This is a genomic window from Streptomyces sp. H27-D2 (genome assembly GCF_035828615.1).
Taxonomy (GTDB): Bacteria; Actinomycetota; Actinomycetes; order Streptomycetales; family Streptomycetaceae; genus Streptomyces.
This window is the reverse complement of sequence record NZ_JAYMZR010000053.1, coordinates 1-51,550: the sequence shown is the minus strand read 5'-3', so window position 1 is coordinate 51,550 and position 51,550 is coordinate 1. Positions and strand designations below refer to the sequence as shown.

General features: G+C 72.3%; 40 protein-coding genes and 6 pseudogenes. 19 read left to right on the top strand and 27 right to left on the bottom strand.

Annotated features, from left to right (window positions below; genetic code table 11):
• Both QMK28_RS20545 and QMK28_RS20540 read right to left on the bottom strand, forming a co-directional pair.
• Positions 1-323 (bottom strand): annotated as a pseudogene (locus tag QMK28_RS20545) (hypothetical protein); the annotation flags it as partial.
• Between the two features lie 275 nt (positions 324-598).
• Positions 599-1,357, bottom strand: a complete 759-nt coding sequence (locus tag QMK28_RS20540; protein WP_326440049.1) for a PaaX family transcriptional regulator C-terminal domain-containing protein — start codon at positions 1,355-1,357, stop codon at positions 599-601.
• 128 nt (positions 1,358-1,485) lie between these two features.
• Between QMK28_RS20540 and QMK28_RS20535 the strand changes: the two genes are divergently transcribed.
• Positions 1,486-3,162 (top strand): acyl-CoA dehydrogenase family protein, encoded by a 1,677-nt coding sequence (locus QMK28_RS20535; RefSeq protein WP_326440047.1) that lies wholly within the window; start codon positions 1,486-1,488, stop codon positions 3,160-3,162.
• Between the two features lie 240 nt (positions 3,163-3,402).
• Here the strand turns inward: QMK28_RS20535 and QMK28_RS20530 are convergent, their stop codons facing one another.
• Positions 3,403-4,464, bottom strand: coding sequence for an ATP-dependent DNA ligase (locus tag QMK28_RS20530; protein WP_326440045.1), 1,062 nt, complete (start codon positions 4,462-4,464; stop codon positions 3,403-3,405).
• Positions 4,465-4,624: 160 nt separating this feature from the next.
• On the opposite strand from QMK28_RS20530, the gene ligD reads away from it, so the two are divergent.
• Positions 4,625-5,632, top strand: coding sequence for a non-homologous end-joining DNA ligase (gene ligD / locus QMK28_RS20525; protein WP_326440043.1), 1,008 nt, complete (start codon positions 4,625-4,627; stop codon positions 5,630-5,632).
• 386 nt (positions 5,633-6,018) lie between these two features.
• Complete coding sequence (locus tag QMK28_RS20520) at positions 6,019-7,386, top strand: S1 family peptidase (protein WP_326440041.1); 1,368 nt, start codon at positions 6,019-6,021, stop codon at positions 7,384-7,386.
• 246 nt (positions 7,387-7,632) lie between these two features.
• Here QMK28_RS20520 and QMK28_RS20515 read toward each other — a convergent pair whose 3' ends face one another.
• Positions 7,633-8,295, bottom strand: a complete 663-nt coding sequence (locus tag QMK28_RS20515; protein WP_326440038.1) for a maleylpyruvate isomerase N-terminal domain-containing protein — start codon at positions 8,293-8,295, stop codon at positions 7,633-7,635.
• 167 nt (positions 8,296-8,462) lie between these two features.
• Between QMK28_RS20515 and QMK28_RS20510 the strand changes: the two genes are divergently transcribed.
• Complete coding sequence (locus QMK28_RS20510; RefSeq protein WP_326440036.1) at positions 8,463-9,560, top strand: magnesium and cobalt transport protein CorA; 1,098 nt, start codon at positions 8,463-8,465, stop codon at positions 9,558-9,560.
• A 172-nt stretch (positions 9,561-9,732) separates the two neighbouring features.
• On the opposite strand, the gene QMK28_RS20505 is transcribed toward QMK28_RS20510, so the two are convergent.
• Together QMK28_RS20505 and QMK28_RS20500 are read right to left on the bottom strand one after the other, a co-directional pair.
• Positions 9,733-10,665 carry a M56 family metallopeptidase gene (locus QMK28_RS20505; protein WP_326440034.1) on the bottom strand — a complete coding sequence of 311 codons (933 nt, stop codon included), beginning with the start codon at positions 10,663-10,665 and terminating at the stop codon, positions 9,733-9,735.
• Positions 10,666-10,668: 3 nt separating this feature from the next.
• On the bottom strand, positions 10,669-11,094 hold the full coding sequence (locus tag QMK28_RS20500; protein ID WP_326440032.1) for a BlaI/MecI/CopY family transcriptional regulator: 426 nt from the start codon (positions 11,092-11,094) through the stop codon (positions 10,669-10,671).
• A 146-nt stretch (positions 11,095-11,240) separates the two neighbouring features.
• Here QMK28_RS20500 and QMK28_RS20495 point away from each other — a divergent pair, with 146 nt between their 5' ends.
• The 3 genes from QMK28_RS20495 to QMK28_RS20485 all read left to right on the top strand — a co-directional run bounded on the left by QMK28_RS20495 (position 11,241) and on the right by QMK28_RS20485 (position 14,303).
• Complete coding sequence (locus QMK28_RS20495) at positions 11,241-11,816, top strand: TerD family protein (protein WP_326440030.1); 576 nt, start codon at positions 11,241-11,243, stop codon at positions 11,814-11,816.
• A 132-nt stretch (positions 11,817-11,948) separates the two neighbouring features.
• Positions 11,949-12,749: a hypothetical protein gene (locus QMK28_RS20490; protein ID WP_326440056.1), complete on the top strand. Its 801-nt coding sequence runs from the start codon at positions 11,949-11,951 to the stop codon at positions 12,747-12,749.
• A 417-nt stretch (positions 12,750-13,166) separates the two neighbouring features.
• Positions 13,167-14,303, top strand: coding sequence for an acyltransferase family protein (locus QMK28_RS20485; RefSeq protein ID WP_443050778.1), 1,137 nt, complete (start codon positions 13,167-13,169; stop codon positions 14,301-14,303).
• Between the two features lie 127 nt (positions 14,304-14,430).
• Here the strand turns inward: QMK28_RS20485 and QMK28_RS20480 are convergent, their stop codons facing one another.
• The 5 genes and pseudogenes from QMK28_RS20480 to QMK28_RS20460 form a co-directional block, all read right to left on the bottom strand.
• The gene (locus QMK28_RS20480; protein WP_326440026.1) at positions 14,431-17,022 is read right to left on the bottom strand and encodes an NACHT domain-containing protein; all 2,592 of its coding nucleotides are present in this window, start codon (positions 17,020-17,022) and stop codon (positions 14,431-14,433) included.
• Positions 17,023-17,214: 192 nt separating this feature from the next.
• On the bottom strand, positions 17,215-17,748 hold the full coding sequence (locus QMK28_RS20475; RefSeq protein ID WP_326440054.1) for a sugar O-acetyltransferase: 534 nt from the start codon (positions 17,746-17,748) through the stop codon (positions 17,215-17,217).
• Positions 17,749-18,060: 312 nt separating this feature from the next.
• Complete coding sequence (gndA, locus tag QMK28_RS20470) at positions 18,061-19,515, bottom strand: NADP-dependent phosphogluconate dehydrogenase (protein WP_326440024.1); 1,455 nt, start codon at positions 19,513-19,515, stop codon at positions 18,061-18,063.
• 185 nt (positions 19,516-19,700) lie between these two features.
• Positions 19,701-20,673, bottom strand: a pseudogene (locus QMK28_RS20465) (2Fe-2S iron-sulfur cluster-binding protein); the annotation flags it as partial.
• A pseudogene (locus tag QMK28_RS20460) lies at positions 20,670-21,494 on the bottom strand (FAD binding domain-containing protein). The pseudogenes QMK28_RS20460 and QMK28_RS20465, both read right to left, overlap by 4 nt.
• 364 nt (positions 21,495-21,858) lie before the next feature.
• Here QMK28_RS20460 and QMK28_RS20455 point away from each other — a divergent pair.
• Complete coding sequence (locus QMK28_RS20455; protein ID WP_326440022.1) at positions 21,859-22,296, top strand: helix-turn-helix domain-containing protein; 438 nt, start codon at positions 21,859-21,861, stop codon at positions 22,294-22,296.
• A 42-nt stretch (positions 22,297-22,338) separates the two neighbouring features.
• On the opposite strand, the gene QMK28_RS20450 is transcribed toward QMK28_RS20455, so the two are convergent.
• From QMK28_RS20450 to QMK28_RS20430, 5 genes and pseudogenes are all read right to left on the bottom strand, one after another.
• Entirely contained in the window at positions 22,339-22,734 is a 396-nt protein-coding gene (locus tag QMK28_RS20450; protein WP_326440020.1) for a TOBE domain-containing protein, read from the bottom strand.
• A 623-nt stretch (positions 22,735-23,357) separates the two neighbouring features.
• Entirely contained in the window at positions 23,358-23,795 is a 438-nt protein-coding gene (locus QMK28_RS20445; RefSeq protein ID WP_326440018.1) for an SH3 domain-containing protein, read from the bottom strand.
• Positions 23,796-24,126: 331 nt separating this feature from the next.
• Positions 24,127-24,780, bottom strand: coding sequence for a M15 family metallopeptidase (locus tag QMK28_RS20440; RefSeq protein ID WP_326440016.1), 654 nt, complete (start codon positions 24,778-24,780; stop codon positions 24,127-24,129).
• Positions 24,781-24,872: 92 nt separating this feature from the next.
• On the bottom strand, positions 24,873-26,039 hold the full coding sequence (locus tag QMK28_RS20435) for an LLM class flavin-dependent oxidoreductase (RefSeq protein ID WP_326440014.1): 1,167 nt from the start codon (positions 26,037-26,039) through the stop codon (positions 24,873-24,875).
• 82 nt (positions 26,040-26,121) lie between these two features.
• A pseudogene (locus QMK28_RS20430) lies at positions 26,122-26,475 on the bottom strand (acyl-CoA dehydrogenase family protein); the annotation flags it as partial.
• Between the two features lie 3 nt (positions 26,476-26,478).
• Here QMK28_RS20430 and QMK28_RS20425 point away from each other — a divergent pair.
• A pseudogene (locus tag QMK28_RS20425) lies at positions 26,479-26,754 on the top strand (LysR family transcriptional regulator); the annotation flags it as partial.
• A gap of 253 nt (positions 26,755-27,007) precedes the next feature.
• Here the strand turns inward: QMK28_RS20425 and QMK28_RS20420 are convergent.
• Positions 27,008-27,529: a GNAT family N-acetyltransferase gene (locus QMK28_RS20420; RefSeq protein WP_326440012.1), complete on the bottom strand. Its 522-nt coding sequence runs from the start codon at positions 27,527-27,529 to the stop codon at positions 27,008-27,010.
• Between the two features lie 266 nt (positions 27,530-27,795).
• Here QMK28_RS20420 and QMK28_RS20415 point away from each other — a divergent pair, with 266 nt between their 5' ends.
• Complete coding sequence (locus tag QMK28_RS20415; RefSeq protein WP_326440010.1) at positions 27,796-28,524, top strand: GAF and ANTAR domain-containing protein; 729 nt, start codon at positions 27,796-27,798, stop codon at positions 28,522-28,524.
• A 36-nt stretch (positions 28,525-28,560) separates the two neighbouring features.
• Here QMK28_RS20415 and QMK28_RS20410 read toward each other — a convergent pair whose 3' ends face one another.
• Positions 28,561-29,400 carry a pentapeptide repeat-containing protein gene (locus tag QMK28_RS20410; RefSeq protein ID WP_326440008.1) on the bottom strand — a complete coding sequence of 280 codons (840 nt, stop codon included), beginning with the start codon at positions 29,398-29,400 and terminating at the stop codon, positions 28,561-28,563.
• A gap of 157 nt (positions 29,401-29,557) precedes the next feature.
• Positions 29,558-30,139, bottom strand: coding sequence for a histidine phosphatase family protein (locus QMK28_RS20405; protein ID WP_326440006.1), 582 nt, complete (start codon positions 30,137-30,139; stop codon positions 29,558-29,560).
• A gap of 312 nt (positions 30,140-30,451) precedes the next feature.
• On the opposite strand from QMK28_RS20405, the gene QMK28_RS20400 reads away from it, so the two are divergent.
• On the top strand, positions 30,452-30,676 hold the full coding sequence (locus QMK28_RS20400; RefSeq protein ID WP_326440004.1) for a CbtB domain-containing protein: 225 nt from the start codon (positions 30,452-30,454) through the stop codon (positions 30,674-30,676).
• A gap of 14 nt (positions 30,677-30,690) precedes the next feature.
• Positions 30,691-31,494, top strand: a complete 804-nt coding sequence (locus tag QMK28_RS20395; protein WP_326440002.1) for a CbtA family protein — start codon at positions 30,691-30,693, stop codon at positions 31,492-31,494.
• Between the two features lie 53 nt (positions 31,495-31,547).
• Here the strand turns inward: QMK28_RS20395 and QMK28_RS20390 are convergent, their stop codons facing one another.
• Positions 31,548-31,673: a hypothetical protein gene (locus QMK28_RS20390; protein ID WP_326440000.1), complete on the bottom strand. Its 126-nt coding sequence runs from the start codon at positions 31,671-31,673 to the stop codon at positions 31,548-31,550.
• Between the two features lie 231 nt (positions 31,674-31,904).
• On the opposite strand from QMK28_RS20390, the gene QMK28_RS20385 reads away from it, so the two are divergent.
• Positions 31,905-32,207, top strand: a complete 303-nt coding sequence (locus tag QMK28_RS20385) for a hypothetical protein (protein WP_326439998.1) — start codon at positions 31,905-31,907, stop codon at positions 32,205-32,207.
• Between the two features lie 274 nt (positions 32,208-32,481).
• Here the strand turns inward: QMK28_RS20385 and QMK28_RS20380 are convergent, their stop codons facing one another.
• The 5 genes from QMK28_RS20380 to QMK28_RS20360 form a co-directional block, all read right to left on the bottom strand.
• Positions 32,482-34,026, bottom strand: coding sequence for an AMP-binding protein (locus QMK28_RS20380; protein ID WP_326439996.1), 1,545 nt, complete (start codon positions 34,024-34,026; stop codon positions 32,482-32,484).
• A 179-nt stretch (positions 34,027-34,205) separates the two neighbouring features.
• Positions 34,206-34,982, bottom strand: coding sequence for a GNAT family N-acetyltransferase (locus tag QMK28_RS20375; protein WP_326439994.1), 777 nt, complete (start codon positions 34,980-34,982; stop codon positions 34,206-34,208).
• Between the two features lie 353 nt (positions 34,983-35,335).
• A complete protein-coding gene (locus tag QMK28_RS20370; RefSeq protein ID WP_326439992.1) occupies positions 35,336-35,965 on the bottom strand; it encodes a hypothetical protein in 630 nt (209 codons plus the stop codon).
• A 363-nt stretch (positions 35,966-36,328) separates the two neighbouring features.
• Complete coding sequence (locus QMK28_RS20365; protein ID WP_326439990.1) at positions 36,329-36,682, bottom strand: antibiotic biosynthesis monooxygenase family protein; 354 nt, start codon at positions 36,680-36,682, stop codon at positions 36,329-36,331.
• A 186-nt stretch (positions 36,683-36,868) separates the two neighbouring features.
• Positions 36,869-37,039, bottom strand: a complete 171-nt coding sequence (locus QMK28_RS20360) for a hydrophobic protein (protein ID WP_326439988.1) — start codon at positions 37,037-37,039, stop codon at positions 36,869-36,871.
• Positions 37,040-37,718: 679 nt separating this feature from the next.
• Here QMK28_RS20360 and QMK28_RS20355 point away from each other — a divergent pair.
• The 5 genes and pseudogenes from QMK28_RS20355 to QMK28_RS20335 all read left to right on the top strand — a co-directional run bounded on the left by QMK28_RS20355 (position 37,719) and on the right by QMK28_RS20335 (position 42,899).
• Entirely contained in the window at positions 37,719-38,654 is a 936-nt protein-coding gene (locus QMK28_RS20355; protein ID WP_326439986.1) for a nitroreductase/quinone reductase family protein, read from the top strand.
• A 478-nt stretch (positions 38,655-39,132) separates the two neighbouring features.
• Entirely contained in the window at positions 39,133-40,158 is a 1,026-nt protein-coding gene (locus QMK28_RS20350) for a hypothetical protein (RefSeq protein WP_326439984.1), read from the top strand.
• Positions 40,155-40,742, top strand: a pseudogene (locus tag QMK28_RS20345) (L-lactate permease); the annotation flags it as partial. The gene QMK28_RS20350 and the pseudogene QMK28_RS20345, both read left to right, overlap by 4 nt.
• Positions 40,743-40,800: 58 nt before the next feature.
• A complete protein-coding gene (locus QMK28_RS20340) occupies positions 40,801-42,165 on the top strand; it encodes an IS701 family transposase (RefSeq protein WP_326439982.1) in 1,365 nt (454 codons plus the stop codon).
• Between the two features lie 185 nt (positions 42,166-42,350).
• Positions 42,351-42,899: a GNAT family N-acetyltransferase gene (locus QMK28_RS20335; protein ID WP_326440051.1), complete on the top strand. Its 549-nt coding sequence runs from the start codon at positions 42,351-42,353 to the stop codon at positions 42,897-42,899.
• A gap of 128 nt (positions 42,900-43,027) precedes the next feature.
• Here QMK28_RS20335 and QMK28_RS20330 read toward each other — a convergent pair whose 3' ends face one another.
• Both QMK28_RS20330 and QMK28_RS20325 read right to left on the bottom strand, forming a co-directional pair.
• Positions 43,028-44,200 (bottom strand): putative Ig domain-containing protein, encoded by a 1,173-nt coding sequence (locus QMK28_RS20330; RefSeq protein ID WP_326439980.1) that lies wholly within the window; start codon positions 44,198-44,200, stop codon positions 43,028-43,030.
• Between the two features lie 97 nt (positions 44,201-44,297).
• Positions 44,298-45,191 carry a LysR family transcriptional regulator gene (locus QMK28_RS20325; protein ID WP_326439978.1) on the bottom strand — a complete coding sequence of 298 codons (894 nt, stop codon included), beginning with the start codon at positions 45,189-45,191 and terminating at the stop codon, positions 44,298-44,300.
• Positions 45,192-45,713: 522 nt separating this feature from the next.
• Here QMK28_RS20325 and QMK28_RS20320 point away from each other — a divergent pair.
• A partial coding sequence (locus QMK28_RS20320; RefSeq protein ID WP_326439976.1) for a polyketide synthase occupies positions 45,714-51,550 on the top strand: 5,837 nt, incomplete at its 3' end.

Genomic DNA, 51,550 nt, shown 5'->3' with positions numbered 1-51,550 from the left:
GCGGCCGGTGACCGAGGGGCGGTGACCAGCGGCCGTGGCGCGGGCGTCACCGCTCGCGGCTTCCGCTGCTTCGTCGCTTCGTTCACCGCGTTCGGCACCCGGGCGAGAACCGAGTGCACGGGCGGCGGTTCGGGCTCCGGCAGCGGACGTACGGTCGGCGACGCGGCGGCGGAAGGCGGCGATTCGCCGACGGCCGACCCCGGCGGCGGCACCGATACGCAGCCCGCCGCCGCTACGAGCGTGACCAGGAACGCGGGCAGCGCCCGCACCCCCGTCCCCGCCCAGGCGCGACGGCCGATGTCCTTGCTGGTCCGCTGCGCCATCCGCAACCGCCCCCGAGCTTGTCGCAAGTCGTCCTGTCCGTTCCCGTTCGTCCGGTCCGCGTCCTGCTCCGGTCGGCTGAGCCTTTCCCCGTGAAAAGTTGCGGTCCGCGTGCTCAACGCCGTACGGGGCTTCGCGGTGCGCCCCCGCGCGTCGATTTCACCCTCCGGTGGCGCGCCCGCCGCTGACTGCGTCGAGGAGGACGGGAACGCGGGCAAGGGCCCGCGATTTCGCGCGGGCGGCGCTGAGCACTGCGGCCGAGACGCCCCTCCGCCCCTCACCGATCCGTGATCGTCGTCCGGCCGAGGTCCGCCAACTCGGCGCGATACGCGGCGTAGACCCGGCGCAGCCGTTCGCCCGGCCAGTCGGGCGGGAGCAGCGCGGGCGGCAGTGCCGGGTCCCGGAGCAGGTGGCGGACGAGCGCGGCGGCGGCCGTGAACTTGTCCGCGGGCCCGGTGGCCGGTCCGCAGAGGGCGAGCAGCTCCTCGGCGTCGGCCGCCCACGCGTCGAGGTCCCACAGCGTCCGTGCCAGCTCGGCCGGGCCCTCCGGCGGTTGGCAGTCGAACCGCCTTACCAAGGCGTGCAGTTGATCCGGCCAGGGCCGGGTGAGGTTCGCCGGGCGCAGCCAGACGCCCTCGCGCAGCTCGGCGAGCCGCAGGGAGGTGAGGTCGGCCCGGAGCCCGGCGCGGTCGGCCGCGCTGCGCCCGGCCACCGCGACGACCGCCATCTCCCAGCCGCCGTCCCAGTCCCGGGTCGCCGGCCGTACGGCTTCGTCCTGCCGGTGCTGCCGGTCGAGCAGCCGCTGGGCGAGGGTGTACCTGCCGTCCGCGCGGTGCAGGTCGCCCGCGGCGACCATCCGGCTGAGCGTCACGCGCAGCGCGGACTCGGAGATGCCGAACATCTCGCCCACGCGCACCAGATTGCGGGCGGGCAGTTCCGGCGGGTGCGCACCGAGCAGCAGGCTGAGGACGACCGACCGTGAGGTGAGCGGGCGCAGCTGAAGAGGGGAGGAGCGTGGGTTCTCTGCCACGGCCATCGGATGGATCCCTCTCCTTCGACAGGGTGGGGTCCTGAGTAAACCGCACCTATGATGTCCGCCGCCGCCCGCCGACGAGTCGTGTAACACCATTGGCACGACTGTCGAAGAATTGTAATATCGACACCATGAAGTCAACGCTCCCGCACGAGGCCGCTCCCGGTTCGGCAGCCACGCACGCCGTCACCAACCAGCCGCCGCCGTTGATCGACTACGACGCCGCAGCCGACACCGTCCTGCTGGAGGGCCTGCGCCGGGAGGGCGCCGGCGCGCACGAGGAGGAGCTGCGCCGGATGGGCCGGGTCGCCGGCAGCGAGCAGGTCCAGGTCTGGTCCGACCAGGCCAACCGGTTCACCCCCGAACTGCGCACCCACGACCGCTACGGCAACCGCGTCGACGAGGTCGACTTCCACCCCAGCTGGCACAGCCTGATGGACCTCGCCGTCACCCAGGGCGGCGCGGGCGCACCCTGGGCCGACCCGCGCCCCGGCGCGCACGTCGCGCGCGCCGCCGGATCGCACGTATGGAGCCACACCGAGGCCGGGCACGCCTGTCCGGTCTCGATGACGTACGCCGTCGTGCCCGCGCTGCGCCACGAGCCCGCGCTCGCCGCCGTCTACGAACCGCTGCTGACCAGCCGCCAGTACGATCCGGGGCTGCGGATTCCCACCACCAAGCAGGGGCTGCTGGCCGGGATGGGGATGACCGAGAAGCAGGGCGGCTCCGACGTCCGCAGCAACACCACGCTCGCCACTCCGACGGCCGAGCCGGGCGTCTTCACCCTCCGCGGCCACAAGTGGTTCACCTCCGCGCCGATGTGCGACGTGTTCCTCGTGCTCGCGCAGGCGCCCGGAGGGCTGTCCTGCTTCCTGGTGCCGCGCGTGCTGCCGGACGGGACCAGGAACACCTTCCGCATCCAGCGGCTCAAGGACAAACTCGGCAACCGCTCCAACGCCTCCGCCGAGCCGGAGTTCGACGGCACCGTCGCCTGGCGGGTCGGTGAGGAGGGCCGCGGTGTCAAAATCATCATCGACATGGTCAACAGCACCCGGCTGGACTGCGTCGCGGGCTCAGCGGGGCTGATGCGCCAGGCGTTCGTGCACGCCGCGCACCACACCCGGCACCGCAGCGCGTTCGGCGGCCCCCTCATCGACAAGCCGCTGATGCGCAATGTGCTGGCCGACCTGGCGATCGAGTCCGAGGCGGCCACCACCCTGCTGCTGCGGCTGGCCGGCGCGGCGGACCGGGGCATCCAGGGCGACGCGGGCGAGCAGGCATTCCGCCGCATCGCGACGGCCATCGGCAAGTACTGGGTCGCCAAGCGGACCCCGCCCTTCGTCGCCGAGGCGCTGGAGTGCCTGGGCGGCAACGGCTACGTGGAGGAGTCCGGCCTGCCCCGGATGTACCGGGAGGCGCCGCTCAACTCGATCTGGGAGGGCTCGGGCAACGTCAACGCGCTCGACGTGCTGCGCGCGCTGGCCAAGGAGCCCGCCACGTACGAGGCGCTGACCGGCGAACTCGCGCTGGCCGCCGGGGCCGACCCGCGGCTCGACGTCGCGGTCCGCGGCCTCCTGCGGGAGCTGACCGACCTGGACGGCATCGAGGGCCAGGCCCGCCGCATCGTCGAACAGATGGCACTGTGCCTGCAGGGCTCACTGCTGGTCCGGCACGCCCCGGCCGCCGTGGCCGACGCCTTCTGCGCGACCCGGCTCGGCGGCGAGTGGGGCCACGCCTTCGGCACCCTCCCCAGGAGCGCCGACACCGCCTCGATCCTCCAGCGGGCCACGGGGGAGACCCTGCGCTGACCCGCGCGACGATGGACGATGTCCGCGGACGGCCCATGGCCTCACGGCGGCTTACGGCGCGGGCCTCAGAAATGTCGGCCACGGTGGTGCCTCCCGTCAGGCCAGTGGGGCCGTCGGCGCTGTCGTTCCCCCGACGGCTGCCCAGCCCGCGGGGCAGGAAACCGCGACTTCACCGCCCGGCGGGACCGAGTGGAGGCGGCGGGCGGCGGCGCCCACGGGACGGCCGCGCCGGCTCCCGCGTCAGCCGCTCAGCAGCTTCCCCAGGTTGTAGCTGACCGGTTCCTCCAACTGGGCGTACGTGCAGCTCTCGGGCGTCCGGTCCAGGCGCCACTGGCGGAACTGGGTCGTGTGGCGGAATCGGCTGCCTTCCATGTGGTCGTAGCCGACCTCGCAGACCCGCTCGGGGCGCAGCGGTACCCACGAAAGGTCCTTGCCGCCGTTCCAGCGGCTCGGGCTGCCGGGCATCCGGGCCGAGGCGTGGGCGGCCTCGTCGCCCCAGTCGGCCCAGGGATGGCCCGAGACGTCGTCCATCCGCAGCGGCTCCAGCTCCTCGATCAGCTGACGCCGCCGCGCCATCGGGAAGGAGGCGCACACGCCGACGTGCTGCAGCCGCCCGGCGTCGTCGTACAGCCCGAGCAGCATCGACCCGAGCACCGGGCCGCTCTTGTGGAGCCGGTAGCCCGCGACGACGCAATCGGCGGTCCGGGTGTGCTTGATCTTGAACATCGCGCGGTCGCCCGGCCGGTAGGGCAGGTGCAGCGGCTTGGCGATCACCCCGTCCAGCCCGGCGCCCTCGAACTGCGTGAACCAGCTACGCGCCAGCTCCCGATCCGTGGTGGCGGGAGCGACGTGCACCGGCGCCCGCGCGGCCCGCAAGGCGTCCGCCAGCGCTTCCCGTCTGGCCTCCTGCGGTTCCGCGAGCAGCGACGTGGAGCCCAGCGCCAGCAGGTCGAAGGCGACGAGGGAGGCGGGCGTGCGCTCGGCGAGCGTGCGGACGCGGGAGTCGGCCGGATGGATGCGCTCCAGCAGTTCCTCGAAGTACAGCCGTCCGTCGTGGCCGATGATGACCTCGCCGTCGACGACGCACCGCTCCGGCAGCTCGGCCCGTACGGCCGCGACCACCTCGGGGAAGTAGCGGGTGAGTGATTTGCCGGTGCGACTGCCGATCTCGACCTCGTCGCCGTCCCGGAAGACGATCACCCGGAAACCGTCCCACTTGGCTTCGTACTGCATGCCTGCGGGAATGTCGGCCACCGGCTTGGCGAGCATGGGGGAGACGGGGGGCATGACGGGCAGGTCCATGGCCCGATCCTGTGCGCTGCGGCCCGTTCCCGCGCGTCGGCCGGGCGGCGCGCGGGCGGGTGCGGACGGCGACGGGCGCGCGGTGGCGGGCGGGGCGCGCGGTTGCGGCGGGACGCGTCCTCGACGGGCGGTACAGCTCGCCGGAACCTAGCGTGGTGCCATGGCTGGAGCTGTGGAGCTGGACGTCGCCGGGCGCTCGGTGCGCCTGTCGAATCCCGACAAGGTGTATTACCCGGAGTGCGGCTTCACGAAGCTGGACGTCGCGCAGTACTACCTGGCGGTCGCCGAGGGAGCCCTGCGCGGCCTGCGCGACCGGCCCACCACCCTCCAGCGCTTCCCCGACGGTGTGGAAGGCGAGTCCTTCTACCAGAAGCGGGCTCCGAAGAACCTGCCGGAGTGGCTGCCCACCGCCCGCATCGCGTTCCCCAGCGGCCGGTTCGCCGACGAGATGTGCCCCACCGAGCCCGCCGCGGTGCTCTGGGCGGCCAACCTGGGCTGTCTGACCTTCCACCCGTGGCCCGTACGCCGCAGTGACACCGAGCACCCGGACGAGCTGCGCATCGACCTCGACCCGCAGCCCGGCACCGACTTCGACGACGCCGTCCGGGTCGCGCAGGAGCTGAGCGCGCTGCTGGCGGAGTACGGGCTGCGCGGCTGGCCGAAGACGTCCGGCGGGCGCGGGGTGCATGTGTACGTGCCGATCGAGCCCCGCTGGACGTTCGCCGAGGCCCGGCGGGCGGTGATCGCGCTGGCGCGTGTGCTGGAGCGTCGGCTGCCCGACCTGGTGACCTCCGCCTGGTGGAAGGAGGAGCGCGGCGTGAAGGTCTTTGTGGACTACAACCAGATGGCCCGCGACCGGACGATCGCCTCCGCGTACTCCTTGCGCGCCCGGCCGCGGGCGACGGTTTCCACGCCGCTGCGCTGGGACGAGCTGTCCGACGCCACGCCGGAGGACTTCGACCTGCGTACCGTCCCGCCGCGCTTCGCCGAGCTCGGCGATGTGCACGCGGACATGGCGGAGCACGCCTTCGGCCTGGAATCCGTCCTGGAGCTGGCCGACCGCCAGGCGCGGGACGACGGGGCCGGCGACATGCCCTACCCGCCCGATCACCCCAAGGTGGAGGGCGAACCGTCCCGGGTCCAGCCGAGCCGGGCCCGGAAGCACTGAGGGAGCGCCGCCGCTCCGGCGCGGTTCGCCGACGCCGCGAAGCCTGCTGAACGCGGGAGGCGGCGGCTCCGTACTACTCATCGACACTCCTCATCGACCGACGACGTGGGCCGTCTCGCCAACTGGCGGAACGGTCACTTCCGCATGTCCGAATGCCTTTGCCCCAAGGCCGGTTGACCTGCGGCGTTGATGGTGAAGGCAGGGTCAAATCGGGCGAGCCTACTCGCCCCGCGCGGCGGGCGCTCGACTATTCATCACATCTTGAGTGGCCCCGAGAGCGCGGCAGCACGGCTGCGTACCTTCGGTTAGCCAGTGCACCTGGGCGGTGAGGCACGAAGTGCCCGCTCCCTGTGCTCGCTGGATTTTCCCGACTGGAGGTCAGTGAGTTGAGCCATCGACGCCTGAACAAACGCACCGGTGCCATAGCCGGGGCCGCCGCAGTGGCACTCGCGGCGGCGGCGGTCATTCTGCCCAACGCCAACGCGAGTCCGGACACGTCAGCCGGTGCCCCGGCCGCCCCCGCGACCTTCACCTCGCAGTCGGCCGCCCGGCTCGCGACGACCCTCGCGCCGGACCTCGGCGAGAAGGCGGCGGGCTGGTACCTCGACGCCAAGTCCGAGCGGATGGTGGTGAACGTGCTGGACGAGGACGCGGCGGACAAGGTCCGCGCCGAGGGGGCCGTGGCGAAGGTCGTGGACAACAGCATGACCGAACTGCGGGCCGCCACGCGCACGCTCAGCGACACGGCCTCGGTGCCCGGCACCGCCTGGTCGATCGACCCGAAGAGCAACAGGATCGTGGTCATCGCGGACAGAACCGTGACCGGCGCGAACATGGGCAAGCTGAACGCGGCCACCGGCGGGATGGACGGCATGGTCACCGTCAAGCGCTCGGCCGGAAAGTTCGAGCCGTTCGACGAGGGGGACGGAGCCGCGACGGGCGGTGCCGGTACGGCCGGGGACGCCGGTGGCGCGGGGGACACCGGTGATGCCAGTGATGCCGGTACCGCGGGTGATGTGGGTGGCGCCGGTGACGCGGGCGATGTCGGTGGCGCCGACGACGCGGGAGGCGCTGATGACTCCGGGGGCGCGGACGCCGCGGGTGGTGCCGACGACGCCGGGGGCGCCGGTGACGCGGCGGACGGCGGGGCCGAGGGCGGTGCCGGTGCGGGCGCCGCCGCGGCGGTGGACGGCGGCGAAGCCATCTTCGGCGGCGGCTCCCGCTGCTCGCTCGGCTTCAACGTCACCGTCAAGGGCGCGCCGGCCTTCCTCACGGCGGGCCACTGCGGCAACGCCTCGGCGACCTGGACCGCGGACGAGGCCGGTGAGCAGCCCCTGGGCACGGTCGCCGAATCCACGTTCCCGGTGAGCGACTTCGCGCTGGTGACGTACGACGACGCGAAGGCCGAGGCCCCGAGTTCGGTCGAGGTCGACGGCGCCTCGCAGGACATCACCGGGGTGCTCGAAGCGAGCGTGGGCCTCAAGGTGCAGCGGGTCGGGAGCACGACCGGCCTCAACGACGGCACGGTCACCGGCCTGGACGCCACGGTGAACTACGGCAACGGCGACATCGTCAACGGCCTGATCCAGACCGACGTGTGCGCGGAACCCGGCGACAGCGGCGGCTCGTTGTTCTCCGAGAAGTCGGCGGTCGGGCTGACCTCCGGCGGCAGCGGTGACTGCACGGTCGGCGGCGAGACCTTCTTCCAGCCGGTCTCCGCCGCGCTGAAGGCCACTGGCGCGGTGATCGGCTGACCACCACCGGCACCGCCGCCGCCGGCCGCTGAGCCGGTCGGCGGCCCGTCCGGGCCGTTCACGCTCCCGTCCGAGCGCTCGACGGCCCGGCGAGCGGCGGGGTCCGGCGGCGGCCGGACCCCGCGCGAGCGTGTGGCGGCCTGGGCGGGGCGGCCGGGGGCGAGGCCGTCCGCGCCTGACGCCGACGCGTCGCAGCGCCGCCGCCCCGCCGCGCCCGCGCTCGCCACCTCGCTAAACCGCAACTCGCTAAACCGCGTCGTCCGCCCGAGGGACGCCGTTCCAGCGCCACGTGGCCAGCCGGGCGCGGCCGGGAAGCTCCGTGCGGCCGGTGGCCCAGAGCAGCGTGCGCCAGCGGTCGCCGTCACTCGGCGCGTCGGGGAACAGCCGGGCCAGTACTCGCTCGCACACATCGGCGGGCGGGGCCCAGGCGACGCCGAGGCCCTCGGCGATGTCATAGGTGTGCACCAGGGTCTCCACGATGCCCATCGCGGCGAAGCCCTCCGGGTCGGACACGCCGTAGCTGTGGTGCGCGCGGACCTCGGGCGATGTCGTGCCCACCATGGCGACCAACAGCGCGCCGCTGGCCTCCAGCACCTGCAGCAGCCCGGCCGGCCCGGCCGCGCGGTCCGCGAAGATCGCGTTCTTCGGGCCTCCGGGGCGCTGCCCGGCCCACAGGAACGGGACTTCGCCCTCCAACGGAGGCGACTTGGGGCCCAGCTGCGCCGCGTAGGCGAACAGGTCGTCGGCGAGGTGCTCGACCGTCTCCCAGCAGTCCCACTCCAGCCCACCGGCGGGGGCGCTCCAGTCCGCCGCCAGTCCCTCGCGCAACGCGGCGACCGCGAGCTGGACGGTGCGTTCGACGTCGGCCGCTGTGACGGGGCCGATCACGGTGCTGTGTGCTGTGGACATGGCGGGAGCGTATCAACGCCCGCCCGCGCCCCGACGTGCTCAACGCGCTGTCGGCGGCCTTGGTGGTCCGAGCACCGGGCGCTGCGCCGATATCGTCTGCGGAGCCCCCGGGCATCAGCAGCGACACGGCGGTGCGGCGCACCCACCGCCAGCCGAAGGAGTCCGACATGTCATTGATCCGCACCCTCCGGAACGCGGTGGTCCGGCTGCCGCAGCGCCGAGGCGCGGTGGATCTCAGCCACCCCGCCCGCTCGCCGCTCGGCAGCGCCGTGGTGAACTGCGCGCTGTACGTCGACGGGGTCCGCGAGGAAGGCCGGTACACGGCCGAGGAGGCGCTCGCGCGTGTCCGCAAGACCGGCCGTGGCTTTGTGTGGATCGGGCTGCACGAACCGTCCGAGAGTGAACTGTCCGGTATCGCCGGGCTCTTCGGTCTGCACCCGCTGGCCGTCGAGGACGCGGTCCACGCCCATCAGCGGCCGAAGGCGGAGCACTACGACGACACGCTGTTCACCATCTTCAAGACCGTCTGCTACGTCGATCACGCCGAGCTGACCGCCACCAGCGAGGTGGTCGACACGGGCGCGCTCATGGCTTTCACCGGTCGCGACTTCATCATCACCGTCCGACACGGCGGCCACGGCTCGCTGGGGCTGCTCCGGGAGAGCCTGGAGGCCGTACCCGAGCAGCTCGCCAAGGGCCCCTCGGTGGTGCTGCACGCCGTCGCGGACCATGTGGTCGACGACTACGTCTCGGTCAGCGAAGGCGTACAGGTCGACATCGACGCGGTCGAAACCGAGGTGTTCGCGCAGGGGACCGACCGCGGCGCCGACGCCGGCCGGATCTACCAGCTCAAGCGCGAGCTGCTGGAGCTGCGGCGGGCCGTGGCGCCTCTGGACCGTCCGCTGCAAGAGCTCTCCACCCGCCCCACTCCCTTGGTCGACCCCGACATACGCGCGTACTTCCGCGACGTCGCCGACCATCTGACCCGGGTCACCGAGCAGGTCAACGCCTTCGACGATCTCCTCAACTCGATCTTGCAGGCGAATCTGGCCCAGGTGACCGTGGCCCAGAACGAGGACATGCGCAAGATCAGCGCCTGGGTCGCGATCATCGCCGTCCCCACCATGATCTGCGGCGTCTACGGGATGAACTTCGACCACATGCCCGAGCTGAGGTGGACCTACGGCTACCCGTTCATCCTGGCCGTCATCGCGACCGCCTGCGCCGTCATCCACCGCGGCTTCCGGCGCAACGGCTGGCTCTGAGGCCCGCCGCGCGTTTCCGGGCGGGAGCGGGAGCGGGAGCGGGAGCGGGAAGGAACGGGACCGGGCACGGACGGCGGGGGTCAGGCCGAAGCCGGCCCGCCGGCCAGGCATTCCGCGTTCGGAGCCGGGGTTTCCGTGGAGATCCACAGCGCCGCGACCGGCGGCGTAGGAACTACAGCGGGGTGGCGGCCTTGAGCACGATGAACAGCGCGATCGTCGCGTTCGCGGACGACAGTGCGGAAGCGACCGTGCCGACGGCGGCCATCAGCGCCGCGAAACCCGCCGGAGTGCGGGCGGGCGGCCAGGTCCGGGCGGGCGGGACCGGGCCGAGGAGCGCCGCGACCCGGCGCGGGACCGGACCGGGCGCGGCGAACGACGCGAGCCCGGGGCCCGGGTTGGCGTGCGAGACGAGTGCCGCCTTGCCCACCGCGCGAGCCGTCACCCGCCGGTCGCCGACCGCGCGGGCCGCTTCCTCGTCGGCCCAGCGCTCCGCGCTGTAGGCGACCGCGGCCCGCAGCGGAAGCAGCAGCGGGTTGACGCAGCCCGCGAGGTGCGTGGAGAGCAGCAGCCGGTGGTGCCGGCCGGACAGATGGGCCCGCTCATGGGCGATCAGCGCGCCGCGCTCGTCCGCGTCCAGGCAGTCCAGCAGCGATGTGGAGATCACGATGCGGCCGGGGCTGCCCGGCAGGGCGTACGCGTACGGCGCCGCGTCGGGCAGTACGGCGAGGTCCGAGTCGCAGGGCAGGTCCCGGAGGGCGCGGTGGGTGCGGGAGCTGATCCGGTGGTTGCGCCGCAGGGTGACGGCGCAGGCTCCGAGAACGGCGACGAGCGCGAGTATCGCCCCGGTCCCGGCCGTCTCGACGCGCGGCACCATGGCCCGTACCTCGGGGTCGGACCAGCCGTCCGGCAGCGGATTGCCGGGCAGTTGAGCGGTGCCGACGACGACGAGCAGCCCCAGGCTCAGCGTGCTGCACACCCCCAGCGCGACCGCGAGCACCGTCAACAGCCGGGTGGTGCTGCGCGGATGCAGGTGCTGCTCGGCCATGCGGGCGATGGGCAGAGCGGTCAGCGGCAGCATGAGGGGCAGGAAGACGAAGATCCCCACTGGTCAGCCCCCGTGCTCGTCGGGGCTGCGGTCCGGCGCTTCGGCGTCGTGCAGCAGGGCCCGCAACAGCTGCTCGTCGTGCGCGGAGAGCGTCGACACGAAGCTGATGAGCACCGCGTCCCGGTCGCTCTCGCGGTCCAGGACCTTGCGCATCCGCAGCGCCGCGAGCCCGGCCTCGTCCGCGGCCGGCGTCCAGAGGTAAGACCGTCCGGCCCGCTCGCGGGTCACGACGTTCTTGGCGCGGAGGCGGGTCAGGATGGTCATGACGGTCGTGTACGCGAGCCCGTCGCCGAGCCGCTCCTGGACCCAGCCGGCGGTCACCGGGCCGGGGGAGCGCTGCAAGGCCGCCAGCACCTGGGCTTCGAGTTCGCCCTGCCCGCGCCTGCGGGCGTGGTCCCGCGCGTCCGCGCGGTCCCGGTCGTCGTCCACGGTGCGGTCTCCCTTCGTCCCTGGTCCCGGAGCACCGGGGCTCGCCGCATCCTACTGAGCCCGCAGGATCGGTCCGCGCGCCCGTCGATTATATCTACAGTGCTGTAGATTCGAGTTCCGCGCACGCATCCAACCGGGAGGTAAGCATGGGAGTCTCGCTGGCCAAGGGCGGCAACGTCTCGCTGACGAAGGAAGCGCCCGGCCTGACCGCGGTGACCGTCGGCCTGGGCTGGGACGTCCGCACCACCACGGGAGCGGACTACGACCTCGACGCGTCCGCGCTGCTGTGCGGCGAGGCGGGCAAGGTCCTCTCGGACCAGCACTTCGTCTTCTACAACAACCTCACCAGCCCGGACGGTTCGGTCCAGCACACCGGCGACAACCTCACCGGCGAGGGTGAGGGCGACGACGAGTCCGTCAACGTGGACCTGGCCGGCGTGCCCGTCGCGGTCACGAAGATTGTCTTCCCGGTCTCCATCCACGACGCCGTCCAGCGCGGCCAGAGCTTCGGTCAGGTGCGCAACGCGTTCATCCGCGTGGTCAACCGCGCCGACGGCAACGAACTGGCGCGCTACGACCTGTCCGAGGACGCCTCCGCCGAGACCGCGATGGTCTTCGGCGAGCTCTACCGGCACGGCGCGGAGTGGAAGTTCCGCGCCGTCGGCCAGGGGTACGCCTCCGGGCTGGCCGGGATAGCCGCGGACTTCGGCGTCGACGTCTGACAGGAAGCCGGGAGCCGGGAGCCGGACCCCGCAGCAGGGAGCCGGCGCGGGCGGCCGGGCGCACGGCGCCGGCGCCCGGCGCTTGCGCCTGCGTGTCGTGAGTGTTCCGACGGACGACATCGGAGGATTGCCATGCGGAGTCCCGCGCAGCCGCTGACGCGGGACCGCGCCGACTTCGAACGCGCCCTGGACCGGGCGCTCATGACGCCGGAGATCCAAGCGGCGCTGCGCCGGGCGCTCGCCGGACCCGATGCGGGGCGGCTGCGGTCCATGGCACTGCGGTCCGCCGAGGACATCTGCGCCGCCGCGGCGGCCGAGTACGCGCGCTACACCACGCTGCGCTCCGAGGACACCGCGAAGGCGCGGGGCCGGGAACTGCTCGTATCACTCGCTGTGCTGCTCGCGGGGCTGTCCGGCCTGTCGGGGGTGATGTTCCTGCTGCTCGGCCACGGGCTCAGGATTCTGGGCGGCCCGGCGGACCTCGCCGCGGCGCTGATGACCGTGAGCTGGATCATGCTGACCATGACGGCGCTCGCGCTGGCGGCCAATGGAGCGACGCGGTGGACGGCGGCGGCGCCCGCGCACGGCTCCGCGGCCGAAACGCCCGCGGAGCGGGGCCGGGGCGTGGCCCGCGCGCGGGCCGTGTGGCTCCGGGCGCTGGTCGAGTACGGGCTGAAACCCTACCTTCACCGGCAGTTGAGCCCGCCGGAGCCGGCCAGTGACCGGGAGGGCCCGGCGGAACACGGCCGCGCTCCCGGCCTGCGGGAGCCCGCGACCGCTCGCCGCGAGCCGGCCGCACGCGCGGGGGCTACGGGTCGCACTCGACCGGAGGGATGTCCGGTGCGCTGCAGGCCGCGCGCACCACGGCTCGCTCGGTCCTGCCGAAGCCACCGTCGCAGTCCCCGCCGCAGTCCCCGTCGGCGGCACCGGTAGATGATGCCGACCCGGGCCACGGCACGCGCCTCGGCCGGCCTCTTCTCCGCGCCTCTCCTTCGAGTGGCGCGGACCCCGGAATCTACAGACCTGTAGAGCTTGGTACGGAGGGGACGAATGCGTCGCTCCGTCGCGGGCACCCGTACAGGCAGCACAGCCTTCGTCAGGAGAGAGGCCATCGATGTGTCCCGCGCCACCAGCGCTGTCCCGGCCGGCGACGCGACCGGTGCCCTGCACGGTCCCGGTGGCCTGTCCTGTGAGTCTTGCCACCTATGGGTGTTACCGGGGGGAATGTACGGGACGCATGGGCGGCATTAGGGTGCGTGGGGTGCCGGGCCGCACCTCGTACACCCCATCGCCAGGCAGCTGTGGGAGAGCTGCTCCTCGTTCCCCCCGGGAGGGTCTGTGACCGACGCCATGCGAGCACACGACAGACACGTTCCGCTCCCGCCGGCCAGGGAGACACCTCCCCGGGTGCCCGGCGCGCGCGAGCCGGACGCCGCTCCGGCCGCTCCACCGAAGCCCGAGCAGCCGAAGCAGCGCGACGCCTTCTTCGACAACGCCAAGTACCTGGCGATCGTCCTGGTCGCGATGGGGCACGCGTGGGAGCCGCTGCGCAACGACAGCCGCGCCGCGGCCGCGCTCTACATCACCGTCTACACCTTCCACATGCCGGCGTTCATCATCATCTCCGGCTACTTCTCCCGCAGTTTCGACATGCGCCGCGACCGGCTGCAACGCCTGGTCACCGGCGTCGTCGTGCCGTACGTCCTGTTCGAGGTCGCCTACACCTTCTTCAAGCGCTGGGCGAACGACGACCCGGGCTACCCCATCAGCCTGCTCGACCCCTGGTATCTGACCTGGTTCCTGGTCGCGCTGTTCGTCTGGCGGCTGACCACCCCGCTGTGGAAGATCGTGCGCTGGCCGATCCCGCTCGCGCTCGCCATCGCGGTGCTGGCCTCGGTGTCCCCCGACCTCGGCGACGACCTCGACCTGCAACGCGTCCTGCAGTTCCTGCCGTTCTTCGTCCTCGGCCTGAGCCTCAAGCCCGAACACTTCCAGATGGTGCGCCGCCGCGAGGCCCGGATCCTGGCGGTCCCGGTGTTCGCCGCCGCGCTCGCCTTCGCCTACTGGGCGGCCCCGCGGATGAACGCGGTCTGGTTCTACCGTCGCGACAGCGCGCAGGAACTGGCCGCCCCGAGCTGGACCGGCGCTGTCATGACGATCGCGCTCTTCGGATGCTCGATGGTGCTCGTCGCCTGCTTCTTCGCCTGGGTGCCCGGACGGCGGCTGTGGTTCACGGTGCTGGGCGCCGGCACTCTCTACGGCTATCTGCTGCACGGCTTCATCGCCAAGGGCTCCCGCTTCTGGGACTGGTACGACCTGCCCTGGCTGCACACCCCGCCCGGCGAGATCACCGTCACGGTGGCCGCCGCGGGCGTCATCACCCTGCTGTGCACCCCACCCGTGCAGCGGATCTTCCGCTTCTCCATGGAGCCGAAAATGCGCTGGGCGTTCAAGAAGGACGGCAAGCCGTCGCCGCGCAAGGTGTGATGCCCCCGCAGGCACCCGCATCGCGGGTCGCCAATCAAGGGCCCGGAGCGCGCGGCAACGGGCGAGCGCGGCCTCAGAGGCCCGGGACCCGGCCTCGGCCCTACGGCTGCGGAGCCGCCGCCCGGACTCACAGGACGACGACCCGGATCCCCTCCGGAACGCCGCTGACCCCGCGCGCGACCGCCTTGCTCACCTGAAGCGTGGTCAGCCGGGGGAACGCGCTGAGCCACTCCAGGCTCACCCCCAGGTCGTAGGCGAGCCACAGCCGCGTCAGCCGCTCGGCGACGATGCCGTCGACCAACTGTCCCGGCGAGAACAGCCCCGCGATCTGGAGACGGGGGCGTCCGCCGAGGCGGCGCAGGGCGTGCAGCTCCTCCAGGTTCGAGATGGGGAAGTCGAGCCCGCTCTCGTCGAGGTGGGCGATGATCTCGTCGGCGTAGTGATCGGCGTCGTAACGCCGCCAGGCCCCCGCGAGTTGGGAGCGGACGGCCAGAGAGGAGTGGTCGCGCAGCCGGGTGAGGTATTCGATCGCCCGGTCGTCCGCGATCGAGGTGGCGGTGACCGCCAACCGGTGCGCCTCCTCGTCGGAGACGGCGGCCGGGTCGGGCAGCATCTCCAGGACGATCGGCCCGATCCAGCCGAGCGCGCGGGCCCCTTCGAGGGTGGTGGGCCGCACCAGGTCCCGGGTGTAGCGGCGGACGCGGTCGCGGACCTCGGGGGCGAGTTCGGTGGCGTGCTCCACGCAGGCGGCGGCCAGCAGCTTGCGGTGCCGGGACTCCACCGGCCGGGCGCCCTTGCGGGCGGCGAGCAGGCCGTCCAGGAGGTACGCGCACTCGTCGGGCCTGGCCAGGGCGACCGACATGCGGATGACCTCCTCCCAGTCGTCCTGGTGGGCGTTGTTGATCAGAAAGTCGAAGTCGTGCCGCTCCACGGCCGCCCGCGCGCTCAGATAGTCCTGGAAGGTGCGGTGCACGAAGTCGACCGAGCCCGCGGTGGGCTCGCGCAGCAGCCCCGTGCGGTTGAGCAGATGGCGGTAGATGTCCTCGGCGCCGCCCTGCCGCGACGCGTGCGGAATGGCGGGCAGGTGCTGGGCGAGGGTGTCGATGGCCACCGTACGGTCCATCTCGGAACGGCCGCTGACGAGCATCCAGTGCGCGAGCTTCTGCAACAGCTGGACCTTGGGCTCCTGCGTGAGGTCGATGCCGTCCGTGGTCTGCATGTCGCGTTCGAGGTCGCGGCGCTCCAGCAGCATGGACAGCGCGGCGTCGTACAGCGCCTTGCGGCCGCGCGGCAGCGAACCGCGGCGGTCCCGGTGCAGGGCGCAGATCAGCCCGCACATCAGGGGGTTGGTGGCCAGCCGGCCGAGATCGCGGGTTATCCGCACCGCGCCCAGCAGCGTCTGTTCGTAGTGATCGAGCCGGTCGAGGTCGGTCGCGTCCTCGCGCGCCGCCGCGTGCCAGCGGTGGATGAACGCGGCGACGCCCTCGCGGCTGAGCGGGGACAGCTTCAGCTCGGTGAACCCGTCGGGAACCAGCCAGTTCTCCCGTACCGCCGGTGGCCGCGAGGTCAGCAGCCAGACATTGCCCGGGTAGAGCGCGAGCAGTTGCCGCAGCGCGTGCCGCAGCTGTTCGCGGTCGCTCTCCGGAGCCTCGTCGATGCCGTCGACGAGCAGCAGCCCGCGTCCGTCGGACATGACCCGGTCGGCCCAGCCCGACGGCTGCGAGCCCGCGCGGGGATAGCGGACAGCGGACAGGAACTCGTCGGGGACGGGCAGCCCCTCAGGGCCGAACCGCCGTACGGGCAGCACGAAAGGCACCCGGCCGCGCAGTTCCTCCAGCGGCCCCGGCAGCTTCCCGCGTGCGACGGCCACCGCCAGCCACTGCACCAGCGTCGTCTTGCCGGAGCCGGCCACCCCGCGCAGCAGCACCCGGTCCCGGCCGGACAGCGCCTGCTCGGCCGGCAACGAGGGCTGCGGCGGCTGCGCCGAGTCGGCGGCGACCGGCCCGAACTCCGCCTCCAGGCCGAGGTACGCGGCGTCCAACGGCCAGCTGTCGGGGGAGTGGGCCAGGTCGATGCCGTAGATGGTGAGGTGATTGTGCCCCGCGATGAGGTCCTTCGCGTACCGCTCCTCGAACGCGGAGTCCTCGGCGGACCGGGCGGGCAGGCGGCGCGTCAGCGTGTCCAGCCGCGCGCTCAGTTCGGCCAGCCGCCGGGTCTGCTCGACGAGGGTCGAGGCGACGAACGTGGAACGCTGGGTGAAGAAGTGCAGGATGTGCAGGCAGGCGTTCTCCACCAGCGCCGCGTGGAACAGCTCCCCGTCGGCGGACAGCCCGCGCGGCGCGTCGGGGGCGGCGGTGAACAGCAGCCCGGCGAACTCACGGGTGCCGAGCCGCACCGCGTGCAGATCGTCGATGTCGAGGCTGCCCAGGGCGTGCAGCGTCCGGGCGACGGCGTCGGTGACCGCGACCCGCTCGTCCGCCACGATGGGCTGCTCGCCGGGCCCGGCGGTCCGCAGCGCCCGCTCGACGAGCTTGTCGGCGAGCCCCGCGAGGTCCCGCTCGGTGAGCGTGCGCCGCTCCCCGCGGAAGGAGACCAGGCCGGAGATCCGCACCGGCCGGTCGACCACCCCCGCACCGGGCCCCTCCTGGACGAACAGCTTCTTGATGAGCGGTACGACGGCGGACGAGGCGAGTCGGCCGGCGATGGCAGCGGGGTCCACGGCGGTGGCCTCCTCGTGACAGTACGCCCGCCGGCGTGGGTGAGTCGGGCGTACAGGCTATGGCAGAGAGCCCGGACGGCAGGGGCGATTCCCCTACAGGTCACCCAAGTTGGTCGGGGGCCTTGACTCCCGCAAGGGGGCTCCTGCAAGGGGGCCTGGACTCCCGGACTCTCCGCGGACTGCCGCCGATCGTCAGATCTCGCGCGTCACCCGTGCGGGGTTGCCCACAGCCACCACGTTGGCGGGCAGGTCACGGGTCACGACGGCTCCCGCGCCGACCACCGTGTTCTCACCGATCGTCACACCGGGGCAGACGATGACGCCGCCGCCCAACCAGACGTTGTCCCCGACGACGATCGGCTTCGCGGCCTCCCACTTGGCGCGGCGCGGCTCCGGCTCGATGGGGTGGGTGGGGGTGAGGAGCTGGACGTTGGGGCCGATCTGCACGTCGGCGCCGATGGTGATGCGCGCGACGTCGGCGAGCACCGCGCCGTAGTTGATGAAGGTGCCGGCCCCGATGCTGATCCGGTACCCGTAGTCCACCCGCAGCGGAGGACGCACCTCCACGTCCGCGCCGACCTCGCCCACCAGCTCCACCAGCGCTTTCTGACGTTCCGCCGGGTCGGCCGCGCTGGACGCGTTGAAACGCTCGCTCAGCAGCGCGGCACGGAGCGCCTCGGCGGCGAGTTCGGGATCGTCGGCGAGGTAGAGCTCGCCGGCGAGCATGCGTTCCTTGTGCGTCGTCACGAGGTCGTCCTGTCGCTTCGCTGCGGGTCATCCGGCCGTGGATCACGGTAGAGCACGGCGCGGACCCGACCCGGCTGCCCGGACCCGCGGTCGCACGGGCGCTGAGTACGGCGGCGGGGCGGCTGAGTACGCGTGGCGTGACTGCGAGCGCTCCGCGTCATCGGTCGGAGCGAGGAAGCCGCGTTCGCCCACGGCACTGTGATCGACGTGGACGGGGGCCGGGTGGGCGTCACCGTCATCGGAGGCTTCATCGGAGGTTGAGGGCCGCGCCCGGACGGCGGCCCTTGCTGCTCAAGCGGGCTGCTCGCCGCGGTCGCCGCCCCACAGTGTGTGGAAGGAGCCGTCGCGGTCTACGCGCCGGTAGGTGTGCGCGCCGAAGAAATCCCGTTGCGCCTGCACCAGCGCGGCCGGGAGGCGGGGTGAGCGCAGCGCGTCGTAGTAGGCCAGCGCCGCGGAGATGCCCGGCGTCGGAATGCCGAGTTCGGCCGCCGTGGAGACCACGCGCCGCCACGCGCTCTGCGCCCCGCCCAGCGCTTCCTGGAAGTACTCCGAGGTCAGCAGCGACACGGGCGCCCGGCCCTCGCCGTACGCCTCCCTGATCCGGTCCAGGAACCGGGCCCGGATGATGCAGCCGCCGCGCCAGATCTCGGCGACCTTGCCGGGGTCGATCCGCCAGTCGTACGCGTCGCTGCCCGCCTGGATCTGGTGGATGCCCTGCGCGTACGCCACGATCTTGGACGCGTACAGCGCCTGCTCGACATCGTCGGCGAAGCGCTCGGCCGCCGCGCTGTCCAGCCATGTCTCGGTCGGCCCCGGCAGCCCCCGCGTGGCCTCGCGCAGGTCCGCGTGTCCGGACAGCGAGCGGGCGAAGACCGCCTCGGCGATACCGCTGACCGGCACGCCGAGGTCCAGCGCCGTCTGGACGGTCCAGCGCCCGGTGCCCTTCTGCTCGGCCTGGTCCAGCACTACGTCCACGAAGGGCTTGCCGGTCGCGGCGTCGGTGTGGCTGAGCACCTCGGCGGTGATCTCGATCAGGTACGACTCCAGCCGGCCGTCGTTCCAGTTGCGGAAGACGTCCGCGATCTTGCCGGGGTTCATCCCCAGGGCCCGGTGCAGCAGGTCGTAGGCCTCCGCGATGAGCTGCATGTCCGCGTACTCGATGCCGTTGTGCACCATTTTGACGAAGTGGCCCGCGCCGTCGGGGCCCATGTGCGCGCAGCAGGGGGCGCCGTCGACCTTGGCGGAGATCTTCTCCAGGATCGGGCCGAGGGTTTCGTAGGACTCGGGGGAGCCGCCGGGCATGATGCTGGGTCCGTTGAGCGCGCCTTCCTCGCCGCCGGAGACGCCGGTGCCGACGAAGTGGATGCCCTGCTCGCGCAGCGTCTTCTCGCGGCGGCGGGTGTCCTCGAAGTGCGCGTTGCCGCCGTCGATGATGACGTCGCCGTTGTCGAGGAGCGGTGCGAACTCCTGGATGACCGCGTCGGTGGGCTCGCCGGCCTTCACCATGATCACCAGGCGGCGGGGGCGCTCCAGGGCGGCGACGAAGTCCTGGGGGGTCTCGGCGGGTACGAAGGCGCCCTCGTCGCCGAATTCCTCGACCAGGGCCCGGGTCTTGGACGCGGTGCGGTTGTGCAGCGCGACGGTGAGCCCGTTGCGGGCGAAGTTGCGGGCGAGGTTGCGGCCCATGACCGCGAGCCCGGTGACGCCGATCTGGGCTGTGGCCGGGGTGTGCGAGGTGGGGGGCATGGGCTGTGCATCTCCTGTCGCTGGCGTTGACGACGTGCGGGAGGGGAACGTCCGGAGCTTGACCGAGCCCGCTTTCGGGGGCTCGGGCGCCGCTCGGTCATCGTTGCATGAGGCGTCGCCGGAGGCCCGGTGATGCGGCGGAGACGGCGCCGGGTGTGTCAGCCCGTGGGTGCGGCGCGGCGGGCGACCGAGCCGATCTCGCCGTGCACCTCGCCGACCACGTTGTTCTCCGGCCGGACGATGCGCGACTCGGGGCCCTTGTCGTGGATGACGGGCGCCCCGGGCAGCATGGCCCGCTCGGGATCGGTGACGTGCGGCAGCAGTTCGTACGCGACCTCGATACGGCGGCAGCCCTCCTCCGCCGCGCCCTCACTGTCGGCGACGACCGCGGCGACACGCTGTCCGACGTACCGGACCGTGTCGTCCAGCAACCGGGTGTCGTCCGGGTCCTCGGTGGGGTGCTCGTGCCGGGCTGTGGAGTACAGCCGCTCGGGCGCGTCGTGGTGGGTGAGCACCAGGTGCACTCCGGGTACGCGCAGCGCGGCCGCGGTGTCGACGGACATGATCCGGGCGTGCGGGTGCGGGGAACGCAGCAGCTTCCTGTGCAGCAGACCGGGGATGTCGACGTCGAAGGTGTAGCGGGCCGTGCCGGTGACCACCTGGGGCCCGGCCGGCGCCCCGAGATTGCGGCCGACGGCCTGGCCTGCGCACGGCTCCTCGGTGTGCTTGACACCGCGTACCGCGTCCTCGATCGCCCGATAGCCCGTGCAGCGGCAGATGTTCCCCTTGAACGCCAGGGGCAGATCGCTCAGCTTGTCCTCGTCGAGGGCGGCCGTGGTCATCAGGAAACCAGCCGTGCAGAACCCGCACTGGAATCCCTGCGCGTCGGGAAACCTCTGCTGTACGGGATGCAGTTCACCGTCCTTGGCGAGACCCTCGACGGTGGTGACCGAGCGCCCCTGCGCGCGGACGGCCGGATAGAGACAGCTGTGCACGGGTTCACCGTCCACATGCACCGTGCACGCCCCGCAGTCCCCGGCGTCGCAGCCCTTCTTGACCCCGAACCAGCCGCGCTCCCGCAGATACGTACGCAGACACTGCCCCGGCCTGGGCTCGGCGTCGAACGCCTGGTCTGTTGACCTGGATCCGGTAACTCATCGCACACCGTCCGGGGTGAGTTCGCGGCGGATCTCCTCGGCGAGGCGGAACCCCATGTGCCGCCGCCACTCGGGGAGTCCATGGATGTCGTCGAACCAGTCGGCGTCCGCCACCGCTGCCTGGATCGCACCGCGCAACTGGTCCTGGTCCGGGGGCAGCGGGAACCAGAGGCGGACAGGCCGCACGGTGGCGGCGGTGATGGTGACCGCCAGCGAGCCGTCCCGTGGGTCGAAGGCGCCGATGACCAGTGCGCCGGAGCGGCCCAACCCGTACAGCGACGCTTGGCGGAAGGCCGTACGACAGTCCAGGGCGCGCGCGGGGAGGGCGACCGAGCGAAGCAGCTCCCCCTCCCGCAGGTCCTTGCGGCCCGCACCGGCGATGAAGTCCGCCACCTTGACGCGGCGCAGCGAGCCGTCCTGAGCCCGCAGCAGGCACTCTCCGTCAAGAGCGGCGGTCAGCGAGATCATGGGCCCGGCCGGCAGACCGTTGCAGAGGTTCCCGCCGACGGTCGCCATGTTCCAGATCTTGAACGACGCGAGAAAGGCCCGGCAGCACTGCTCGAACAGCGGCGCCGCAGTCGTACGGCAATTCCTCCCGAAGCGGGACAGCTGGGCGATCGTGCAGGTCGCCGCTATTTCCACCGATCCGTCCGGCAGGTGCTGGACCGGCCCCCAGCCCATACGGCTCAGATCCACCAGGCGGCGCAGCTGCGGCTGCGGCTCCGAGAAGAGGTACGTGCCACCGCCGAGCTACGCGTCACCCGGGCGCCAGGGCTCGTGCCGGAGTGCGTCACGCACGTCGAGAATCGTGTTCAGATCCATATCCCTCACCGCTTTCGGCCACCGCTTTCGAGCCAGTGAAGCAACACGGAGGGGCCGTGCGCGACTGGTGCGGAACACGGAAAACCACTATCCGACCAGCTGCGAACTGGAGGATCAACCAGGAGTGAACTGGCCCGATAACCTTGCATTTACCATGGCACGACACGCATTCACTTCGTGAATGTGAGATGTCGGGCTTCATGCCCGGCGGCCGTACAAGGAGCCAGAGCTCGACCGCGGCCATGCGGCCAGGCGCAAGGCAGCCGGCCGGCTGATCTCCCTGGTCCACACCCCCACGCCGGACACCGCCGCTCTGGGCGAGGCACTGCGTGGATGCGGCCTCCTCACCGGCGGCCCCTACCGTGTGATCGTCGCCGGCCGAGGCGATCAAGAGCCGCGCACCGCCGCCGACGTCCTCACCGAAGCCCTGAGCCACCTCCCGTCAGCTTTCGCCGTCGCTCCCGCGCACCGTTCCGGCGAGGCCATCGCCATCGTCCGCACCGACCCGGACGACGAGGACCTCTCAGCGCTGCGGCAGCTGTGGCCCCTGCTTCTCGCCGGCGTTCCCGCCGACGTCAGGGAGGTGTATCGGGCAAGGACGTTGGGTTCACTCATCCAGAGCGACAGCGCCTCGCGCTCCGCGCTTCTGGAGACCCTCGAAGCCTTTCTCGCCCACAACGGATCTTGGGTCCGCACCGCCGAGGCACTCCATCTGCACGTCAACACCGTGCATTACCCGTCGAACGGATCCAGGTCCTCACCGGCCGCGAGCTCTCCCGCCTGGAACACAAACTCGACCTGAAGGCCGCCCTGCTGTGCCGCTGACGACGACCACGGCCGCGCGTCAGGGAAGGTCGATGTGCACGGCGGTCGATTTCACCCGGGCCGTGACCGTCACCCCGACCTCGATGCCCAGCTCGTCGACGGATTCCCGACTCACCAGGGACACCACGCGATGCGGCCCGGACTGGATCTCCACCTGCGCCACCACGTCGTCACCGGACACCGCCGTCACAATCCCCGAGAAGGCGTTGCGCACCGAGGTGAACACCCCGTCCGATACGGGATGCAGCCCCGAGGCCCGTTCCTTGGCGAACGCGGCAAGACTCGCCCCGTCGATCACCCGGCTGCCCGAACCGTCCCGGTCCATGCGCAACCGTCCGCCGTCGGCCCACCGGCGGACGGTCTCCGAACTCACGGCCAGCAGTCCCGCTGCCTGCCCAATGCTGTACGACGGCACCTTCGCACTCTAGGCCAGCCGCGACACCTGACCGGCCTGACCCGGCTCGCCGAGCCCCCGGCCGCATGGCGGAATCCCGCGCGGTTCCTCCTCCCCCCTCCTCCTCCTCGTCAGGCCGCGGTAGCGGCGACGGAAGTCCCAGCCGCGGCTTCCGCCTCGCGCGTGGTCTTGGTCCATCCCGTCCGGCCGTCGTCTTCAACAGCGGGGCCTCGTACGGCTACTACTACGTCCGGCCGTTCGTGACCGGCAACCTCGAAACACGTCTGGAGGACGGCGGGAAGACCCTGCTCATCGACGCCGACCCGCACCTCAACACGGGTGCGACGGACAAGACGGCGCTGATCTACACGCTGTCGATCCGAGCCCTCGCCGACAGCCGGCCCGCCGGCCACTCCGACGGCAAGGCCGTCATCGGCCGCCTCGCGGAAGTTCCGCTATCGGCCCGGGTGCTCCAGCAATACGGCGGCGGCGCGGCAGCGCTACGGCAGCAGAACGGCCGCGTTCGCGGTGACGGGGCCACAGCTTCCATGAGCCGTGGCCCCGTCGTACGCGGTGACGCCGCCCGCGGGCGGGCGAACCGGCGCGGCGGACCGGCTCGCTCGGCGAGCGTGCGGCCGGTGATGTCAGCCCATGACCCCGCTCGGTTTGGCGTTATTGTCCGGCGCGCTGTGCGTGGCGTCCTTGCACAGCCTCACGTTCCCGGTGGCTTCGACGTACTTCGCCGAGACCCAGGTGTTCTTGTCGCGCAGCAGATACCAGACCTCGTTGCCTTCGAGGTTCTGCGCACGCACCTTGCAGTGCAGGCCGACCTGCGCCCGGTGGGGGAGAGTCCCCTTCACCGACGAGTCCGTGCTGGGGTACTGGCGCTCGTTGAGGCCGCTACGGGCGATGACCGTGCCGTACGGCCGCGCCGGGGCGGAGGTCGTGGTGCCGCGCGACTCGGTGTCGGCCTGCGCGGGAACCGCAGTGGCCATCGAGCCGAGCACGGCGGCTGTCGCGAGGGCGGACGCGCAAGCGCCTGCCCGGAACCGCTGGCCCGGCGTCGTCAAGAACTTCGACACAGAAAACTCCTCTTCCGTGAGTGATGTAGCGGTATGCCATATGCCGTGCTGGAGCGGCGGTGAATCTCGAATGGGGGTGCGGTTCGTCCGAACGGCGGAATCCCGCCCGGCGTGGCGGGGCCGGGGGATCCGCCCGGCGTCGCCCGTGCCCGGCGCCGCCGCCGACGGGAAGTCGCCGAGACCGGAGCGGTGTTCACGCGGCCGCCGGCGGCGATCCGCTTCGCTGAGCCGGCAGGCCCTGCCGGCCTCCGGGGGCGCTACCTCGGGCGGCTCCTCACCGGCCCCGGGCGGGGGTGGCGCCGGTGAAGACGAAGGCGTCAGACCCGCAGCCTCAGTCCGGGTCCCGAGGTCCGTAGCGGGCGGCCGGGGCCCGCGTGGCCAGGGCCCAATAGCGGTCGCCGAACGACCAGTGCCACCATTCGGTGGGGTAGTTCACCAGGCCGGCGGCAGCCAGGGCGGCTCCCAGCGACTTCCGGTTGGCGCGGGCTTGGTGGCTGATGTTGTCGGCGTCGGTGTAGCAGGTGCCCTCGCTCTCCTCGGGGTCCGCGTTCATCCGGGTGCCGAGGTCCAGCTCGCGGCCGTCCGCGTCGGCGAGCGTCAGATCGACAGCGGCGCCGGCGCTGTGCGGGGCGATGGCAGGCGGGGAGACGTAGCGGCTCGCAGTGGTGTGGAGCTGCTCGTCGGACCATTCGGGCCGCTCGCCCCGCAACTGGCTTGTGTATTCCTCGAAGTACCGCCGCTGCAACGACGGCGGCCGGTAGCCCTCGACGTACAGCAGCCGGAGGCCCTGCGGGAGCATCGTCTGGGCTGTCAGGAGCCGTTCCAGGACGCCCTCCCGCAGATACGCGAAGGCGTCCGCCGCCTCCTGCGCCCGCACGTCGACGAGCAGCGGGCCGGCGCTGCGGACGTCCACCAGACGTTCACCGCATTCCCGGACGGGTATGGCGGCGACCAAGGGGTCCGACATCAGGATGATCTCACTCATGCGGAGATCATCTCGTGAGTCGCCACACGTCGAAGGCACGCCCCCACGCAGCGCCCAGGCCACCCAGGTTGCCCGAACGTGCAGGTCAGGCCTTAGGGCCGGGCGGCGACCTCGGCGGCGAACGGTACCGGGGCGAGCGCGTCGGCGGCGGCCGGTCCGCCCGCCGGGTGGGTCCACAGGCCGCCCGCGGCCAGGATGGGCAGCACGCCCTCGCCGAACCAGTACGCCTCCTCGACATGCGGGTGGCCGGAGAGGATGAACTCGTCGATGCCGAGCCGGTGGTATTCGGCGATCCGCTCGGCGATCTCGGCGTGGCTGCCGACCAGGGCCGTTCCGGCGCCGCCGCGGACCAGCCCGATGCCGGCCCAGAGGTTGGGGGAGATCTCCAGGTCGGCGGTGCTGCCGCCGTGCAGCGCGAGCATCCGCCGCTGGCCCTCCGAATCGCTGCGGGCCAGCCCGGCCTGTACCGCCCGCACCGCCTCCGGGGAGAAGCCTTCCAGCAGCCGCCGGGCCTCGGCCCAGGCCGCGTCGGCGCTGTCCCGCGCGATGACGTGCAGCCGGATGCCGAACCGTACGGTGCGCCCTTCCGCCTCGGCCAGCCGCCGTATCCAGGCGATCTTCTCGGCGACCTGCGCGGGCGGCTCGCCCCAGGTGAGGTAGACATCGCTGTGCCGGGCGGCGACCGTGCCCGCTGCGGGCGAGGAGCCGCCGAAGTAGACCTCGGGCACCGGGTCGGGCACCCTGGCCAGCCGCGCCTCCTCTACCCGCAGGTGTTCGCCGGTGAAGTCCACCGACTTGCCCTCCCACAGCGACTTCACGATCTCCAGGAACTCGCCGGTACGGGCGTAGCGGGCGTTCTTGTCCAGGAAGTCCCCGTAGGCGCGCTGCTCATGGCTCTCGCCGCCGGTGACCACGTTGAGCAGCAGCCTGCCCTCCGAGTGGCGCTGGAAGGTGGCGGCCATCTGGGCGGCCAGGGTGGGGGAGACCAGGCCGGGGCGGAAGGCCACCAGGAACTTCAGCCGTTCGGTCTCCCCGGCGAGCATGGCGGTGGTGAGCCAGGCGTCCTCGCACCACGCGCCGGTGGGCGTCAGCGCGCCGGTGAAGCCCAACTGCTCGGCCGCTCGGGCGATCTGGGTGAGGTAGCCGAGGGTGGCGGGCCGCTGTCCGCCGGCGGCCCCGGCGGGCAGGCCGTGGCCGCCGCCGACGACATGGCGGCTGTCTCCGTAGGTGGGCAGGAACCAGTGGAAGGTGAGGCTCATCAGTGTTTCCGATCGGGGCCGGGGCGTACGGGCGTACGGGGGTGCGGGTGGCGGGGCCGGCTGCGCCGGGGCGTACGGGGGCTCAGAGCAGGCCATGCCGGGGCGGAAGGGTCCCGTTGAGCAGGTAGCGGCCGACGTGCTGGACCTTCCAGCGCGCCGGGTCGTGCAGGGTGTGGGTGCGCGCGTCGCGCCAGTGCCGGTTGAGGTTGAGGCTGCCCAGCGCGGAGCGGGTTCCGGAGACCTCGAACACCGCGCTGCCGGTCTCCACCGCGACGCCGGCCGCGAACGCCCGGACCGCGGCCACCGCTACGGACGCCTCGGCCGCGCTCTCGTCGGTGAAGTCGGCCGCCGCCGCGTCCACAGCCCGGCCCGCCGCCGCCAACAGGGCCTCAGCGGCGCGCAGTTGGATGGACAGCTCGCCGAACCGCTGGATCAGCCGCCGTCCTTCTCGTACTCCACCGACGGCGCGGAGATGGGCAAGCTGATGGTGGCCGAAGGCCTCGGCGCGACGGTGCTGCCCGGCTTCAGCGTGGTCGGCGATCCGCTGGAGCGCTGCGGCGCGATCACCTGCCGGCCGCTGGAGGGCGACGACACCGACGTGCTCATGGTGATCCAACGCCGCCCCTCCGGCTCCATGCCGCGCGCGGTGCGCGACCTGCACGAGATCTTTGTGCGGCATGGGCGGGCGTACCGCGACGCGGCCGTCGGCAGCTAGCGAGCGGCCAGGGGGAGGCCGGCCGGGGCTGATGCTGACGTGTCGTCAACGCAGTGTTTCGGCGGCGGGGGACAGGTCTGCGGCGCGCCCGGCGTCGACTCTTCCTGCAAGCCGGCCGCCGCTGACAAGCCGTCAGAAAATGATCACCACAAGTGACCTTTGGGGTGTGTCGGACCTGGAATCCGGCGGCGGTCGGCCACCCCGTGCGTGCCGCCGCGAACCCCTGGTGAGTCGCCGGATCGCGAAAGGGGAGTCAGGGGCGGTGGCCGGTAGCCGCCGTCGCGTCGCTCCAGGCGGTCTCGAAGTGCTTCAACTGCCCGTCCTCCGCGACGAGCCGCATGCCGACGCTGCTCATGACCCGTTGGGACGCGATGTTGTCGTGCGCGGTGTCGCCCTTCACCCGGGTGATGCCGCGGGAGTGTGCGAACAGCAGCAGTGCGCGGAGGGCCTCGCCGGCGTATCCCTTGCCTCGGGCCGGCAGGATCAGCCCATAGCCGATCGTGACGCTGCCGGTCTCGTCCGCGGGTCCGTGGAAGCCCAGGCCGCCGATCGCGTGTCCGCCCTCGCGCCGTCGGATCTCGTACGCTCCGAACGGCTGCGGATCCCCGGTGTCCGCGCACGTGTCCAAAAAGCGCCTGGCTCCGGCCCGGTCACCGTCGTCGGGGTAGCCGGACGCCCAACGGGCGCCGTCGTCCGGCTCGCCCGTCAGCACCCGCTCCGCCTCGGCGAGGCTCAGGGGATGAAGCGCGAGCCGCTCTGTCAACAGATCGTCCATAACAGCGATGGCTATCACGCTGGACGGCCGGACCACACGCGAATTGTCCGACCGGAACCGGGCCGCCCTACGACCTGGATCACGTGCGCCCGACGCCGACGCCACCGGGTGCGCTCGCGGGCTCCGCCACCGATGGCGCGATCCGTGGGGGAGCCGCACCCGTTCCGCACCCGTTCCGCACCCGTTCCGCACCCGATCGGGAGGGCGCGGCGGCTGCGGACCGGGTATCAAGACGGTAGGAGGCCGCGACGACGAGGGTGAGTGAGATGGCGCAGACCCAACTGTCCGACGTGTTCGTGGAGATGGCCGACACTCTCGTCGATGACTTCGACGTGCTCGACTTCCTGCACGTACTGGCCGAGCGATGTGTCGAGCTGCTGGGCGTTTCGGCCGCCGGGCTGATGCTGACCGACGAGCGGGACCGGCTGCAGGTCGTCGCGGCCTCCTCCCAGGGGACCCGGTTGCTGGAACTGTTCCAGTTGCAGACCGACCAGGGCCCGTGCGTCGACTGCTTCCGTACCGGCCGGCCCGTGTCGGTGGCCGACCTGCCATCCGTCGGGCGGTGGCCGCGCTTCACCGCGGCGGCTGCCGAGGTCGGCTTCGCCGGGGTGCACGCGCTGCCCATGCGCCTGCGCTCCGAGGTGATCGGCACGCTGAACCTCTTCGACGTCAACCCCGGCGCTCTCGACGCGGAGAAGCTGCGGGTCGGCCAGGCCCTGGCCGACGTGGCCACGATCGGGCTGTTGCAGCAACGGGCCATTCGCCGCCGGGACGACGTCACCGAGCAGCTCCAGAGCGCGCTGAACAGCCGCGTCCTGATCGAACAGGCCAAGGGCGTCCTGTCGGAACGTCTGGACGTGGATGTGGAGCGAGCCTTTCAGCTGCTGCGCAGCAACGCCCGCGGCCACAACCGGACCTTGGCCGACCTCGCCCGGGCGATCGTGGACGGTTCCGAGGGAACTCCGCCGGCGGGGGCAGTCGAAGGGGCCCGCTGACGAGGTGTACGCACTGCCGTGAGGGCGCGGCGGGGGCTACGGCGACCAATGCGACGGGCGGGTCAGCGTGGGCGGCAGCTTCGTGCCGGCGTCGCCCTTCGCCGCGTTGAGCTGGGCTTGGGTGAGGAAGAAGCTCTCGGTGAGGTCGGCGCCCGCGAGGGAGGCGTCCCTGAGGTCGGCCCCGATGAGATCGGCCAGTCTCAGGTCGGCGCCCGTGAGGTCGGCGGCGATGAGGTAGGCCCCGCGCAGATTGGCTCCCTGGAGATCCGCGCCCTTGAGAGCGGCCCCGATGAGGTCGGCGCCCCTGCGGTTCTTCTTCTTGCGCCGCACCGTGGCCCGTACGAGTTCGCTCGCGCGCAGCAGCAGCGCGTTGACGTCGTCCCGGTGCGCCGCGACGTCCAGCTCCACGAGGGAATCGGGGCTGAGCCGCGTGAGACGTTCGGTTTCCCCGAGCGCGCGGCGGAGCTCGCTGTGCAGCGGGCGGGCCGGTCGCAGGGTCAGCGCCTCGGTCAGGTACCAGAGCAGCTCGTGGAGCTGCCGCATGACCGGGAACACCTCGTACATCTGCTGCGCGGTCTGTGGCGCGGCTCGCCAGTCCCGGCCGCCGAAGGTGATCTGGGAGACCTGCTGCCCCGCGCCGAAACAGTCGTAAACGGTGCAACCCGAGAAGCCCTGCTGCCTGAGGCGCGTGTGGATGCCGCAGCGGAAGTCCGACTGCAGATTGGCGCACGGGTCCCCGGCGTCCTTGCTGACCGCGAAGTCCGCCGAGGCGGAGAAGGGCAGCGCGACACAGCACAGCCCGAAGCAGTTCCCGCAGTCGGCCCGGAGGTCGACGCGGCCGCCGCCGGGTGCTGCGTCCTGGGGTGTCTCGGGCATGGTGCGGGTTCCTCTTGCGTGGTGAGCGGCGGGCTTCGGCGTGCTCGGATCGGCCGTACCGGCTGTGGCCGTACGCGCGCCGGGCGGGCGTCCGGCCGGACAGCCGCCAGTCAGGGGGTGAGTAGAGCTCAGGACATATGCGCTGGTCCAGTCGATTTTACGGGTTCCGGGCGGGTGCCAGAGCCCGGCCGCTGCGCAGGTTCCAGCGCCCGGCCCGGCCGCTCAATTCGGTCAGCGTCAGCGGAAGCACGTCGATCCGCCAGAACCCCGGTACCGGGGTGCCGAGGGCGTGCACGACGGCCGCGCGGACGACGTCGGGTTCGGCGACGGCGATGACCCGTCCCGAATCGCCGCTCAGCTCGTCGAACCAGCCGGCGACGCGGGCGCACAGGGCGTCGAGGGACTCACCGCCGTGCGGGGCGGCGGCGGGGTCCGAGAGCCAGGCGGTGACCGCCTCCGGCTCGCTCGCGGTCAGCTCGTCGAGGAGCCGGCCGCGCCAGCGGCCCATCGCGCAGGGGCGCAGGGCGGCGTGCGGCTCGGCCTGCACGCCGAGGGCCTCGGCCGTCCGGCGGCAGCGCGTCGTGGGGGAGGCGAACACCCGGTCCCCGGCGGGGAGAGTCCCGTACGCGGCCTCCGCCTGCCGCAGTCCGACGGCGTCCAGCGGACTGTCGTCGTCGAAACGCGCCTCGCGCATCGCGGCGCTCATCGCGGGCGAGATGAGAATCACTCGTACCGTCATCGGCTCTCCTTCCGGTGCCCCGGGCCCGGCCACCGCGCTCAACTTCCGTGGCGCGCAAGGGCTTCGGCGTACTTTAACGGCTGCCGCCTGCGCCTACGCACCGGGTGCGGCCCCTTGGCCCGCCTGCCGGATCGCGGTACCGTCGCGTCGATATGACGACGGCAGGACGGAAGTCCGGTGAGAACCCGGCACGGTCGCGCCACTGTATGCCGAGCACCCTCTGCGCAGGTCGAGGATGCTGGTGAGTCAGACCCGATGGCCGTCGCCCGAGCTTCACCGACTGGGACGCGAGTTCCCCGAGGAGGTCCCGCTATGGCTCAGTCCATCGCACCCCCGGCCATATCCCCCGCAGGCCCCGCTGTCACGCCGTTGCCCTTGCGCGCGGTTCTGCCCTGGGCCGTTTTCTTCGGCACGCTGATGCTCGTGCTGCTCTACTTCGTCGGCGCCGAACAGGGCGCCACATCCGTCTTCTCCGGTGCGGGCGTGCACGAATGGGTGCACGACGGACGCCACCTGCTCGGCTTCCCCTGCCACTGACGGAGATCACGCACATGCATGCCTCCACCGTCAGAACCCTCCTCGTACGCGGCATGATCGCGGGAGTCCTCGCCGGACTCCTCGCGTTCGCGCTGGCGTATCTGGTGGGCGAGCCCTCTGTCGACGACTCCATCGCCCTGGAGGGCAAACAGTCCGCCCCGGCCCACCACGAGCACGGCGCCGCGGCCGCGGCACCCGAAGAGGAGGAAGAGCTGGTCAGCCGACCGGTTCAGTCGACCTTCGGGCTGGCCACCGGCGTCCTGGTCTACGGGGTGGCCCTGGGCGGGATCGCCTCGCTGGCGTTCTGCTTCTGCCTCGGCAGGGTGGGCAGCCTGCGGCCCCGGGCGACCGCGGCGCTGACCGCGGCCGCCGCCTTCACCACCGTCTATCTGGTGCCGTTCCTGAAATACCCGGCGACCCCGCCGGCCGTCGGCAATCCGGACACCATCGGGGAACGCACCACGATGTTCTTCCTGATGATCGCCCTCAGCGTGCTGCTGGCGGTCATGGCCGTCATCGTCGGGCGACGGCTCGTGCCCCGGCTGGGCAACTGGAACGCCACGGTCGTCGCCGGGGCCGGCTACATCGCCGCGGTGTCGCTGGCCTGCCTGCTGCTGCCCGGTAGCGCCGACTCGGTGAAGAGTTCCTTCCCCGCGTCGCTGCTGTGGGAGTTCCGCCTGGCGTCGCTCGGCATTCAGGCGCTGTTGTGGACCGTCTTCGGGCTGCTCTTCGGCGCTCTGGCCGAACGCGTCCTGACCCCTCGGGAAGCCACCGCCGCCACTGGCGGTGCTGCCTCGGCGCAGGCCTCCACCGGCTGAGCCGTGATCGCGTGTGAAGGGGCCCGCCGGGGCGCGCCGGCGGGCCCCTTCGCTTATCCCGGAACCGTCGGGCAGCCGAATTTCGCGTTGCTCCCGACATTGGTGATCATCCGGCGCAGCACCTTGACGGCGGAGGCGTACTCCTCATCGCTGACGCCGTCATGGATCCGCGCCCGCATCTCGGGCGACAGCTCCGCGAGCCGGTCCCGCAGGTCGGAACCGGTATCGGGACGGGGGCCCGACGCCTTGCCAACTGGGCTTCGATATGGCGGACTTGGCAGGCTTTGTCGCGCCGCACTCCCCTTCTGCCGCCACAGCTCATTTGATGCGCCTGGCCCGCAGGGCGTGACCGTCGATCCCGGATTTCGTTGCGATGGTGTCCGCAAAATCAGTGAGACCCAAGGAGCACCATGCGCATCCGGAACTCTGTCGCAGTCACCGCCGTCCTGATCGGTGGCGGTGTGCTCGCGGCCGGCGGCACCGCGTTCGCCGACGCCGGCGGTCCCGTCGATCTGGTGGGTGGCCTGCCGATCGTGGGGGGCCTCGCGAAGGGTGGCCTGCCGACCGACGCTGTGAGCGGCATCGTGCCCGGCGGCCTGCCGACCAACGCGCTGACAGGTGCCCTGCCGACCGACGCTGTGACGGGAGCCCTGCCGCTCGTGACGGGAGCCGTGCCCGGCCACGGGCTGCTCGGTGGGATTCCGCTCGGCTGATCCGTCCCCAAATCGCCGGGGGCCGGTGGCAGGGGGCGGTTCGGACGGATTGCTCGCAGCCGGTCTGACGGCGCACGGCTGGGCGTCATGGGCGAGGACGTCACGGCGAAGGGGACAGGCCCGAGGAGCGGCGGAGCGCATCACGCGCTGTGTCTCTCCTCGGGCTCCTCGCTGCCGAGGGCCCGGGCCCGCTACCAGTGAGCCGGCCGGATTCCGGCTCGCCCGGCTCTTTCCGAGTCCGCGACGCGCCCGGGGCGGGAGTCCGCGCCCCCGGTCAGCTGACGGCGCTGAGTTCCCGCTCGGCCTGCCCGCGCAGGAGCTTCTTGTCCGGCTTGCCCACATCGGTCAGCGGCAGAGCCGGGACGAACGAGATGTGGGCCGGCTCGTACATGGTGCCGCGTTCCCTGCGCACCATGTCGCGAAGCTGCTGTCCGTCGATGCCGCTGCCGGGTACGGGGATCACGGTGGCGTGCACCCGCTCCATGCGGTCGGCGTCGCGGACGCCGAAGACGGCGCTCTGCTGGACCTGCGGGTGCGAGTTGAGGAGGTCCTCCAGCTCGGTGGTGTACACATGGCCGCCGACCACGACGATCATGTCCTTGAGCCGGTCGACGATGGTCAGGTAGCCCGCGTCGCTGAGGTGCCCGATGTCGCCCGTGTGCAGCCAGCCGTCCCGCAGGACCTCGGCGGTCAGCTCGGGCTGCTTCCAGTAGCCCTTCATGATCATGGGGGAGCGTACGCAGACCTCGCCGTGCTCGCCGCTGGGCAGATCGCGGCCCAGCTCGTCGCGGATCGCCACCTCGACGTCGGGCAGCACCTTCCCGGCGGAACGCAGCAGGTCCGGGCGCTGCTCGTCGTGGTCCTCGGCGGCCAGCATGCTGATGCCGCCGGCCTCGTTCTGCCCGTAGCCCTGGACCAGCACGGGTCCGAAGCGGCGTACGGCGTCGGCGATCCGGGACGGGGACGCCTGGCAGCCGCCGTAGATCACTGTGTGCAGGCTGGAGGTGTCGGTGTGCCGCGCGTCCGGGTGGTCCACCAGTTGGTAGAGCAGCGGCGGCAGCAGGAACAGGTGGGTGATGCGCTCGCGCTCGATGGTGGCCAGTACGGCCGCGGGGTCGAAGTCGTCGAGGAGCACCACGGTGCCGCCCGACTGCAGCGTGTTGTCGGCCATCAGGCCGGCGGCGTGCGCGAGGGTCGTGCAGACCAGCTGCCGCTGCTTGTCGTCGGGCGTCTCCGGTTCCGTCCGGAACCAGCGGGCCTGTTCGAAGGTGGTGCAGATGCCCTTGGGGTGGCCGGTGGTCCCGCCGGTGTGGCGGATCGTGCACACGTCCTGCGGCTGGGCCCGGGTGGAGAACGGTTCGGCGGACTCCCCGGCCGCCAGCTCCAGCAGGTCCGCGCCCACCGGTGTGGGGCCGAGCACGAGGACGTTGGGGACCGGCGACAGCTCGATGATCTCCGCGAGCTGCTGGACGCAGCGGGGGTCGGCGATCAGCGCACGTGTCTCGACGTCACGGACGATGGCGGCTTGCGCTTCGACGGAGAGCTTGCTGTAGAGGTGGTTGACCCGGCAGCCGATCAGGTTGGCTGCGTAGCGGGCGGCGATGATCTCCGGCAGGTTGCCGCTCAGAAAGGTGACGGTCTGTCCGCGGTCTACGCCCTGTGCGCGGAGTGCTCGGGCCATCCGGTGGACGAGGTCGCGGAACTCGCCGGCGGTGAGGTGGCGGTCCTGGTGCACCAGGGCTTCGCGGTCGGGGTCGGCGCCCAGTGCGTCGAGGTTCTCTTCCACGTAGGTGCGGAAGGTCTGGGCTGCTGATGGCATGCGGGGGGCCTCCTGTCGCCGGTGTGCTCATCCACGCACCCGGCGGTACGGTCAGTATATGGTTGCCAAAGGCAACTAAAGTTATGGTATCCGCTATTGATCAACAACTCCAAGTCGGGTGATTCGGTCCGGGCGTTGGTACGGCCTGGTGATGAAATCTAGGGGCCTGGTGGTGAAACCTAGGGTTGGTACACATACGGGGTGGTCGTGCTCAGGTGGACGAACCCGAGCCGTTGCAGGATCGGGCGGCTCTGGTCGGACGCGTCGACCTGGAGATAGCGGAAGCCGCGTTCGGCGGCGATGTTCGTGCGGTGGGCGACCAGTGCCTTGTAGATGCCCTTGCCGCGCCAGGGGGCCGCGGTGCCGCCGCCCCAGAGGCTGGCGAACTCCGTGCCAGGGTGCAGTTCCATCCGCGCCGCGCACACCGGCAGGTCGCCGGCCATCGCGACGACCGCGACGAGGGTGTCCGGGGCCGCGGCGAGTTGCGCGCGCAGCTGCTGCTCGAGCCGCGAGCCGTCCGTGCCGAAGGCCTGCTCGTGGGCCTCCACTACGAGATCGAGGTCGGCCGGCTCGGTGACGGGGCGCAGCTGGACGCCTTCGGGCAGCTCGACTTCGGTGGGCAGGTCCCGGACCTGGGCGACCATCAGGGCTTCCGCGGGCTCAGCGGTGAACCCGGCCGCCCGTAGCCGTGCCCCGAGGTCGTCGGGGCGGTCGTGGGTGTAGAGCTTCCACTCGCACTCGCGCTCCACCGAGGTGAAGTGCCGTACCTGCGCCGCGATCGCCGCGTCCGCGGTGTCCCGGTCCAGGTCCGACCAGAGGACGCCGTTCCAGTCGTGCGCCGCGCCGACCTGCCGTACTACGTCACCGTCCCGCTCGACCTCGGCCCCGGGGGCGTCGGCCCGGGCGTCCTGTCGCATCTGTCGGTCGAACATCGCCAGCACCGCATCATTGTCCATCCGCGCACTTCAGCACCGGATGGGCGGGCAGGGCAACCGGATTGTGGTGCTCCCGTCCCCGGCTCGGGCGGCTCGGATCCAGACGGCGTACAAGGGTTCCTGCACGCCGTACGGGAACGGTGATACCAGCATGTCGATCGCATCGGCTGGCTTCCGCGCCGACATCACCACCAGGGGAGGGGGCCGGCATCACCGGTCAGTTTGGGCGCCGTCTGGATGGGGGCGTGTGGCAGGACCTCGAAGCCTGCTGACCCGCCGCCCCTCCGCCCGTACAGCCCGGCAGGCCCGCCCCGTGCTGCCGGGCAGTACGGGCGGAGGGGGCATGGCCCGGTTCCCTGCCGCCCCGCCTGTCGCTACGCGGGGGTGGGCGCCGCCTGATCCGCGTCGGCGGGCTTCGCGTCGGTGTCGGCCGCGGGGACGTGGTCGTAGTAGACGGACTTGCCCTGCGGGGCGCGGCGCACCGCGGACTTCGCGACGAGCGCCTCAAGGGCGGTCCGGATGGCGTTGACGGTGACGGTTCGCTCCGGGTGCCGCTCGGTCACGTCGGCGGCGACCTCGGCGGCGGACTTCGGCTCGCTCTGGCCTGCCAGGTAGTCGCGCACGAGCTGCACCAGGCTGGGCGGCTTCTGTGCGCCGGCGTCCTCGGTGCGCGTCTTCGCGGCGCTCGCCGCAGTGCGGCCCTTGGCAGCCTTTGCACCCTTTGCCTGCCGGGCCTTGGGCACCTTTGACTCTCCTGAAGTGCGGGGCGCCGACTTGTTCTCGGCGGTGTCAGCATCAGTCGCCGTACCGGCGGAGCCGACGGCTTGCTGCATTTCGAGCAGCATGGCCCGGTTCCGCTCCAGTACCTTCAATTCCTTTTCGAACACGGCCATTTGCTCGGTGAGCCGCTCACGCTCCGCGGCATTCCGCTCCAAGTCGGCGGCGAGCTTGGCTTCGTACTCCGCTTGCAGGCTCTGGCTGGTGGGGGAGGGGCTGTCTGACACGGGGACCACGCACCTTCGGGGGAAGTTCCGCATTGTTGGTTTCCGGCGATGGTACTGATGGTCCACTCCGGAGCAACCCAGGACGACGCGAAACACCCCGTACGGTCGGTTGCGGACGACGCCAAGAACCCTGCCCCTGGGTATTGGGGCATTCAGGAATTCGGGCTCTGGGGACGCGCCGGAAGCGGCAGTTGGCAGTGCCCGGCCGACTGCCGGACAACGGCGGCGGGGACCGGCCGGCGCAGGCGGACTCCCCGTCGAGCTGAGCCGCGCCGGCCATGGCGGCGGTCCGTCCGCCATGGCCGGCGGGAGGGGGCGACCCCTGACGCACCGTCTCGTTTCTCGTCTCGCGTCTGGACGGGCCTATGCCTGGTGCGTGGGCTCCGCGGTCCGGTGCGTGGACTCCACGGTGAACAGCCGGGGATCGAAGCTCAAGGCGACCTCGGCGGCATGCCGCATCTGCTCCCGGGCGGCTGGATCGGCCAGCATCGCCTGGAAGTGCTCCTCGCTTTCCCACTGCGCGTAGTTGACGACCCGTTCGCCGTCGCGGCTGGCATGGATGTTGGCGGAGATGAAGCCGGGCTGATCCCGCATGAACTTCTCCGCCGTACTGCTGAGCAGCGCGACCAGCTCCGCCTGCCGATCCGGCTCGACAACGAAGACATTGATCAGCGTGGCGATGGGACGCGCGGCTTCGATTGTGGTGGTTGTCGTCATGCCTGCATGCTCGCAGCACCGTCCGCCGTCCGGGCGGAATCGCCGCCCACCACTTCGGGGGAGACGGGCGCGAGCGCAGGTGCCGGGGCGGGGACGATGACACCGGGCCGGTGCATGATGTGCCGGCGCACGCACAGGGGTCCCGGACCGTACGGTCCGGGACCCCTGTGCGTTGCTGCGCGAGACCTACCAGCGATACCAGCGGCCGCGCTTGCCGCCACTCGCGGCCGGGCGGACGAGGAAGCCGAGCAGCCAGACGGCCAGCACGATGACGGCGACGATCCACAGAGCCTTGAGTGCGAATCCGGCACCGAAGAGGAGCAGCGCGAGCAGTAGAACCACGATCAGGGGAACCATAGTTATCAACCTCCGAGCCGACGTGTGCCCCGGGCCAATCCCGCCATGCGTTCGAATTTATGCGTTTCTTATGCCACGTTCAGGGCATACGTGCACGCCGGTAGGGGCCGACTGCGCCCTGCTGCGGCGGCTCCTGACGGGGAGAGTCCGTCGCCGGCGGCTGGGGTGGCGTCCGGCGGTGAGCGGAACTCCACGAGTGGCTGCGGGAGCTGCACGCCAGGCGCCGCACGGCTCCCCGACGGCAGGGCGACGCGCCGGCCGCGCTTGTGCCAGGCACGCGAGATCGTTGACAGGCCGCTGCCAAGTGGCTGTAATGGTGCGCGTGTCACGTGACGCCGACCGAAGAGCAGTAGGCGGGTCGGCAGTCGGGCGAGCACCTTTCTCTGAGGGACATGCCATGAGTTCATACTCCGCACCCCGCACCTGACGTAAGCGCCTTCGCGCGACGTCCCTTGTCCCCCGCGACACCCGGCACCGCCCAGGTGACCTCAGTACGCCATGCCTCCCGACGGCCGCCGGCTCCCGGCGACCCTCCGCGGCTCCGCGTGCTCGATCGATCTCCAGCTCCGGGCCGGGACGTCGCGTGCGGTCACCGCGCCGCGCGCTGAGCGCGCTCCCCCGTCATCCAGTCTCTCCGCGGCCACCGCGGACCCCACACCTTCCTGGAGACCGACACCGTATGCCCGCGACTTTCAACCAACCGATCATCGAGGAGTTCCGAGCCAACGGGGGAAAGGTCGGCGGTCCCTTCGAGGGCGGCGACCTCCTCCTGCTGACCACCACCGGCGCGCGGACGGGGGAGGAGCACACCGCTCCGCTCGGCTATGTGCGCGAGGGCGGCCTGCTGCTGGTCGTCGGGTCCGCCGCCGGCGCACCCCGTCATCCCGCGTGGTACCACAACCTGCTCGCCCACCCCACCGTGCGGGTGGAGATCGGCGCCGAGACGTTCGAAGCCATCGCTGTCCCGGCCGAAGGCGCGCGGCGCGACCGATTGTTCGAGCAGGTGGTGCGCGCGGCGCCCGGCTACGCCGACTACCAGGCCCGCACCACCCGGACGCTGCCCGTCGTAGCGCTGGAGCGCTCCGATCCCGAGTCGGAGAAGGGCGCTCGCGAGGTCGCCGATCTCGCCGGCAAGCTCGTGGAGGTCCACACCTGGCTGCGCTCGCAGTTGCGGCACGTGCGCGTCGAGGCCGACGCCCACTTCGCCGAGCGGGCGGCCTACCAGAGCCCCGGCGAACCGCCCTCGCCGGGTCTGGGCCTGCAACTCCGGCAGCACTGCCTGGCGTTCTGCGAGACCCTGGAGTTCCACCACACCAGCGAGGACGCGCACCTGTTCCCCGCCCTCGCGAGCTACCACCCCCACCTGGCCGGGGCACTCGACCGGATCCGCGAGGAGCATGTGACGATCGCGCGCGTCCAGGCCGGACTGGTCGCCCTGCTCGCTGACATCGGCACCGCCGAACCCGGGCGATTCCTCACCGAGCTGGACCGGATGTCGGAGGAGCTGCGGGCGCACCTCGACTACGAGGAGGAGTCGCTGCTCCCCGTGCTGGCCGAGATCCCGTGGCCGCCGGCCCCGCCGGCGCCCGACGCGGCCGAAAGCGCCACCGCCTGACGGGTGACCACGGGAGGGCGGCGACGGGCGCCGTCGGCCTGTCGCAGCCCTCCCCGCTCGCCGGTGCCGGACGATGCGCGCTACGGTCCGGCACCCGCGCGCGTGATCCCATAGCAGCGCCCGGCTGCACGGGCCGGGGACGGGATCCGGACGGGAACTCCGTCGAGCTGCGCTGGTATCCGCAGGACGCCGGGCACTGAGCCTCGCCGGTGCCGGTGCCCGTACCGGCACCGACGCCGCGGTCGAGAAGCCGTCGGCCCGCTGAATTTCGCGACTACCGACGTAAATATCCGCACTCCACCCCTATGAGTGGAGTATTGCGTTTTGCTGCCGTTCGCCAGAAGTCCGAGATGTGGATGGGCGCGAGCGGAAGAACCTATTTCCGCTGCCGTGCACGCGTGGGTAGCGGCCAATATTCTATTTGCGGCTCTTTTCGACCTGACCAAGTCACAGGAATCGTGTTGATCATGAGTCAGTGATGGATGCAGAGTTCAGTTGCCCGCCGTTCGTGAAGGGGAGCTGGGTACGGCGCCTGCACGGCGACCTGGTGCCGCTGCTCAGCACCGAGATGCGGGTGGCCTTCCACCGCCGCTGCGCCGCCCTGGACGCCGGGGACCGGGCCGAACAGGACCTCGTCGCGGCGCTGCGGACGGCCGTCGACGCGGGCAGGCTGGAGGCCGAGCTGGACCGGCTCGACGGCGAACACGTCCTGACCTTCGGCGAGTTCCACCCCGACCGCGTCCTGTTCCCCGACCCCGGAGAGCTCACCGGCAGCCGGGCCTACCAGAACTGGTACGTCACCCGGCTCCTCGAAGACCTGCGGGAAGCGGAACGGGGCCTGGCGGGCAGCCCGCTCAAGGCCGCGCTGGAGGTGCTGCGCGACCAGCGGGACGGCCTGCGGCACGCCGTCGACTTCGGCGGCCTGGAGGAGAAGTCCCACGAGGAGTTCTACGGGTCCTTCACGTCCGTACTCAACCGGTCGGTGACCGGGCCGCAGCTGGACCGGCACGAGGAACTGCTCGCCCTGATCCGGGCCGGAGTCGTCCGCGTACCGTTCGGCCCCGAACCGCGCACGGACTGGGACAGTCGCACCGGGACCTGGCGGCTGTCCTCGACACGGCTGGCCGATCCGTACGCCGAGTCGGCCGACTGGCTGTGCCGGGCGACCTCCGGCCAGCCGGACGCCGAACACACCGCGAGCCCGCTGCTGCTGGACCTCCTGCACACCGGCCACATCCGCCGCCACCGCCCGCAGGCGCCCAGCAGCCGCGGCGTGGACATCACCCCCGGCCAGCACCCCATCGGACGGCAGGGCGAAGTGGACGAGCAGATGTGGGTGCTGGGTCCGCTGTGCGAAGGCGCCACCTTCTACAACCACTACGTGCCCGCACCCGGCGGCGTCTCGCGGGCCCTGAAGGACGCGCACCGCTGCGTGGCGGCCATGCTCGACGCGGCGCGCCGCGGCACCGAACCATCCATCGCCCGCACGGAGGCCGTCCGATGAACGCGGCCCTGGCCACACTCCCGGTCCTGGTCACCCTGGGCCTGCTCGCGGCGCGCGTACGAGCCCTGTACGCGGCCCTGGCGGCCCTGGGCACCGCGGGGATCCTCACCGCGACGGCGTTCCGCACTCCGCTCGGCGAACTCTCCGAGGCGCAGGCGCACATGCTGCCCACCGTCGTCGAGCTGGCCGCGATCCTGTTCGGCGGCATCCTGCTCAGCGAACTCATGAGCCGCACCGGCGCCCAGCGGCGGCTGGGGCACTGGATCGGCGGCGCGTGCAGCTCACCGAGCCGAGCGGTCCTGCTGGTCATGCTCGGCGTGACCCCCTTCGCCGAATCGCTCACCGGCTTCGGCATCGGCGTCGTCGTCGCCATCCCGCTGCTGCGCCAACTGGGCCTGGCCCCGGCCAAGGCGGCGGTGGTCGGTCTGCTGGGGCTGGTCACCGTGCCGTGGGGCTCGCTGGCCCCCGGAAGCCTGGTCGCCGCCGAACTCGGCGGGGTCGACTTCCAGGAGCTGGGCGTCGATTCGGCGCTGCTGTCCGCACCCGTCTTCCTGATCTGCGGCGCGGCGGCGCTCGTCGTCGCGCTCGGCGCGCGCCGAGCGGCGGCGATGGCAGTCCGTACGCAAAGCGCTGGCCGTCCATGTGAACAAGGTGACGACGCCAAGGGCGTGGGTCGTCGCGCCCTTGGTCATTCCCAAGGCCGGAGACCATTCGGTAGGGGTCGGCCGCCACTCGACTTCCGCCAATGGACAGCACGCGTTCGGCGTCTGGCTCGTGGCCGACGGCATGAGCTGCCCGGTGAACTGGCGTCTCACACTGCCTGATTCCTGGCTCGACGACCGGAGCCGGCGGCGGCGCGTGCGCATTCCCGACGAGATCTTCCCGCTCTCCTCCGCACACCTCGTGTTCGACGCCTTCGACGAGATGACCGGGCCCTGGGGGATTCCGGCGAGTCCAGTCGTGATGGACCCGCCCGAAGACGAGGTGTGGTCCTTCGTCGAGAGTTTCACGAGCCGGAATATGCCGTTCCTGATCCGGATCGGCGCTACCACCGCGCTGACACCGGCGGATCAGCCCAGAACCGGATCGGGCGGCGCGGGGCCGCCGGCCGCGCAGCAAGTGGCCGACTCACGGAAGAAGATGTGCCGCCCCGTCGCCTGGCTGTCCCCGGTCGACTCCGTGGCCCGCTCAAGTCTCGTACTGATGACAACCGTGGAGAATCCCCTCGCCCCCACCGCGTCCCGCGGACAGCCCCTGACGCTGCTGGCGGAGTGGGGAAAGCTCACCCGGGCGCCCCTGGGGCTGTGGCTGTCCAACATGACCGATGCGGCGCCGGCCGCGCTGCTCCGGCTGAGCAAGTCCCCTCAGCGGGTCGCCAAGGACTTCTCCGAGGTGAGTTCCGAGGTCGGAATCGCGGACTTCGAAGGGCGGTCCTTCGACGGCTGGCACCGGCACACGACCCTCGCCTCCATCGCCCACACGCTCGCGATCCAGTCGCTGACGGAATCCGGAACGCGGCGCTGGGCCGGCGCTGGGCCGCCCGGGTCGACGGGACCCCTTGGCATCGGTGCGGGCCCGCTCGGCGATCGCGAGGTCGGCGCCCATCGTGGACCCGGATACCCGCCGGGACCCCGCCGGATCAGGTCGGCGAAGTGTGGATCCGCGGAGCGGGCGGTGCGCCCAGACCGGTTATGCCTAAATAAACGGTTCTGGGCGAAAAGTCTTACGATTGACCGGAGGGACAAGGTCACGGAGGGACGAATCATGGCGCAGGCCGATGCCTACGAGCTGGTATTCACCGACACCACGCCGCCGGACACGGCGGTCGAGGATCTCGTGGTGGTGTACCGCACCGACCGGAAGGGGTCGGGCGGACATCCCGTCTACGTCGACGACACCGGCATCGTGCAGGCGGAGATCAGTGACCGCGCGGAAGTTCGGATGATGGCCAGCGGCGGGCACCAGGAGCCGCGCGCCGGGGTGCGGGCCCGCACTGTGGCCCGGTAAGCCGATTCCGGGCGCTGCCCGCGGGGTCCCGGCCGGGGGAGGCCGGGGTGGATACCCTGCCGCGCGAGACGATCGTCGACGTTCTGGAGGTCCGGCTGCTCGACGACATCCTCGCCGGCCGCCATCCGGCCGACGGCTACCCGCCGCTCAGCTGCGATGTCAGAGCCGGATGCGAGGATCTCGGCATGCACAGCGGATCCCTCGACCTGCGGCAGGTCACCTCCCCGAGCGATGTCACCCCGGAGCTGAGGCAGGCTCTCACCGACTGCTGGATCGAGGTCACCAACGCCGGAGGGGCGGCTGGGTTTCCCTTTCCGCCCATCGACGCGACCCAGGCCGCACCGGCTGTCGACAACCTCGCCAAGGGCCTCGCCCCCGAGTCCAGCCGCCTCCTGACCGCCACCGTCGACGGCGAACTGGCCGGCTGGCTCAACATCCGGCGGGACGCCTTCGCGCTGGTCGCCCACTGGGGGACCCTGCACCACGTCCAGACCCTCCCGGCCATGCGCGGCCGCGGCATCGGGGTCGCGCTGATGCACGCAGTCCGCGAGGTCGCCCGCGCCGACATGGGCCTGGAGCAGCTGCACCTCGCCGCGCGCGCCGGGGCCGGGCTGGAGGACTTCTACGGCCGGCTCGGCTGGAAGGAGATCGGCCGCTGGCCCGGTGCGCTCCGGCTCGCTCCGGATGACGACCGCGACGAAATCCTTATGATCCTGGCCCCGCTCCAGCTCTAGCCAGTCTCTAGCTCTAGCCGGATCCAGTCGCCCGGCCGGGCGTGATGGTGCGCGGCGAGAGCAAGCGGCAGTCCTGGCGGCTGTCGCAGCGGTCGCGCGCATTCCCTGACGGGCCTACCGCCTGGTGGTCAGAACCAGTTGACGGTCAGGGGGAAGGTGGTGCTCGCGCTCGCTTGGGCGGTGTCGGTGGCGGTGGCGGTGATCTGGAAGGTGCCGGTCTGCCAGGTCTTGCCGGTGATGCGTCCGGTGGTCGCGTCGATGGCCAGGCCGAAGGGGAGTCCGGCGGCGCTGTACTTCCGTGGCGGGGTCCCGCCGGCAGCGGTGATCTGGACCGCGCAGGTCTGGTTGAACTTGCAGCTCTGCGGGCCCGGGTTCGCCACACTCAGCACACCGTCCGGCGGCTGGGTCCCGCAGCCGGGGGTGGCCTCGGGCGGGAGCGGGACGCGCCAGATCTGGGTGTCGTTCTCGGAGCCCACCAGCAGGGACGCGCAGTCGGCGTAGGTCACCGTTTCGCCCTGGGACTGGGCCGGCAGAGCGACCTCGGCGAGCTTGGCGCCCGCGGCGCTGTACACATAGGCGGTGTTCGCGCCGATCGGGCCGCCGCTGCGCAGGACGTAGGACTTGCCGTTGGGGGAGAAGGCGCCGTCCGTGGCGAAGACCGGACCGGGGCGGACGGGGGTGAGGGTGTTGAGCTCGCCGGGCCGCGTGGGCAGCGGGGCCTGGTAGAGCTGACCGGCTGCGCCGATGAGCTTGCTGGCGACGTAGAGCCGGCCGGTGACCGGGTCGGCGAGGAGCGACTCGGCGTCGTGCTTGCCGTCGGAGTAGGCGAGGCGGGTGGTGGCGGGTGTCACCGAGGAGGTGGTGAGCGTCGCGGGCTCGGGGAAGCTGTAGACGGTGAGTTCGGCGCGTGAGCCGAAGTTGTCGCCGATGTCGCCGACATGGATGACCGGGTTGCCCGACGGGTCCTTGCCGATGGTCAGCGCCTCCCAGTCGGTGTTGGTGGCGCCGGTGAGGGTGTACGTCGCCCGGAGCCGGCCGGTGGCGCCGGTGCAGTCGACGGCGAACACCTGGTTGGTGTTGCCGCTGTCATTGACGGCGTAGAGGACGCCCGGATGTCTGCTGCTCAGGGCGAGGCCGCTGAGTTCCGCCAGCCCGGCGGGCAGGGTGCAGCGGGGCTCGGCCGCGGCCGTGGGCGCGGCGGGTGCGGCCGGCGTCGCAGTGGCCGGGGACGGCAGGGAGCACAGGGCTGTTACGAGGGCGCCGGCGGCCAGCAGCGCGGCGGCGGAGCGTGATGGAAGCATGGGCGCAATGTGGCGGCGGGCGTCCGCGGAGCCAAGCGAGTTCGCCGACCCGTTGGGCATGGAGCGATGCCGGACGGGCATGGCAGCCGCCCGCACGTCATCTGGCGGGTTCCCGGACCGGCGCGTTGTGCAGGGCGTGCGTGATGAAGGTGTGGGCGGCGCGGCTCAGCTGATGGCGCGGGTGCACGATGCCGACAGGGCGCAGCAGCGGCGGGGTGAAGGAGCGGACCTCGACGCCGTGGCCGAAGGCCCGTAAGGCCATGTCGCGGTACCAGATCAGCGAGCCGTGCCCGCCGGTCACGCCGGTCACCCAGGCCAGGCGTTCGTCCACTTCGAGGGTCGGAAGGGGGCGGACGGACAACCGGCCGAACATGGCCTCCAGCTCGGTGCGCCGCCCGGTGCCGGGCGTCGGCAGGATCATCGGCAGGCCGTCGAGCCGTCGGAAGGGCAGCGGGTCGGGCAGCCCGGAGCCGGCGGGGGAGATCAGGACGACCTCGCGTTCCTGCAGGTGGTAGGAGGCGAGCTCGCCTCCGATGGGCAGATCGACGAGCCCGAGGTCGGCCAGACCGTCGGCCAGGCACTGGCTCAGCGCTTCGCGGCTGTTGTGCTGGAGCAACTGGACGTCGATGTCGGGATGGCGCTCGGCGAAGGCGGGGAGGAGGGCGGTGCCCAGGTCGAGCGAGAGGGTGGGGGTGGTGACCACGCGCAGCGTGCTGCGGGGGCGGTGGCCGTGTGCCGCGCCGATGTCCTCGATCGCCTCCACGGCGCCGAGAACGGTGCGCGCCAGGCGCACCACGCGGGCGCCTTCGGGGGTGAGGTCCACACCGCGTCCGCGGCGGGACAGCAGCTCCACGCCGAGATCGCGTTCGAGGGACTGGATGGCCCGGGAGAGCGCCGGCTGGGCCACGTAGACGGAGGTGGCGGCCGCGGTGATGGAGCGGAAGTCCGCGACGGCGATGAGATAGCGCAGTTGCTGGAGGGTGGGGGCCATGGCCGGACGTTAACCGCAGCACGGTGAAGGTGTAAGGGGCGCTTTGGCGAACAACTGAGCCGAGGCGCACTCGTATGGGAGACCCGCTCGGCAGCGAGCCATACCGCTGAGGCATGGGTGAACGCCGGTGCCTCAGCGGGGACGGGTACCCGTGGGTGTGCCTGGTGACGGGCTGCGTCCCAGGCCGGAGGGTCAGCGTCCGCCGGGATGGGGCGTTTCCGGGCCCGCCGTGACGGTGTCCGGGAAGCGGCCGGGGCGGTGGGGCCCGAGCGAGGCTGCGTTGACAGTTGAGGAGGGCAGCCGCACGATGCACCCGGCATCAAGCGGGTTGCCGCCGGTCACCCCGGTGGTGGACATCCGCCTACGCCGTTGAGCCCGCACCGCCCGCCGAAGTCCGACCCGTCACGTCTGTGACGACGCGTCACTGCCCGGCCCCGCGTATGCACCGCAGCACCGCAGCGGACGTTTCCCCGCCCCGCTCGGGCTGTGCCATGCCGTGCGCAGCGGAACGAAGGAGAGACCGTGACCTCTCAGCCCCTGCCCAGTCCGCCCGGCGACCGGGACCTCGTGATCGCCCTCACCCCGTTCGAGGAGCCCAGCGCCCGGATCGTCGCCGCCGCCGAACGGGCGGGCGCACTCGGCCTGCTCGACCTCGGCCGCGACCCCGGCCGGGCCAGGCACGCGCTCGCCGAACTGACCGGGCTGTTACCGGGCCCGTACGGCGTCCGGGTCCCGGCCGGATGCCCGCTCGGGCCGGACGATCTGCCGGCGGGGGTGGACACCGTGCTGCTCACCGGGTCGTCCATCGAGCCGGCCGCCGGGCCTCGGACGGGCGCGGTGGCCGCGTGGGCGGCGGGCGGCGGCCGTCGTGTCTGGGCCGAGGTCACCACCCCGCGGGAGGCGGTGGCCGCCGTCGCCGCCGGCGCGGCCGGGATCGTGGTCAAGGGGCATGAGGCGGGCGGCCGGGTGGGAGAGCTGACCACCTTCGTGCTGTTGCAGCGGGTGCTGGCCGACCCCGCGGTGACCGTCCTGGTCCTCGCGGCGGGCGGCATCGGCCCGCACACGGCCGCCGCCGCGATCGCGGGCGGGGCCCGGGGCGTCGTACTCGACGCGCAACTGGCCCTGACCACCGAGGGCGAGGCCGGACTCCCCGGGCCGGTGGTGGCCGCGATACGGGCCATGGACGGCAGCGAGACCACGGTCGTCGACGGGCACCGCGTCTACACCCGTCCCGACCTCGGCCCGCCGGCCGGACCCGGCGCGGACACCGCGCGGCTGCTCGGCGCCCGCAGCCTGCGGACCCAGTACCTGCCCATCGGCCAGGAAGGGGCGTTCGCCGCCCGGCTCGCCGACCGGCACCGCACCACCGGCGGCGTGCTGCAGGCCGTACGGGCGGCCGTCACCGGCCACTTGGACGCGGTGGTACGCACCAGGCCCCTGCGACGCTCCGGCCGCCCCGCCGCCCGCGAACCGCGACTGCCCGTGGCCCAGGGGCCGATGACCCGGGTCAGCGACCGGCCCGCCTTCGCGTCCGCGGTGGCCGACGCGGGCGGACTGCCCTTCCTCGCCCTCGCGGTGATGGCAGGACCGGAGGTACGCCGGCTGCTCACCGAGACCGCCGAGCGGATGGCGGACCGGCCCTGGGGCGTGGGCCTGCTCGGCTTCGCCCCGGCGGAGCTGCGCCGCGAACAGCTCGCCGCGGTCGCCGCCGCCCGGCCCCCGTACGCGCTCATCGCGGGCGGGCGGCCCGCCCAGGCCGCCCCGCTCGAAGCGGCGGGGACCAGGACGTATCTGCACGTCCCCTCGCCCGGACTGCTGGACCGCTTCCTCGCCGAGGGCGCCCGGCGATTCGTCTTCGAGGGCATGGAATGCGGCGGCCACATCGGACCGCGGGCCGCCTTCCCCCTGTGGGAGGAGCAGATCGAACGACTCCTCGGCTGCCCCGACGCGTCCGCACTCGACCTGCTCCTCGCCGGCGGCGTCCACGACGAGCGCTCCGCGGCGATGGCCGTCGCCGCCGCCGCGCCGCTGGCTGAACGCGGCGCCCGGGTCGGAGTGCTCATGGGCACCGCCTACCTGTTCACCGAGGAGGCCGTCGCCGCCGGCGCGGTCGTGGAGGGATTCCAGCGGGCGGCGCTCGACTGCGAGGCGACGGTGCTGCTGCGCAGCGCGCCCGGTCACGTCACGCGAGCGGCGGCGACCGCGTACGCCGATGCCTTCGCCGGTACGAAACGGCGGCTGGAGGAGGCCGGGGCGAGCCCGCGCGACGTGGGGGAGGAGCTGGAGCGGCTCAACCTCGGGCGGCTGCGGATCGCCAGCAAGGGACTGCGGCACACCGGCGGCGCGCCGGCCCCGGTCGGCGCGCGGCAACAGCGCCGGGAGGGCCTGTACATGCTCGGGCAGGCCGCCACCGCCCGGCACACCACCACCACGATCGCCGCACTGCACGCGCAGGTCACCGACGGGGCGACGGCTCTGCTGGCGGAGCGGGCGCGGCAGCTCCGACCGTCGGCCGCGCCCTGCGAACCCGCGCAGGAGCGGGCCCCGCTCGACATCGCCGTCGTCGGCATGGCCTGCTGCTACCCCGGCGCGGGTGACCTCGCCTCCTACTGGTCCAACGTCGTCGCCGGGGCCGACGCGGTCACCGAGGTGCCCACCGGCCGGTGGGACGCCGCCGTCTACCACGACGCGGACCCGGCGCTGGCCGGTGAGCGCACCCCGTCCCGCTGGGGCGGCTTCCTGCCCCCCGTCCCGTTCGACGCGCTGGCGCACGGCATCCCGCCCGCCTCGCTCGGCAGCATCGAACCGGTGCAACTGCTCGCCCTGGAGGTCGCATCCCGCGCCCTGGACGACGCCGGATACCGGTCGCGGGCGTTCGACCGCTCCCGCACCTCCGTCGTCTTCGGCGCGGAGGCCGGCACCGACCTCGCGGGGGCCTACGGCTTCCGCGCCCTGCACGCGGGCTACCTCGGCGAACTCCCGCCCGAACTTGACGCCCAACTGCCCAGGCTCACCGAGGACTCCTTCCCCGGCGTCCTGGCCAACGTCATCGCCGGGCGGGTCGCCAACCGCCTCGACCTCGGCGGCGCCAACCGCACCGTCGACGCCGCCTGCGCCTCCTCGCTGGCCGCCCTCGACCTGGCCTGCAAGGAACTGCGCGACCTGAGCAGCGACATGGTCCTGTGCGGCGGCGCGGACGTGCACAACGGAATCAACGACTACCTCATGTTCGCCTCCGTGCGGGCGCTGTCGCCCACCGGCCGGTGCCGCCCCTTCGACGCGGCGGCCGACGGCATCTGTCTGGGCGAGGGCGTCGGCTGCCTGGTGCTCAAACGGCTGGAGGACGCCGAACGGGACGGCGACCGGATCTACGCCGTCGTCAAAGCCGTCGGTGCGTCGAGCGACGGGCGCTCACTGGGCCTGACGGCGCCCCGCCCCGAAGGCCAGCGGCTCGCCCTGGAACGCGCCTACCGGCGGTCCGGGACCGACCCTCGCGAGGTCGGCCTCATCGAGGCGCACGGCACCGGCACCGTCGTCGGCGACAGCACCGAACTGACCGTGCTCACTGACCTCTACACGGCGGCCGGGGCAGGACCCGGCACCGTCTCCCTCGGTTCCGTGAAGTCCCAGCTGGGCCACACCAAATGCGCGGCGGGCATGGCCGGCCTGATCAAGGCGGCGCGGGCCGTGCAGAGCGGGGTCCGGCCGCCGACCCTGAACCTGACCGCCCCCAACTCCGCCTGGCAGCCGGACACCAGCCCCTTCTCCTTCGACTCCGAAGCCCGGCCGTGGGCGGTCCCCACAGCGCGGCGGATCGCCGGAGTGAGCGCCTTCGGCTTCGGCGGCACCAACTTCCACGCCGTACTCGCCGGATACGCGGGCACACCCGGACCCGGCCCCGCCCACGGCCTCGACGCCTGGCCCGCCGAACTGTTCTGCTTCCGGGGCGCGGACCGCCCGGCGGCGCTGCGCGCCATCGCCCGGCTGTCCGCGCGGCTCGAACACAACGACGCGGCGGGACGCCCCTGGCCGCTGCGCGACCTCGCCGCCGAGACGGCGGCCGGCGAGGAGCAGGTCCAGGTCGCGGTCGTCGCCACCGGCCTCGACGACCTGGCCGCCAAACTGGCACGCGCCAGGGAATTCACCCCGGGCGACGGAGTCCACGTACGCGAAACGGCCACCGACCCGGGCCGCGTGGCCTTCCTCTTCCCCGGCCAGGGCAGCCAGCGCACCGGAATGCTCGGCGAGCTGTTCATCGCCTTCCCACCGATGCAACGCCTGCTGCACGACGCGCCGCCCGGCTGCGCCGCCGCGATGTTCCCGCCCGCCGCCTTCACTCCGGAGGAACGGGCCGCCCAGCGCGCCGCCGTCACCGACACCCGCATCGCGCAGCCCGCCCTGGGCATCGCCGGAGCCGCCGTACACCTGCTGCTCACCTCGCTCGGCGTACGGCCCGACTGCACGGCCGGGCACTCCTACGGCGAGCTGCCCGCCCTGTGGGCGGCCGGGGCCTTCGACACCGACGAACTGCTGCGGCTCAGCGCCCGGCGGGCCGGGGCGATCCTCGCCGCCGCAGCGGACGACCCCGGCGCGATGGCCGCGGTGAAGGCTGCCCCGGAGCAGGTCCGAGACATCGCGGCCGGCGCGGGCTGCGTCGTCGCCAACCACAACGCACCGCTCCAGTGCGCCGTCTCCGGACCCACCGAGGCCGTCGACGCCGCCGTCGCCACGCTGCGGAAAGCGGGCCTGAGCGCCGAACGCCTCCCCGTTGCCTGCGCCTTCCACAGCGGGGTCGTCGCCGACGCCGCCAAGGCCTTCGCCGCCGTGCTGGAGGGGACCGACGTCTCCAGGACGGCGGTCCCGGTCTGGTCCAACACGACGGCGCGGCCCTACCCCGCTGACGTGGCGGCCGTGCGGGACCTGCTGGCCCGCCAACTCGCGGAACCGGTGCGCTTCGTGGAGCAGATCGAGGCCATGTACACCGCCGGGGTGCGGACCTTCGTCGAGGCGGGCCCCGGACGGGTGCTCACCGGCCTCGTCGGCAGGATCCTGGCGGACCGGCCGCACACCGCCGTCGCCTGCGACGCCCCGGGGGAGCACGGCCTGACCCGGCTGGTCACGGCGTTGGCGGAACTCGCCGCGGCGGGCGTCCCGGTCGACCCCGAAGCGCTCTTCAAAGGCCGCGCGGGCACGCTCCCCGAGGCCGCCCCCCGCCGCCCGGGGTGGCTGGTCGACGGCCATCTGGTACGGACCTCGGACGGCGAGCCCGTCGTCGGCGGGCTGCGCCCGGCCCGCCGGGTGACGGCCGGGCGGGCTGCCGAGGCAGGGGCACGGGAGGACGCCGTACTGGCGTACCTGCGCGGGGCACGGGAGCTGGTGGCCGCGCAACGGGACGTCATGCTCGGCTACTTGGGGGCGACACCGACAGGGTCGGCAACACCGGCCATTGCGGACGCGCGCCCCGAACTCCCCGTCGCCGCCGAGCGGTCGGCGCACCGGACGGTCCCGCTCCCCGGGCCGGACGGCAACCGGCCGGCCACACCCGCGCGCGTCATGGAGGCGGTACTGGAGATCGTGTCCACCCGCACCGGATATCCGAGGGACATGCTCGCCCCCGGTCTCGACCTGGAGGCCGACCTGTCGGTGGACTCCATCAAACGGGTGGAGATCATCGGCGCGCTGGCCGATCGGATCGGCCTGCCCCAGGGCACGGACGGACCGGAGGAGTCCGCCGTCGAGGAGCTCGCCCGGGTCAAGACCATCCAGGGCATCGTCGACTGGATCACCAGCCGCAGCGCGCCGGAGGAGCAACCGAAACCGGGAACCGCCCCGGCCGCGCCTGCGGAGACCGGCACCGTACCCGCGCTTGCGGAGATCCGGCCGCTGTCCGCGCCGCGCCGCCCCGACCGGCTCGTGGTCCAGGTCACGCCGGTCGGGCCGGCCGACACCCGCGACCCCGGCGCGGTCCTGTCCGGCCGCCGCTTCGTCGTGGTCGAGGACGGACTCGGGGCAGCCCCCGCCCTCACCGCCCTGCTGGAATCGCACGGGGCCGAGGTGCGCACGGTCCCCGCCGAACGCCTCCGCGACGCCCCGGGCGTGGACGGCGCGGACGGTGTCGTGGACCTGGGCGCCCTGCGGCCGGCTTCGTCGCCGGTCCTCCCGGAGGCGTTCGCGGGGTTGCGGCGGGTGCTCGTCGGCGGCGCGCGGTGGCTGCTGCTCGCGACCGGCTCGGGCACCGGATATCCGAGGGACATGCTCGCCCCCGGTCTCGACCTGGAGGCCGACCTGTCGGTGGACTCCATCAAACGGGTGGAGATCATCGGCGCGCTGGCCGATCGGATCGGCCTGCCCCAGGGCAC

Excerpts from the sequence above, each read along its gene's own strand:
- QMK28_RS20540 (WP_326440049.1), bottom strand. The coding sequence starts at position 1,357 with ATGGCCGTGGCAGAGAACCCACGCTCCTCCCCTCTTCAGCTGCGCCCG.
- QMK28_RS20535 (WP_326440047.1), top strand. The coding sequence starts at position 1,486 with ATGAAGTCAACGCTCCCGCACGAGGCCGCTCCCGGTTCGGCAGCCACG.
- QMK28_RS20530 (WP_326440045.1), bottom strand. The coding sequence starts at position 4,464 with ATGGACCTGCCCGTCATGCCCCCCGTCTCCCCCATGCTCGCCAAGCCG.
- ligD (WP_326440043.1), top strand. The coding sequence starts at position 4,625 with ATGGCTGGAGCTGTGGAGCTGGACGTCGCCGGGCGCTCGGTGCGCCTG.
- QMK28_RS20515 (WP_326440038.1), bottom strand. The coding sequence starts at position 8,295 with ATGTCCACAGCACACAGCACCGTGATCGGCCCCGTCACAGCGGCCGAC.
- QMK28_RS20510 (WP_326440036.1), top strand. The coding sequence starts at position 8,463 with ATGTCATTGATCCGCACCCTCCGGAACGCGGTGGTCCGGCTGCCGCAG.
- QMK28_RS20495 (WP_326440030.1), top strand. The coding sequence starts at position 11,241 with ATGGGAGTCTCGCTGGCCAAGGGCGGCAACGTCTCGCTGACGAAGGAA.
- QMK28_RS20490 (WP_326440056.1), top strand. The coding sequence starts at position 11,949 with ATGCGGAGTCCCGCGCAGCCGCTGACGCGGGACCGCGCCGACTTCGAA.
- QMK28_RS20485 (WP_443050778.1), top strand. The coding sequence starts at position 13,167 with ATGCGAGCACACGACAGACACGTTCCGCTCCCGCCGGCCAGGGAGACA.
- QMK28_RS20475 (WP_326440054.1), bottom strand. The coding sequence starts at position 17,748 with ATGCTCGCCGGCGAGCTCTACCTCGCCGACGATCCCGAACTCGCCGCC.
- gndA (WP_326440024.1), bottom strand. The coding sequence starts at position 19,515 with ATGCCCCCCACCTCGCACACCCCGGCCACAGCCCAGATCGGCGTCACC.
- QMK28_RS20440 (WP_326440016.1), bottom strand. The coding sequence starts at position 24,780 with ATGAGTGAGATCATCCTGATGTCGGACCCCTTGGTCGCCGCCATACCC.
- QMK28_RS20435 (WP_326440014.1), bottom strand. The coding sequence starts at position 26,039 with ATGAGCCTCACCTTCCACTGGTTCCTGCCCACCTACGGAGACAGCCGC.
- QMK28_RS20420 (WP_326440012.1), bottom strand. The coding sequence starts at position 27,529 with ATGGACGATCTGTTGACAGAGCGGCTCGCGCTTCATCCCCTGAGCCTC.
- QMK28_RS20415 (WP_326440010.1), top strand. The coding sequence starts at position 27,796 with ATGGCGCAGACCCAACTGTCCGACGTGTTCGTGGAGATGGCCGACACT.
- QMK28_RS20410 (WP_326440008.1), bottom strand. The coding sequence starts at position 29,400 with ATGCCCGAGACACCCCAGGACGCAGCACCCGGCGGCGGCCGCGTCGAC.
- QMK28_RS20405 (WP_326440006.1), bottom strand. The coding sequence starts at position 30,139 with ATGACGGTACGAGTGATTCTCATCTCGCCCGCGATGAGCGCCGCGATG.
- QMK28_RS20400 (WP_326440004.1), top strand. The coding sequence starts at position 30,452 with ATGGCTCAGTCCATCGCACCCCCGGCCATATCCCCCGCAGGCCCCGCT.
- QMK28_RS20395 (WP_326440002.1), top strand. The coding sequence starts at position 30,691 with ATGCATGCCTCCACCGTCAGAACCCTCCTCGTACGCGGCATGATCGCG.
- QMK28_RS20390 (WP_326440000.1), bottom strand. The coding sequence starts at position 31,673 with ATGCGGGCGCGGATCCATGACGGCGTCAGCGATGAGGAGTACGCCTCC.
- QMK28_RS20385 (WP_326439998.1), top strand. The coding sequence starts at position 31,905 with ATGCGCATCCGGAACTCTGTCGCAGTCACCGCCGTCCTGATCGGTGGC.
- QMK28_RS20380 (WP_326439996.1), bottom strand. The coding sequence starts at position 34,026 with ATGCCATCAGCAGCCCAGACCTTCCGCACCTACGTGGAAGAGAACCTC.
- QMK28_RS20375 (WP_326439994.1), bottom strand. The coding sequence starts at position 34,982 with ATGGACAATGATGCGGTGCTGGCGATGTTCGACCGACAGATGCGACAG.
- QMK28_RS20365 (WP_326439990.1), bottom strand. The coding sequence starts at position 36,682 with ATGACGACAACCACCACAATCGAAGCCGCGCGTCCCATCGCCACGCTG.
- QMK28_RS20360 (WP_326439988.1), bottom strand. The coding sequence starts at position 37,039 with ATGGTTCCCCTGATCGTGGTTCTACTGCTCGCGCTGCTCCTCTTCGGT.
- QMK28_RS20355 (WP_326439986.1), top strand. The coding sequence starts at position 37,719 with ATGCCCGCGACTTTCAACCAACCGATCATCGAGGAGTTCCGAGCCAAC.
- QMK28_RS20350 (WP_326439984.1), top strand. The coding sequence starts at position 39,133 with ATGGATGCAGAGTTCAGTTGCCCGCCGTTCGTGAAGGGGAGCTGGGTA.
- QMK28_RS20335 (WP_326440051.1), top strand. The coding sequence starts at position 42,351 with ATGCACAGCGGATCCCTCGACCTGCGGCAGGTCACCTCCCCGAGCGAT.
- QMK28_RS20330 (WP_326439980.1), bottom strand. The coding sequence starts at position 44,200 with ATGCTTCCATCACGCTCCGCCGCCGCGCTGCTGGCCGCCGGCGCCCTC.
- QMK28_RS20325 (WP_326439978.1), bottom strand. The coding sequence starts at position 45,191 with ATGGCCCCCACCCTCCAGCAACTGCGCTATCTCATCGCCGTCGCGGAC.